Here is a 56,916-nt window from a genome sequence, read left to right as displayed (position 1 = left end):
TATGCCGCTGCGCGATACCCGCATCCTGATCGGCCGGCAGCAAAGCCTCGCCCAGCTGCAGGACCTCAGCGAGGCGCTGCAGCACCCGCTGCGCCAGGTGGGCGATCTGGAGCGCATCCTTGCCCGCCTCGCGCTGCGCACCGCGCGCCCGCGCGATCTGGCGCGGATGCGCCACGCCTTTCAACAGCTGCCGGAACTGCATGCCCTGCTGGCAGAGACGGATGCGCCGCATCTGGCCACCCTGCGTGAGCACATCGGCGACTTTGCCGAACTGCGCGACCTGCTGGAGCGGGCGATCGTCGAGACGCCGCCGGTACTGGTGCGCGACGGAGGCGTGATAGCCACCGGCTACAGCGCCGAACTGGATGAATGGCGGGCGCTGGCGGACGGCGCAACCGACTATCTCGAGCGGCTGGAGATGCGCGAGCGCGAGAAGCTGGGGCTGGACACGCTGAAAGTCGGCTTTAACGCGGTGCATGGTTATTACATTCAGGTTAGCCGCGGTCAGAGCCATCTGGTGCCGATGCACTACGTGCGCCGCCAGACGCTGAAAAACGCTGAGCGCTATATTATCCCCGAGCTGAAAGAGTATGAAGACAAGGTCCTGACGTCAAAAGGGAAAGCGCTGTCGCTGGAGAAGGCACTGTATGATGCGCTGTTTGACGAGCTGCTGCCGCACCTTGACGCGCTGATGCGCTCGGCCAGCGCGCTGGCCGAACTGGACGTGCTGAGCAACCTCGCCGAGCGCGCCCTGACGCTGAATTTTAACCGGCCGGACCTGACGGACAAGCCCGGCGTGCAGCTCACCGGCGGGCGTCATCCGGTGGTGGAACAGGTGCTGAAAGAGCCGTTTATTGCCAACCCGCTATCGCTGTCACCGCAGCGGCGGATGCTGATCATTACCGGTCCGAATATGGGCGGTAAAAGTACCTATATGCGTCAGGCGGCGCTGATCGTGCTGCTGGCGTGTATCGGCAGCTACGTACCGGCAGAGTCGGCGAGTATCGGTCCGATTGATCGCATTTTTACCCGCGTCGGCGCGGCGGACGATCTGGCCTCCGGTCGCTCGACTTTTATGGTGGAGATGACCGAAACGGCGAATATTCTGCATAACGCCACCGAGCACAGCCTGGTGCTGATGGATGAGATTGGGCGCGGCACCTCGACCTATGACGGCCTGTCGCTGGCGTGGGCCTGCGCCGAAAGCCTGGCCAACCGCATCAAGGCGCTAACGCTGTTTGCAACCCACTACTTCGAGCTGACCACCCTGCCGGAGAAGATGCAGGGCGTGGCCAATGTGCATCTCGACGCGATGGAGCACGGCGATACCATTGCGTTTATGCACAGCGTGCAGGACGGCGCGGCCAGCAAGAGTTATGGCCTGGCGGTTGCCGCGCTGGCCGGGGTGCCTAAAGAGGTGATCAAGCGCGCGCGGCAGAAGTTAAAAGAGCTGGAGTCGCTCTCTCACCACAGTGCCGCTTCGCACGTCGACGGGAGCCAGATGCCGCTGCTGATCGAAGAGACCTCGCCGGCGGTGGAGGCGCTGACCGCGCTGGATCCCGACTCGCTCTCGCCGCGTCAGGCACTGGAGTGGATTTATCGGCTGAAAGCGCTGGTGTAGCCGCCTGTTGGGTATGCCGCGCTGTCGGGATGCCCACGCTGCGCGGGCGCACGCTTTCGCTCCGGCCGACGGAAAAACGGCATAAAAAAAGCGGTGACCGAGGTCACCGCTTTTTTGCTGCGCGCTGCCGTTAATTATTCACGAAACAGCGCTTCGATATTCAGCCCCTGTGCCTGCAGGATCTCGCGCAGGCGACGCAGGCCTTCAACCTGAATCTGACGGACGCGCTCGCGGGTGAGGCCGATCTCACGGCCCACATCCTCCAGCGTCGCCGCTTCATAGCCCAGCAGGCCAAAGCGACGCGCCAGTACCTCACGCTGTTTGGCGTTCAGTTCGAACAGCCATTTGACGATACTGTGCTTCATGTCATCGTCTTGCGTGGTGTCTTCCGGACCGTTGTCTTTTTCATCGGCCAGGATATCGAGCAGCGCTTTTTCTGAGTCTCCCCCCAGCGGGGTGTCCACTGAGGTGATGCGCTCATTCAGGCGCAGCATACGACTCACATCGTCAACCGGCTTGTCCAGCTGCTCCGCAATCTCTTCCGCACTGGGCTCGTGATCCAGCTTGTGCGACAGTTCACGTGCGGTGCGCAGATAAACATTCAGCTCTTTAACAATGTGAATCGGCAGACGAATTGTTCGGGTTTGATTCATGATAGCCCGCTCAATGGTCTGACGAATCCACCAGGTGGCGTAGGTTGAGAAACGGAACCCGCGCTCCGGATCAAATTTCTCAACGGCGCGAATCAGCCCCAGGTTACCTTCTTCAATCAGATCCMGCAGGGCCAGACCGCGATTACTGTAACGTCGGGCAATCTTCACCACCAGGCGTAAGTTACTTTCGATCATGCGACGACGTGATGCAACATCACCTCGCAGCGCACGGCGGGCGAAGAGCACTTCTTCTTCCGCGGTGAGCAAAGGGGAGTAGCCAATCTCCCCCAGATAGAGCTGAGTCGCATCTAAAACGCGCTGCGAGGCTCCCTGTGACAACAACTCATCTTCTGCTACATCATTATCAACAGGTTCGCTTCCGACGAGCGCCTTCTCGTCAAAATTCTCAGTTCCGTTTTCGTCGAATTCCGCATCATCATGTAACTCATTTACTTTCAGCGTATTCTGGCTCATAAGCGGCTCCTACCCGTGACTCCCAGGGCAGAACTGCAGGGTTCTGCCGGTTATCGCTGTGGCAAATACCTCAGCGGGTTTACGGATTTCCCCTTGTAACGAATTTCAAAATGCAAACGTACTGAGCTGGTTCCGGTGCTACCCATGGTTGCGATTTTTTGCCCCGCCTTCACTTCCTGTTGTTCCCGGACCAGCATGGTGTCGTTATGGGCGTAGGCACTCAGATAATCATCATTATGTTTGATGATAATTAAATTACCGTAGCCCCGAAGCGCGTTGCCGGCATAGACCACTCGTCCTGACGCTGTCGCGACGATGGGCTGACCACGCGAACCGGCGATATCGATCCCTTTATTGCCCCCTTCGGACGCAGAGAAGTTATCGATGATCTTCCCGTCAGTCGGCCAACGCCAGCTGCCTACCGGCGTGGTGCTGTTCGTTGTACTACTGACGGTGGGTGCGGTAACCGGGGCTGTCGTCGTTGCAACAGTTGTCCCCGAGGACGGCAGCATTTTACCACTGCCCGAATTATCTGAATCCTCAGAATACGTAATAACCGGCTGCCGTGCAACCGCAACCGGTTTATTTTGTATCGCGGGAGCCGGATTAGCGGCCACAGTTTGTCCGGCATCCGCCGCGGTGATTGCGTTGCCGCCGGTCAGGGTCGCACCGCTGCCGGTGGTGACCTGCAGCTGCTGGCCGACGTTCAGGCTGTAGGGGGCCGGAATAGCGTTACGCTCGGCGAGATCGCGAAAGTCGTTGCCGGTGATCCAGGCAATGTAGAACAGCGTATCACCGCGTTTAACCGTGTAGGTTTCACCGCTGTAGCTGCCCTTCGGAATCGAGCCGTAGCTGCGATTGTAAACGATGCGCCCGTTTTCTGTGACCACGTTCTGCTGCGGTACCGGCTGGGCACTCGCCGCGCCGCCGCGCTGCCCGCCAATGACCGGACGCGTCGGCAGCGCCGCGCTGTTCCCCGTAGCGGACGCGCGGGGAGCGCCAGCGGTGGCGCCCTGTCCGTTCAGCATTCCGCCGCTTCCACCGCCGTTCACGCTACTGATCGGCGCCTGCGTGTTATCACTGCTGCATCCAGCCAGCCAAAAACCGATCAGCGTGACGGCCGCAATGCGGCGCAGTGTAAATTCTGGGCTTCCCGTGCTCATTTATCCCCCAAGACGGCATAACAGTGACATGCAATCGCGCCCAGCGGGCGCGGCAACGTAAGCTTGCCTGGCCGCGCGATGCCGCAGCCCGGCTGAAGTTTCCGAGAGTCTAGCAACATCGGCACAGGCAGGCCACGAAACAGTTGTGAAAAATAATGAGTTACGCCAACGCCCAGGCTGAGCGTCGCCGCATCAGGCCAGGTCGCCCTTGACCAGCGGGACAAAACGCACCGGTTCTATCACCTCAGCAGCAAATCCCTCATCGCGGCGGATAATGCGCTGCAGGTGCTGCTGCTGCTGCTGTTCGCCCACCGGCAACACCATCACCCCGCCGTCGGCCAGCTGCGCCATCAGCGCCTCGGGCACCGCCTCGGGCGCGGCGGTAACGATGATAGCGTCAAACGGACCGCGCGAGGGCCAGCCCGCCCAGCCGTCGCCGTGACGGGTGGAGACATTGTGCAGATCCAGCTGCTTCAGCCGCCGTTTGGCCTGCCACTGCAGCCCTTTAATCCGCTCCACCGAATAGACGTGATCCACCAGGTGGGCCAGCACGGCGGTCTGGTAGCCAGATCCGGTACCGATCTCCAGCACCCGGGAGCGTGGCGTCAGCCCGAGCAGCGAGGTCATTTTGGCCACGATATAGGGCTGCGAGATGGTCTGACCGGAGCCGATGGGCAGCGCCATATTGTCCCAGGCCTTGTGCTCGAAGGCTTCGTCAATGAAACGCTCGCGCGGCACGGCTTCAATCGCCTGCAGCAGCCGTTCATCATCAATCCCCTGCTGGCGCAGCAGGGCAATCAGCGCCTGCACGCGACGGTTCACCATCCCTCCGTCACCCCGGCCAGCTGCAACCAGTCGCCCAAGACCTCCTGCGCCGCGTGCGCGGTGAGATCCACCTGCAGCGCGGTGACCGACACGTACCCCGCCGCGACCGCGGCAAAATCGGTATCCGGTCCGGCATCAAACTGTTCGCCCGGCGGGCCAATCCAGTACAGGGGGGATCCGCGCGGATCGCGTTCAGCAATCACGCTGTCTGCCGGATGACGGCTGCCGCAGCGGGTGACGCGAATGCCCTTGATATCGGCCAGCGGCAGATCCGGCACGTTGACGTTCAGAATGCGCCCGGTGCGCAGCGGTTCACGCTGCAGCGCCCGCAGCAGCCTGGCGGTCACCGCCGCGGCGCTATCGTAGTGTTGATAACCGTTCAGCGAGACCGCCAGCGCCGGCAGCCCCAGATGCCGTCCCTCTGTCGCCGCGGCCACCGTGCCGGAATAGATAACATCGTCGCCCAGATTCGGGCCGGCGTTGATGCCGGAAACCACGATATCCGGGCGCGGCTGCATCAGCGCGTTGACGCCGAGAAACACGCAGTCGGTAGGGGTGCCACCCTGCACGGCAATGTCGCCATTCGGGAAGGTAAAGGTACGCAGCGGCGACTCCAGCGTCAGCGAATTCGATGCTCCGCTGCGGTTACGATCCGGCGCCACCACCTGCACCGCGGCAAACTCGCGCAGCGCGGTGGCCAGCGCCTGAATGCCCGGGGCATGGATGCCATCATCGTTACTCAGTAATATCCGCATCGGTGCCCTCCTCCTGCACGATAAGCTCCCGCAGCAGGCTGGTTGCAAAACTGCCTGCCGGTAACCAGAATGCCAGTGCCAGCGTCTGGCGATCCTGCCACTGCCAGCTCAGCTGGCGCGGCACCGCCAGCATCGCGCGCCGGGCGGCCTCCACTTTTTCGCGCGTCAGCAGCGCCAGCCAGGCGGATTGATCCGCCAGCTGCTGCTGTTCAAACGCCAGCGCCTCCGCCTGCGGCCCGGGATGACCGCTGCCCGGCAGCGGGGCGGTGATCCGCAGTTCGTGGGCGTCAATCCGCTGCTGAAGCGGCAGCGGGTCGTCTTCGGCCCCGGCAACAAACCAGCTGCCGCGCCCGCTCAGCTGGAGTGCGTCTCCGGTCAGCAGGGTCTGGAGATTGCCCTGCGCCGCCAGGCGCGCGCTGGTGACCTGATTGAACAGCGCGCTGCGCGCGCTGGAGAGCAGCAGGCTGCGTTTGGCCCGCTCGCGAATCTGCAGCGTGCCCTGCGCCCACTGGTTCACCAGCGCCAGATTATGGCCATGACGGCCAAAGCGCTGATCGCCAAAATAGTTGGGAAATCCCTGCCCGGCCACCCGCTGCAGGCGCGCCTCTACCGCGTCAGCCTCGCTGATGTCGCGCAGCACCAGCTGAAAATGGTTGCCCTGCAGGCCGCCAGTGCGCAGCTTTCGCTGGTGGCGCGCCCACGACAGCACCTGACAGCCCTCAAGAGTGAACGCAGAAAAATCCGGGGTGAGCTTGCCGGGGATGCGCAGGCAGAACCACTGTTCGGTAACCGCGTGGCGATCTTTCATCCCGGCGAAGCTGACGTCGCGCGCCGGCACCTTCGCAAAGCGCGCCAGCGCTTCCGCCACAAAGCGGGTGTTGCAGCCGGTTTTGCGCAGGTGAACCAGCACCTGCTCACCCTCTCCGTCCGGCAGGTAGCCCAGATCCTCCTGCACCACAAAGTCAGCCGGGGTGGCTTTAATCCGCCCGCGGGCCGTAGGTCGGCCATGCAGCCAGGCCAGCGTCGCTAATTCGCTCATTCGGCCTTCACCAGCAGCGCCACCGCCGCGCAGGCAATCCCCTCGCCGCGGCCGGTAAAACCCAGTTTTTCAGTGGTGGTCGCCTTCACGTTGACCTGGTCCATATGGCAACCGAGATCTTCCGCCAGAAAGACGCGCATTTGCGGAATGTGCGGGGCCATTTTGGGCGCCTGGGCAATCAGCGTCACGTCGAGGTTGCCCAGCGCATAGCCCGTTGCCTGAATCCGCCGCCAGGCCTCGCGCAGCAGCTCGCGGCTGTCTGCGCCCTGATACGCCGCATCGGTGTCCGGAAACAGTTTACCGATGTCGCCAAGCGCCGCCGCGCCCAGCAGGGCATCAGTTACCGCATGCAGGGCAACATCGCCATCCGAGTGCGCCAGCAGCCCTTTTTCAAACGGAATCCGCACCCCGCCGATCACAATCGGGCCAACGCCCGCAAAAGCATGGACATCAAAACCATGACCGATACGCATTATGCGTTCTCCTTAGAAATCTGAGTCAGATAGAAAGCCGCCAGCGCCAGGTCTTCCGGGCGGGTAACTTTGATATTATCACTGCGCCCCGCCACCAGCTGCGGATGATAGCCGCAGTACTCCAGCGCGGAGGCTTCATCAGTGATCGTCGCCCCTTCGCGCAGGGCGCGCATCAGGCAGTGCCGCAGTAGCGCCAGCGGAAACAGCTGCGGGGTCAACGCGTGCCACAGCGCTTCGCGATCGACGGTGTGGGCAATCGCCTGCGCGCCGCTCTCTGCGCGCTTCATGGTATCGCGCACCGGGGCGGCGAGAATGCCGCCGGTTTTACTGTGTTGCGTCAGCGCCAGCAGCCGCGCCAGGTCGTCGGGATGCAGACAGGGACGGGCGGCATCGTGCACCAGCACCCAGCCCTCCTCGCCGGCCGCGTTCAGACCGGCCATCACCGATTCCGCGCGCTGCCCGCCGCCGGTGACGCGGCGCACGCGCGGATCGGCGGCCAGCGGCAGGCTGGCAAAGGTTGTATCGTCAGCGCTGAGCGCCACTATCACCCGGGTGACGGCGGGGTGCCTGAGCAGGCCGGCAATGGCGTGCTCAAGCAGCGTGCGATCGCCAATGCGGAGATATTGCTTGGGGCAGTTAGCCGCCATGCGGCTGCCGATACCGGCAGCGGGCACCACGGCAATAATCCGCGGCAGGGAGGCATTCAGAGTCATGGTTATCTTTGTTGGTTTTGCGTCGCCGCCTGCTGGGCATTACGGCGGTTTTGGTCCGGGACCAGGCGATAGAAGGTCTCGCCGGGTTTGATCATCCCCAGCTCACTGCGCGCCCGCTCCTCAATCGCTTCCGAACCGCCGTTGAGATCGTCAATTTCGGCGAACAGCTGATCGTTGCGCGCCTTCAGTTTGGCGTTACCCGCCTGTTGTACCGCGACATCATCGCTGACTCGCGTGTAATCATGGATGCCGTTCTTGCCCAGCCAGAGTGAATATTGTAGCCAGCCGAGGAGTATCAATAACAGCAGTGTCAGTTTTCCCATCCGCGCCCCCTGAAAAACGGCCCAATCATCCCATAACTTTTCACCCGACTCCACTGTGGCGGCGTATTTGCGCTGATTTGCGCGCGGAGTCGACCAGCGGACGATCGCACGCGCTTGCCTGACCGCGCATTAATGTGTATTTTTATGCACTTATTTTGCATAACTTTAGCCATAACCACCGGGAGACTACCATGCGCATTCGTTCACTGATGCTGGGCGCGCTGCTGACGCTGCTGGCCAGCGCCGCTCAGGCCACCACCTACACCGTCGGTTCGGGCGGTACCTATCGCCCGTTTGAGTTTGAGAATGCCCAGCGGCAGCTGGAGGGGTTTGATATTGATATCATCAAAGCCATCGCTAAAGCGGAAGGGTTTGACATCAAACTGATTAACACCCCGTGGGAAGGCATCTTTGCCACGCTGAACGCCGGTGACCGCGACATCCTGATTTCCGGGATAACCATCACCGACAAGCGGAAACAAATGGTAGATTTCTCTGCCCCCTACTTCCCGGCCGAACAGGCGATCGTCGTGCCGACGGATGCCCAGGTCGATTCGCTGGCGGCGCTGAAATCCCTGCACGTTGGCGTGGTGAACGCCAGCACCGGCGACATCGTGGTGTCGGACGTACTGGGCAAAAACAGCACCGCCATTAAGCGCTTTGATAATACGCCGCTGATGCTGCAGGAGCTGTATGAAGATGGGATTGGTGCGGCGGTCGGCGACGTAGGCGTGATCAAGTACTACATCAAAACCCACCCGGAAAAGCAGTTCAAGCTGGTGCCGGATGCCAAATTTGAGAAGCAGTATTTCGGTATTGCGGTGGCCAAAGGCAACGATGCGCTGCGCGAAAAGATTAACGCGGGACTGAAGAAAATCGTGGCGGATGGCACCTGGGCCGAGATCTACAGCCGCTGGTTTGACCATAACGTCCCGACGCTGCCGGGACAGTAATTTTTTGCCGCACCGCGGTGCGGCCCCCTTCAGGACAGAGTGATGACAGGATTTCGTTGGGAAATGATTCAGGAGTATCAGCCGCTGTTTATCGACGGTGCGCTGATGACCCTGAAGTGTACGCTGGTGTGCGTGATCACCGGGACCCTGTGGGGACTGACGCTCGGCCTTGGCCGGCTGGCGCAGGCGCCACACGGCCCATGGAAGTATCTGCTGCACTACGGAGTACAGTGGCCGGTGCGTTTCTATATCAGCGCCTTTCGCGGCACGCCGCTGTTTGTGCAGATCATGGTGGTGCACTTTGCGCTGATCCCGCTGTTCATTAACCCGCGCGACGGTCTGCTGGTGACCCACGGGCTGCTGTCCGCCGAGGCCGCCCGCGAGCTTCGCGCCAATTACGGCGCGTTTCTCTCCTGTATCGTGGCGATTACCCTGAATGCTGGCGCCTACGTATCGGAAATTTTCCGCGCCGGTATTCAGTCAATTGATCGCGGTCAGATGGAGGCCTCGCGCTCGCTGGGCATGAGCTATGGCCGCACGATGCGCAAAGTTATTTTGCCGCAGGCGTTTCGCCGCATGCTGCCGCCGCTCGGCAACAACGCCATTGCCATCGTCAAGGATTCGTCGCTGGCGTCGGCAATAGGCCTTGCCGATCTGGCCTACGCGGCGCGGACCGTCTCCGGTGCCTATGCCACCTACTGGGAACCCTATCTGGTTATCTCGGTTATCTACTGGGTATTTACCTTCGTGCTGTCGCTGCTGGTGCGCTATCTGGAAAAGAGGTTCGGTAAAAGTGATTCACGTTAACGCATTACGGAAAAATTTTGCTGATACGCCGGTATTAAAGGGCCTCAGCTGTGACATTGCCCCGCAGGAAGTGGTGTGCGTGATTGGCCCGTCCGGTTCCGGTAAAAGTACCTTTTTGCGCTGCCTGAACGGCCTTGAGAGCATTGAGGGAGGAGAGGTCTGGGTAAACGGCCTGCCGGTACAGGATCCGAAAACCGATCTCAATGCGCTGCGTCAGCGCGTGGGGATGGTGTTTCAGCGCTTTAATCTGTTTCCGCACATGACGGTGCTGGAAAACCTGATCATGGCCCCGATGGACGTGCGCGGCGTGTCGCGCGCCGATGCCATCCGCGAAGCCAAACGGCTGCTGGAGAAAGTCGGACTGGCCGATAAGATTGACGCCTGGCCATCCAGCCTTTCCGGTGGGCAGCAGCAGCGGGTGGCCATTGCCCGCGCGCTGGCGATGACCCCGGAGATCATGCTGTTTGATGAGCCCACCTCGGCGCTGGATCCGGAGCTGGTGGGTGAGGTGCTGAGCGTGATGAAGACGCTGGCGCAGGAGGGGATGACCATGGTTATCGTCACGCATGAAATGGCCTTCGCCCGCGAAGTCGCCGATCGGGTGCTGTTTATCGACCAGGGGGTGATTCAGGAGGCGGATACGCCAGAGGTGATTTTTACCCATCCGGCTAATCCGCGCACGGCGGCGTTTCTCAGTAAAGTGCTGAAGTAATCCCTACCAGACGGTCAAAAACAGAAACAATAGCCAGAACATGGCGGTCACGATCAGGGCGGTAGCCATACCGCCCCAGATCAGCCGCCCCTGCAGCAGCAGGCACATCCCCACTCCGGTGACCACCGCCACCGGCAGCAGAGCCAGGAAGAACGGCCAGGTATAGAGGAAAAAAAACAGCGTATTTGCGCCGTAGAGCAGGAACGGCGTGGAGAGCGCCACCCACCAGCAGGCAAAGCCGATAACCCCGCCCGGAAAGGTCCGCGAGGGCATGTCCTCTTCGCGCTCTTCACGGCGCGCCAGCATCGGGGTCACGTTTTGCATCGACAGAAACTCCTTTGACGCCGCCCCCCACCTCAGCGGCGGAGGGCATCGTCGCCACCGCGCTGGGTAGCGACGTTGCTCAGTTCTCAGGAGGGAATAATACGGTTCTCACGCAGGAGATCGAGCAGTTGGGGCACCAATATTGTTACCAATTGTTCCCCTTCCAGCCGCAGTTCCGGCGCGTCTGGCGCCTCATACACGCCGTCAATACCGGTGAAGTTGGGCAGCGCGCCCGCGCGGGCTTTTTTGTACAGCCCTTTGGGATCGCGCGCTTCGCACACCGCCAGCGGCGTGTCGATAAAAACCTCAAAGAAGCGCCCCGCGCCCACCATCTGGCGCACCATATCGCGCTCGGCGCGGTGTGGCGATATAAACGCCGTCAGCACCAGCAGCCCGGCTTCGGTCATCAGCTTTGCCACTTCCCCTACCCGACGGATATTTTCCTTCCGATCGGCGTCGCTGAAGCCCAGATCGCGGCAGAGGCCGTGGCGGACATTGTCACCGTCCAGCAGCCAGGTGCTGATTCCGCGCTGATGCAGGGCCTGCTCCAGCGCGCCGGCAACGGTCGATTTACCCGAGCCTGACAGCCCGGTAAACCATACCACCGCGCCCTGATGGCCGTGCAGCGCTTCGCGATCTGTCCGGGTGACCGGATGGCTGTGCCAGACGATATTGTCGTCGTGCCCGGCCATCAGCGATCTCCTGACACGTCGCGCGCCTGCCAGTGCGGGAAATGGCGGCGAATCAGCGCATTCAACTCGCGCTCAAACTCACTGTACGCTTCCCCGGTCGGCTGTGCGTTATCCGCGTGCGCGGCGGCAATCATGCCGGCGCCGACGGTCACGTTACTCAGCCGATCGATAATGATCATTCCGCCGGTGACCGGATTCTGCTGATAGTTGTCGACGACCATCGGCTCGCTAAAGGTCAATCGAACCCGGCCAATGCCATTTAGCGGCAGCGCTTCAGCCTCGTGGGTTGCCAGGCTGTTGATCTCCACCTGCCAGTCGATCTGCTCCACCCGGGCGCGGCTCTTCTTACCGGCAATCTTGATGTCATAAGACTGGCCGGCCTGCAGCGGCTGCCCGGCCATCCACACCACATCCGCGTCGGCCTGGCGGCTGGCGCTCAGGCGGGCATCGGCGTCCACCAGCAGATCACCGCGGCTGATATCAATTTCATCCGCCAGTACCAGGGTCAGCGCCTCACCGGCAGCGGCCTGTTGCAAATCGCCATCAAAGGTCACAATCCGCGCAATGGTTGATTCCACGCCGGACGGCAGCACTTTGACCCGCTGTCCAACCCGTACCGCACCGGAGGCCAGCGTCCCGGCATAGCCGCGAAAATCCAGATTGGGACGATTCACGTACTGCACCGGGAAGCGCATCGGCTGCTGCTCCACCACCCGCTTCACCTCCACGCTCTCCAGCACATCGAGCAGCGTCGGGCCGCTGTACCACGGCATGCTGGCGCTCTGGCTGGCGACGTTATCCCCTTCCAGCGCCGACATCGGCACAAAGCGAATGTCCAGGTCGTCCGGCAGCTGGCCGGCAAAATCGAGGTATTCCTGCCTGATCGCCTCAAAGCGCGCCTGGGAAAACGCCACCAGATCCATCTTGTTGACCGCCACCACCAGGTGCTTAATGCCCAGCAAAGTAGAGATAAAGCTGTGGCGGCGGGTTTGATCCAGCACGCCTTTACGCGCATCAATCAGCAGGATCGCCAGGTCGCAGGTCGAGGCGCCGGTCGCCATGTTACGGGTGTACTGCTCGTGTCCCGGCGTATCCGCAATAATGAATTTACGCTTTTCGGTGGAGAAGTAGCGGTAGGCTACGTCGATGGTTATCCCCTGCTCACGCTCGGCCTGCAGGCCATCCACCAGCAGCGCCAGATCGATTTTTTCTCCCTGAGTGCCGTGGCGCTTGCTGTCATTTTGCAGCGAAGAAAGCTGATCTTCGTAGATTTGACGGGTATCGTGCAGCAGACGCCCAATCAGCGTACTTTTGCCGTCATCGACGCTGCCGCAGGTCAGAAAACGCAGCAGGCTTTTATGCTGTTGAGCGTGCAGCCAGGCTTCCACGCCGCCCTGCTCGGCAATCTGTTTCGCAATGGTGTTGTTCATGGCGGCTCCTTAGAAGTATCCCTGACGTTTCTTCAGCTCCATCGAGCCGGACTGGTCGCGGTCAATCACGCGGCCCTGACGCTCGCTGGTGGTGGAGACCAGCATCTCTTCAATGATCTCCGGCAGCGTCTGCGCGCGGGACTCTACCGCGCCGGTTAGCGGCCAGCAGCCGAGGGTGCGAAAGCGCACCATGCGCGGGGTAATCTTTTCGCCCGGCTGCAGCGTAATGCGGTCATCATCGACCATCATCAGCATGCCGTCGCGCTCCAGCACCGGGCGCTCCGCGGCCAGGTAGAGCGGCACGATCTCGATATTTTCCAAAAAGATGTACTGCCAGATATCCAGTTCGGTCCAGTTGGACAGCGGGAAGACGCGGATGCTTTCGCCCTTATTGATCTGGCCGTTGTAGTTGTGCCACAGCTCCGGACGCTGGTTTTTCGGGTCCCAGCGATGAAAGCGGTCGCGGAACGAGTAAATACGCTCCTTGGCACGGGATTTTTCCTCGTCGCGGCGCGCGCCGCCGAAAGCGGCGTCAAAGCCATATTTGTCCAGCGCCTGCTTTAGCCCTTCGGTTTTCATGATGTCCGTGTGTTTGGCGCTGCCGTGGACAAACGGATTAATCCCCATCGCCACTCCTTCCGGATTGCGATGCACCAGCAGCTCCGCGCCCAGCGCTTTTACCGTGCGATCGCGGAAGGCGTACATCTCACGAAATTTCCAGCCGGTATCGACGTGCAGCAGCGGAAACGGCAGCGTACCGGGGTAAAACGCCTTGCGCGCGAGGTGCAGCATCACCGATGAATCTTTACCGATGGAGTACATCATCACCGGATTGCTGAATTCTGCCGCCACTTCGCGGATGATATGGATGCTCTCTGCCTCAAGCTGGCGAAGATGCGTAAGTCGTTTTTGATCCATGATCTTTCCTCAAGCCAAATTGACAACGGCAGACGCGCGGTCCGACGCTTGTACGGAATGTTGAAACCAGGCGAGCTGGTGGTGCAGATTGACCACTTCACCGATCACCAGCAGCGCCGGCGCCGGCGCCTGCTGCGCCAGCGACGCCAGGTCCTGGAGCGTGCCGGTCAGCACCTGCTGATCCTGGCGGGTCCCGCGGCCAATGACCGCTACCGGCGTTTGCGGGTCGCGGCCGTGGGCAATCAGCTGCGCGCTGATGTCGGCGGCCTTGACCGTGCCCATATAAATGGCCAGCGTCTGCCGCGCACGCGCCAGCGACGGCCAGTCGATCGGTTCACCGTCCGGGCGGCAGTGGCCGGTAATAAACAGCGCGCTCTGGGCGTGATCGCGGTGAGTCAGCGGAATGCCGGCGTAGGCCGTGGCGCCGGCAGCAGCGGTAATGCCCGGCACCACCTGGAACGGAATGCCCGCCGCCGCGGCGGCCTGCAGCTCTTCACCGCCGCGGCCAAAAATAAAGGGATCGCCGCCTTTCAGGCGTACGACCCGCTTGCCCTTGAGCGCCAGCGATACCAGCAGCTGATTGGTCTCTTCCTGCGGTACCGAATGCGCCCCGGCGCGTTTGCCCACGCAAATCAGATCCGCATCGCGCCGTACCAGCTCAAGAATGGCATCGCTGACCAGATGGTCATACAGCACCACATCAGCCTGCTGCATGACCTGCAAACCGCGCAGGGTCAGCAGACCGGCATCGCCCGGACCGGCACCGACCAGGATTATCTCACCCCCGCTGGCGTCCGGATCCGCCAGCTGAGCGGCCAGCACCGCCTCGGCGGCCAGAGTATTGCCCGCCGCCACTTCGCTGGCGAAGCGACCGTTGAATGCCGTCTCCCAGAAGCGGCGGCGCTGGGACAGCTTGCTGAAGCGCGCCTTAACTTTATCGCGCCACTCACCCGCCAGGCTGGCCATCTGCCCGAGATTCTGCGGCAGCAGCGCTTCGATTTTTTCACGCAGCAGGCGCGCCAGCACCGGGGCAGTGCCGCTGGAGGAGATTGCCACCACCAGCGGCGCGCGATCGACAATCGACGGGAAAATAAAGCTGCACTGCGGCTGATCGTCCACCACGTTGGCCATGATGCGCCGGGCCGTGGCCTCCGCCGATACCCGGGCGTTGAGGGCTTCGTCGTCAGTGGCGGCAATCACCAGCCACACTGCGTCGAGTTGTTCCGGTGCAAACGCCTCAGCGATCCACTGTACGGCTCCCACTTCGCGCAGCGCCTGCACCTCAGCACACAGCGCCTGCGCCACAACGCGCACCTCGGCACCGGCGCGACGCAGCAGGCTAATTTTCCGCGCGGCAATGTCACCGCCGCCGACCACCAGCACCGGTTTCTGTTTGATATCGGCAAATAAGGGAAGATAGTCCACAACGGCCCTGCACATCATCGGTAAAGTACCGGCGACTATACGGCGCCGACTTCCGGCTTATGAAATTACGAATTGGAATGAGGTGTATCAGAATGGAATAACGTTCTGGCAAAGCTTCGCTAAAAATGTGCTTACTGAATGAAATTCCACAACTTTGTTAAAAACGCTGCCGCGAATGACCGCCGCGCGCCCGTCGGCGCCGCGGCATTTTTTTTGTCCCACCCCGCTACGCCCGCGCCAGCAGCGCCCGCAGCATGGCGCGCTGGCTGTCATTCAGGCGCTCGCCGTTGACACCGCACAGATCGCAGTAGTGACGCATAGAGCGGGCACTCCACAAAAAGCGGGTATCCTGACGCAGCCGCTGGCGCAGCTGTCGATAGAGGTGCTCGACCTGCCAGCTGGCCAGCAGCTGCCGCAGGCCGCTGCCTTTCCCCGCCTGAATCGCACCGCGCAGCGTCTGTGCCACCGCCCGCACGTCGGCATGCAGCAGCGCCACCTCGCGACCTTGATAGTCAGGATGCACCCGACTCTCCCCCAGCTGGCGAAAAAACAGCAGATCCTGATAAAAACGTGCTTTGCGCTTCTCTACCTGAATAAACAGGGTGTCCACCCGCTGATGGAACAGGGCATACAGCATCATCCACGCGTACAGCGTGCGAAGCATGCCGGTCCCGCGATAGCGGGCGTCAATGCACAGTGCGCCGATTTCGGCGGTCTTCTCCGCCCGGCAACCGCAGGCGGCGATCACGTCCGCAGACACCTTTTCAGCGGGCATTCCCTGCTCGCTCTGCCTGATAAAACCAATGGTACCCGCCAGCTGCTGGTCGACGCGGGCCACAAACAGCTGATTGCCAGGTGAGAAAAACCAGGGGGAAAAAAGCACGTCGCCCGGCTGTGGGCTGAGCAAACCGAGACGTACGTACTCCGCATGGAGTTTATGCATTCCCGATAAGAATTCCTGCAGATTACTGACTTGCCGTACGTCGACGTTGTCCAATGGGGACGCCTGATTGAAGCGCCGCGCACGGCGAATCGTTGTCGACCAGGACGACGGGGCAGCGCGTTCGGTAGCCTTATTGATCACGACTGTCTCTCCTTACTGTGGGGCGGTGACACACCATCAGCAAGGATTGATCAATTAAATTAATTAAACAATACGATCACAAAAAATTCATAAGATGTGATTTAAATCCGGCATTACTAATGGAATCCGCATCTTTTTATGAGACAAGCATCATAAAAATTTAACAGTTATCCCTCATGCAGACCGCATTCACGCTTCAGCCCGAAAAAGCGCGTCTCCTCTTCGGCCATGCCCGGCTCCCACTTGCGGGTAGTATGGGTGTCGCCGACTGACAAATAGCCCTGATCCCACAGCGGATGATAGCGCAGCCCGTTCGCTTGCAGATACTGATAGATTTGCTTGTTATCCCAGTCGATGATCGGCAGCAGCTTGAATACGCCGCGCTGAATGGCCAGCACCGGTAAGCCCGCGCGGCTACCGGACTGATCGCGACGCAGGCCGGCAAACCAGGTGTGCGCGCCCAGCGTCTCCAGCGCGCGGTTCATCGGCTCAACCTTATTGATTTGGTTGTACTGCGCAATCCCCTCCACGCCCTGCTCCCACAGCTTGCCGTAGCGCGCTTCCTGCCAGGCCGCGGAGGTCGCGGCGCGAAAAACCTGCAGGTTTAATCCCAGCTGCCCGGTCAGCTCGTCGATAAAGCGGTAGGTTTCCGGAAACAGATAGCCGGTATCGGTCAGGATCACCGGCATCTGCGGACGCTGGCGGGTAACCAGGTGCAGGCTGACCGCCGCCTGAATACCGAAGCTGGACGACAGTACATGCTCACCGGGCAGGTTCTCCAGTCCCCAGGCCACGCGCTCCTCTGCCGACAGTTTCTCCAGCCGGTTGTTCACTTCTGCGAGCGCCATCACCCGCTCCACTGCCGGCAGCGCGTTCAGCGTCGCCAGATCAAGTACCGCCATTTTCGCCTCCGTTATGCCCAAAAATCGCGCGCCGGATCCAGCACCGGCTTGACGATGCCGGCCCGCACGGTGAAGTCACCCAGACCTTCGTCCGCCTCGCGCTCGCGCGCCCAGCGGCCAATCAGTTCATCCAGCGTGGCCAGGATCTCCTGCACGGTGATGTTTTCCCGGTACATGCGCGGGATGCGCGTACCGATACGGTTACCGCCCAGGTGCAGGTTGTAGCGCCCCGGCGCTTTGCCCACCAGCCCAACTTCGGCCAGCAGCGCCCGGCCGCAGCCGTTTGGACAGCCGGTGACGCGCAGTACGATATGTTCGTCACCCACGCCGTGCTGCTGCATGATCCCTTCAACTTGCGTCACAAACTCCGGCAGGAAACGTTCGGCTTCCGCCATCGCCAGTGGACAGGTCGGGAATGACACGCAGGCCATCGAGTTTTCCCGCTGCGCGGTTACGCTCTCCATCAGACCGTGTTCGCGCGCCAGCGCTTCGATGGCGGCCTTCTGACTCTCCGGCACCCCGGCCACAATCAGGTTCTGGTTGGCGGTCAGGCGGAAGTCGCCCTGATGGATTTTAGCAATCTCGGCCACGCCGCTTTTTAGCGGCCGCCCCGGATAGTCCAGCAGGCGACCATTTTCGATAAACAGCGTCAGGTGCCAGTGATTGTCGATGCCCTTGATCCAGCCAAAACGATCGCCGCGGCTGGTAAAGGCGTAAGGACGCGTGGGGGCAAACGTCATCCCGGCGCGCTTCTCCACTTCCGCCTTAAAGGTGTCTACGCCGACGCGCTCCAGCGTGTATTTGGTTTTGGCATTTTTACGATCGGTGCGGTTCCCCCAGTCACGCTGGGTGGTGACCACCGCCGCTGCTACGTCGAGCACCTTCTCCAGCGGCAGAAAACCGAACTCGCTGGCGGTGCGCGCGTAGGTCGCTTTGTTGCCGTGGTCGATGGAGAGGCCGCCGCCGACCAGCAGGTTGAAACCCACCAGCTTGCCGTTATCGGCAATGGCGATAAAGTTCATGTCATTCGCGTGCAGATCGACATCGTTGTGCGGCGGCACTACCACGGTCGTTTTGAACTTACGCGGCAGATAGGTTTCACCGAGGATCGGCTCCTCGTCGGTGGTGGCAACCTTCTCTTTGTCCCACCAGATTTCCGCATACGCGCGGGTTTTCGGCAGCAGATGCTCAGAGATTTTCTTTGCCCATTCGTACGCTTCCTGGTGCAGCCCGGACTCCACCGGGTTGGAGGTGCAGAGAACGTTACGGTTCACGTCATTGGCGGTGGCCAGCGCATCAAGGCCGACCTCGTGCAGCATCTGGTGCGCCGGCTTGACGTTCTTTTTCGGAATGCCGTGAAACTGGAAGGTCTGACGGTTGGTCAGGCGCACGCTGCCGTAAATCGTGTGCTCAGCCGCAAACTTTTCAATTGCCAGCCACTGGGCCGGGGTAATGATCCCCCCGGGCAGGCGGCAACGCAGCATCATCGCGTGACGCGGCTCCAGCTTCTGTCCGGCGCGCTCCGCGCGGATATCGCGATCGTCCTGCTGATACATGCCGTGAAAGCGGATCAGTAAAAAATTATCGCCGTTAAAGCCGCCGGTCAGGCCATCCTCAAGATCTTCGAGGATGGTGCCACGCAGGTAGCGGCTCTCTTTTTTCAGACGCTCGGCATCGGTCAGTTTGCCCTCAACGACCAGCGGGCCGGGATGTTTTTCATTGCTCATTAGTAAACGTCTCGCTGATAACGGCGCGCAATGCGCAGCTCACTTAAAAATTCGTCCGCGGCTTCCGCGTCCATCCCGCCGTGCTCGGCGATCACCTCAATCAGTGCCTGCTCAACGTCTTTCGCCATGCGATTGGCATCGCCGCAGACGTAGAGGTGGGCGCCCTCCTGCAGCCAGCGCCATACCTCAGCGCCCTGCTCGCGGATCTTATCCTGTACGTAGATTTTATGCGCCTGATCGCGGGACCAGGCGAGATCGATTCGGGTCAGCAGCCCCGTTTTGACATACTGCTGCCACTCGACCTGATAGAGGAAGTCCTCGCTGAAGTGCGGGTTACCAAAGAATAGCCAGTTTTTCCCACCGGCAGCGTCGTATTCACGCTGCTGCATGAAGGCGCGGAACGGGGCGATACCGGTGCCCGGTCCGATCATGATAACCGGCGCAGCGCCGTCGGTCGGCAGGCGGAAGTTATCATTGTGCTCGATAAATACCCGAACCTCACCCTCTTCCTCCAGCCGATCGCTGAGGAAGCTGGAGGCGCCGCCGGCGCGCGGACGGCCGTCGATCTCATAGCGTACGACCCCCACGGTAATATGCACTTCATTGTCCGTTTCCGCCTGCGAGGAGGCGATAGAGTAGAGTCGCGGCGTCAGCGGGCGCAGCAGTCCGGTCAGCTGTTCGGCGCTCAGCTCGGCGGGCGCGTGGCGCACCATGTCAACAATCGGCGTGCGCTGGGCAAACTGCTGCAGCTGCGTTTTATCCCCCACCAGGCTGAGCAGCGCCTCGCTCTTCGCCAGCTGCGCATACTGCTCGACAATCTGCGGGGTATTGACCGTCAGTTCAAAGCGGGTGCGCAGCGCTTGCGCGAGCGGCATCCTCTCTCCCTGCACGTCCGCCACGGCGTCGCCGGCCAGCCACAGCAGGCCGAGCAGCTCTTCCACCAGCGCCGGATCGTTCTCAAACCAGACCCCCAGCGCATCTCCCGGTTGATAGCGCAGGCCGGAATCCCCCAGATCAATCTCGATATGGCGTACGTCTTTGTCCGAATCGCGACCGGTGATTTTCTGGTTTACGGCAAGGCTGGCGCTGAGGGGCGTCTCTTTCGACCAGGGGCTACTGTCAACCACATCGACCGCGCCGCTTAGCGCCGCCTGGGCGACCGCGGGCGAAGCCGCCGGCGCACGCTGTTTCAGTACCTCAACGAGACGGGCGCGCCAGGCATCAGCGTCGGCGGCATAGTCCACGTCGGCGTCGACGCGATCGAGCAGCCGTTCACCGCCCAGTGCGCCCAGCCGCTCATCGACATCTTTACCGGCCTGACAGAAAAACTCATAGGAGGTATCACCGAGGCCAAACACCGCAAAGGCAGTATCGGAGAGCGCCGGAGCTTTTTTAGACATCAGAAACTTATGTAGCGCTACCGCCTCTTCCGGCGGCTCGCCTTCGCCCTGAGTCGAGGTCACCACCACCAGCAACTTCTCTTGCGCAATTTGCTTAAACTTATAATCGCCGGCGCTAACCAGTTTGACGTCCAGGCTGGCGGCCAGCAGATCGTCACGCAGCTGCTCGGCGATGCGGCGGGCGTTGCCGGTCTGCGATGCGGAAAGCAGAGTAATCGCGCTGGCCGCGGGCGCCGCGGCGCTCGGTGCGACAGCGGCACCCGGGCTTTGATTGACCATGCCCCAGAAATAGCCGGAGAGCCAGGCCAGCTGCGTAGTGGTGAAGCCTTCGGTCGCGGACTGAAGACGCGCAAGCTGATCCGGCGCAAGCGGGAGCAGCGAAGAGGGGGGAGCCTGAGTGGTCATGTCGTGAATAGGTCCGTGTGCGATGACGTAATGGGGTTAGGGTAGCGAGTCATAGAGTCAGCCTTAAAGAAGCGATGGAAATAAATAATAACCAAAACGCCTAAACACTTTAGCGCCTGGTGCTTAGCGGGAAAATCGATAAGAAAAGTCTTTTTTGTTCAATGGATTGGCTTTTTACACCGCAAAATCCTCCTCCTGTCCCGGTGAAAGACGGGAGAAACAAGTGCGAAAAAAAACCGCCTGCGGTAGACTGCGCGCGATTTTTTCTTTCAGAAAGGCCCGCATCATGGCAACCACGCTTTTTAAAGATTTTCAGTTCGAAGCCGCTCACCATCTGCCAAACGTCCCGGCGGGGCACAAGTGCGGACGCCTGCACGGCCACTCCTTTATGGTGCGGCTGGAAGTGACCGGTGAAGTGGACCCGCACAGCGGCTGGGTGATGGATTTTGCCGAGCTGAAGGCCGCCTTTAAGCCGATTTACGATCGGCTGGACCACTATTATCTGAATGACATTCCCGGTCTGGAAAACCCGACCAGTGAAGTGCTGGCCGCGTGGATTTGGCAGCAGATGAAACCACACCTGCCGGAGCTGAGCGCGGTGATGGTCAAAGAAACCTGCACCGCCGGCTGCGTCTACCGCGGCTGATTCTTCCGCGGGTCGTACGCGGCCCGCCGTTCGCCATCAGGCAATATTCAAGTACTTGTGGGTTTGCATCGACAGCCGCCAGTTGCGGGCGATGCAGGTCTCGATGCACAGTGCGGTAGCATCGGCTTTCTGGCTGATGGGCTGCAGCGCAATGATTCGCGGTTTGTCATCGGTCAGCGTCGCCAGCAGCGCATCCAGCGCCTCCACATCGCGCTGACGCGCCACCGGATGCTTGACTTCATCGGCGCGCACCAGCGCCTGCGCCAGTACATCATAACCGCCGCGCATATTCACCTTCGGCGACACCGTGACCCAGGTCCGTTCAGCGCAGCGTACCGGGTGCGTGCCGCTGGTTTCAATCTGGCAGCTGAACCCCGCCGCCTCCAGCTGAGTGGTCAGCGGCAGCAGATCATAGATAGCCGGCTCGCCGCCGGTTATCACGACGTGCCGCGCCGTCCACCCCTGCTGCCGGATGGTTGCCAACAACCGTTCCGGATCGGCCAGGCCCCAGGCATCGCTCTCAACGGTTTTGACTAAAATGTCGCCCAGACCCGTCTCCCGCTCGGCCAGTTTCTCCCAGGTATGTTTGGTATCGCACCAGCTGCAGCCGACCGGGCAGCCTTGCAGACGGATAAAAATCGCCGGAACGCCGGTGTAGACGCCCTCACCCTGCAGGGTCTGAAACATTTCATTAATCGGATACTGCATTGCACACTCAATCGTCACGGAGAAACAGGGCGCTGATTATGCCAGAGCCCCGCCCGGCGGCAAGCCTCATTGCCCGATTGGATACAGAAAAAGCCACTGAGGCCAAACTTCCTGATGCGGAAGATTGACAATGTCGGCCAGATAAAATTGTCTATACAGGAGCAGACAGAAAACCTGCCGATAACTTACCGATAACGAGGGCGCCGTGATAAATTCACAATCTATTGATATACAGCGTATTATTGATAACAGCCCGCTGCGTGGCTTCCACTGGCTGTTGATGATTCTCGGCTTTTGTATCCTGGCCATCGACGGATACGATACGGCGGCCATGGGCTATATTGCCCCGACCTTACTGGCGGAGTGGGCGCTCTCGCGTCAGGAGCTCGGGCCGGTGCTGAGCGCCGCGCTGTTCGGCCTGTCACTGGGAGCGCTGGCGGCGGGACCGCTTGCCGACCGCTGGGGGAGAAAGCGGCTACTGGTGCTCTCCTGCCTTTTTTTTGGCCTCAGCAGCCTGGCCACCGTCTTCGCAACCTCCCTTGCTTCTCTGACAATGTGGCGCTTTCTGACCGGGATCGGGCTGGGGGCCGCCATGCCTAACGCCATCACGCTGGTCGCAGAGTTTGCCCCGGCCCGCTGTCGTTCGCGGGTTATTAACACCATGTACTGCGGCTTTCCGCTTGGCGCCGCCGCCGGTGGCGGACTCTCGACCTGGCTGATACCGCTGGGAGGCTGGCAAAGCGTTCTTCTGCTGGGCGCCATAGCGCCGCTGCTGCTTTCCCTGCTGCTGCTGCGCTTTCTGCCGGAATCGCTGAAGTTTCTGGCCAGTCGCGGCGGCTCCCCGGCTAAGCTGCGGGCGGTGTTAAGCAGGCTGAACGGACGGCCCTGCGCGCCGACGCTCACCTTCCGACTTGCCGACGACGAGCGCTCTGCCACGCCGCCGGTCAGCCTGCTCTTTTCTCCGCGCTTTCGCCGCACGACCCTGATGCTGTGGCTCAGCTACTTTATGGGCCTGGTCATTTACTACGTGCTGCTCAGCTGGATGCCGGTGCTGATGCAAACGCTGGGATTCAGCCCCGCGCAGGCGGCCAGCCTGACCTCACTATTTACCTTTGGCGGCACGCTGGGCATCTTACTGGCCGGCTGGATGATGGACCGCTTTGGCGCTGATCGGGTGGTGATGCTCGGATTTGCCCTGACGGCGCTGCTGCTGGTGCTAATGGCACAGCAGCAGCGGCAGATCGTATTGCTAGGCAGCGCCCTGTTCCTGGTTGGCATCGTCATGAATGGCGCGCAGTCCGGGATGCAAACGCTGGCTGCGACCTGCTATCCCACCGCAGCGCGCGCGACCGGTATTGCCTGGATGCAGGGGATAGGTCGTTTTGGCGGCGTTGCCGGCACAATGAGCGCGGCCGGATTAATGGCTTTGGGCGGATCGGTACACGTGATACTGCTGCTGTTGTGCCTGCCCGCGCTGATCGCGGCGCTGGCAATTATCTACCGGTGGCGATCGTCCCGCGGCATCAGCCCGCTGGAAAACTGACCCTGTGGGCAAAAAAAAAGCCCCGTTTGCACGGGGCCCGGCAGCGGCTCACCCTGCGGGTGGGCCGCTCAGCGCGGCGATTACGCCTGGCCTTTTACTTCTTTCAGGCCGTTGAACGGGGCTTTACCGCCCAGCGCTTCTTCAATACGAATCAGCTGGTTGTACTTGGCGACGCGGTCAGAACGGCTCATTGAACCGGTTTTGATCTGACCAGCCGCGGTACCCACCGCCAGGTCAGCGATGGTCGCGTCTTCGGTTTCACCGGAGCGGTGCGAAATCACGGCGGTGTAGCCAGCATCTTTCGCCATCTTGATCGCCGCCAGCGTTTCGGTCAGAGAACCGATCTGGTTAAATTTGATCAGGATAGAGTTAGCGATGCCTTTCTCAATGCCCTCTTTCAGGATCTTGGTGTTGGTCACGAACAGGTCATCACCCACCAGCTGAATTTTATCGCCCAGCACTTTGGTCTGGTAGGCAAAACCGTCCCAGTCGGATTCGTCCAGGCCATCTTCGATGGATACGATCGGGTACTGCTTGGTCAGATCTTCCAGGAAGTGGGTGAACTCTTCGGAGGTGAACGCTTTGTTGCCTTCACCCGCCAGCACGTATTTGCCGTCTTTGTAGAATTCAGAAGCAGCACAGTCCATGGCCAGGGTAATGTCTTTGCCCAGCTCGTAACCGGCGGCCTTTACCGCTTCGGCGATCACCGCCAGCGCTTCGGCGTTAGATCCGAGGTTTGGCGCGTAGCCGCCCTCGTCACCGACCGCCGTGTTCATGCCTTTCGCTTTCAGCACTTTTGCCAGGTGGTGGAATACTTCAGACCCCATGCGCACGGCTTCTTTCAGGCTGGAGGCGCCAACCGGCTGGATCATGAATTCCTGGATGTCGACGTTGTTGTCGGCGTGCTCCCCACCGTTGATGATGTTCATCATCGGCAGCGGCATGGAGAATTTGCCCGGGGTGCCGTTCAGCTCGGCGATGTGTTCATACAGCGGCATGCCTTTCGACGCTGCGGCGGCTTTGGCGGCCGCCAGTGACACGGCGAGAATGGCGTTTGCGCCAAATTTGGATTTATTTTCCGTGCCGTCCAGCTCGATCATGATCTTGTCGATATTGGCCTGATCTTTCGCGTCTTTCCCTTTCACCGCGTCAGCAATCGGGCCGTTTACCGCAGCAACGGCTTTGGTCACGCCTTTGCCGAGGAAACGCGACTTGTCACCGTCACGCAGTTCCAGTGCTTCACGGGAACCGGTAGAAGCGCCAGACGGAGCCGCGGCGAGGCCAACGAAACCGCCTTCCAGATGCACTTCTGCTTCAACAGTCGGATTGCCACGGGAATCGATGATTTCGCGACCGATGACTTTTACGATTTTGGACATTAGATTTTCCTCAGTACAGTTAAGCTAAAACTTAAGACAAACAACGCGCGAAAAGTTCGCGCGTTGATGTGTAACCATTACTTAGCTAAACGCTTCTGGTACTCGCTGGCCGCTTTGATGAACCCGGCGAACAGCGGGTGCCCGTCGCGAGGCGTCGAGGTGAATTCCGGATGGAATTGACACGCGACGTACCACGGGTGGTTCGGGATCTCAATGATCTCAACCAGCTGGTCATCTCCGGAGCGGCCGGCTACGCGTAAGCCCGCCGCTTCGATTTGCTTTAACAGCATGTTGTTGACTTCATAGCGGTGGCGATGGCGCTCCACGATGGTATCCGATCCGTACAGCTGGCGCACCAGGCTGTCCGGCGTCAGCTGACAGGCCTGGCTACCAAGGCGCATGGTGCCGCCGAGATCGCTGTTTTCGGAGCGCACTTCCACGTTGCCGTTCTCATCACGCCACTCGGTGATCAGCGCCACCACCGGATATTTACACTCTGGCTCAAACTCCGTGGAGTTGGCGCCAGCCATCCCCGCCACGTTGCGGGCAAACTCCATCAGCGCCACCTGCATACCCAGGCAAATTCCCAGATAAGGAATATTGTTTTCGCGCGCATACTGCGCGGTCATCAGCTTGCCTTCCACGCCGCGATAGCCAAAGCCGCCCGGAATCAGGATCGCATCCAGATCTTTCAGTAGCTCGGTACCGCGGGTCTCCACGTCCTGTGAGTCGATCAGCTTGATGTTCACGGTCAGGCGATTTTTCAGGCCGCCGTGCTTCAGCGCTTCAATCACCGACTTGTAGGCGTCCGGCAGCTCAACGTACTTACCGACCATCCCGATGGTCACTTCACCACCCGGATTCGCCTCTTCATAAATCACCTGCTCCCATTCGGCCAGGTTGGCCTCTGGCGCGTTCAGGCTGAATCGTTTACAAATATAATCGTCCAGGCCCTGCGATTTCAACATGCCGGGGATTTTATAGATGGAGTCCACGTCTTTCAGCGAGATCACCGCTTTCTCTGGCACGTTGCAGAACAGGGCAATTTTCGCCCGCTCATTCGCCGGTACGGCGCGATCGGAGCGGCAGATCAGCATGTCAGGCTGGATACCGATCGACAGCAGCTCTTTCACCGAGTGCTGGGTCGGTTTGGTTTTCACTTCACCAGCCGCCGCCATATACGGCACCAGCGTCAGGTGCATGTACAGCGTGTGCTCACGGCCCACGTCCACGGCCATCTGGCGAATTGCTTCGAGGAACGGCAGGGATTCGATATCCCCCACGGTACCGCCAATTTCAACCAGCACCACGTCATGGCCTTCGCCACCGGCGATAATCCGCTCTTTGATGGCGTTGGTGATGTGTGGGATCACCTGAATGGTCGCGCCCAGGTAGTCGCCGCGACGCTCTTTGCGCAGGACTTCGGAGTAGATACGGCCGGTGGTGAAGTTATTACGACGGGACATCTTCGTGCGGATAAAACGCTCGTAGTGGCCAAGATCGAGATCGGTTTCGGCACCGTCGTCGGTCACGTACACTTCGCCGTGCTGCGTCGGGCTCATGGTACCCGGATCCACGTTGATATACGGGTCCAGCTTCATGATGGTCACTTTCAGACCACGGGCTTCGAGAATGGCTGCGAGGGAGGCGGCGGCAATGCCTTTACCCAGAGAGGATACGACCCCGCCGGTCACAAAAATATAGTTCGTTGTCATGCTGAACCTGAGAGTTTAGGTGTAAAGACGATGGAATAACCAGGACGGGAAAGCAGTATACCCGAAACCCCTGGACGCCACAACGAAACGATGGCGGCCGCGCCGCTTTCCTGCCGCCAGTCCGCCAGTCCGCCAGTCCGCCAGTCCGCCAGTCCGCCAGTCCGCCAGTCCGCCAGTCCGCCAGTCCGCCAGTCCGCAGTGTGCCGCCGCCGGCGCCCGCACGCCTTGATGCGGATCATCCTGAGGTGAATCGGGTCAGCCACCGGGCGATACGCTGCGCTTATCGGACTACTCCGCCGCTTTCACCTGCTGCCAGGCGGCCTCCATTTGCGCCAGACTGGCTTCGCCCATCGCCACTCCCTGCGCCGCGATCAGCGCTTCAACCTGGCGAAAGCGGCGCTCAAACTTGTCGTTAGCTTTTTGCAGCGCGATCTCCGCCTTGCTGCCAAGGTGGCGCGACAGGTTAACCGTGGCAAACAGCAGATCGCCGATCTCCTCTTCCAGCTTTTGCGCATCGACCACCGCCTGCTGCGCTTCGTGCATCACCTCATCAATCTCTTCGTGCACTTTATCCAGCACCGGTCCGAGACTGTGCCAGTCAAATCCCACCGCCGCGCAGCGTGTCTGCATTTTGTGCGCCCGCATCAGCGCCGGCAGCGCGCGCGGAATATCGTCCAGCGCGGAAAACTGCGCTTTTCCCGCCCGCTCTTCGCGCTTGATTGCTTCCCAGTTCGCCAGCACCTCGTCGCTGTCGCGCACTTGCGCATCGGCGAAGATGTGCGGATGGCGACGCTCCAGCTTATCCGCAATGGCCGTACAGACGTCGTCAAAGTTAAACCGCCCCTCTTCCTGTGCTATCCGGGCATAGAAGACCACCTGAAACAGCAGATCGCCCAGCTCGCCGCGCAGATCGTTGACATCGTCACGGGCGATGGCATCCAGCACTTCCCAGGTCTCTTCCAGCGTGTAGGGCGCCAGGGTGGCGTTGGTCTGCTCCCGATCCCACGGGCAGCCGGTTTCAGGGTCGCGCAGGGTGCGCATAATGCCAAGCAGGCGTTCGATGGGAGACATAGCTTTCCTTTAACAAACGTGGGGCAGAGGCGCTGCCCCGAAAGATAAATGGCCTGAGCAGGCTCAGTGCAGGCGACGCGCGTCGATGATGTCCGGCACCTGATTCAGCCGCGCAATCACCCGGCTGAGCACCTGCTGGTTATAAATTTCGATATCCATATCGATGGTGGCCAGCTGCTTTTTGGTGTCGCTACGGCTGGCTACCCCGAGGACGTTAACCTTCTCATTGGCAAGAATGGTAGTGATATCGCGCAGCAATCCGCTGCGATCGTTAGCGGTGACCCGCACCACCAGCGAGTAACCGCTGGAGTAACTCTCTCCCCACACCGCATCCACAATGCGTTCCGGGGCGTGCGAAATCAACTCCGCCAGCTGATCGCAGTCCGCGCGGTGAATCGAAATACCGCGCCCCTGGGTAATAAAGCCAACGATATCGTCGCCAGGAATGGGCTGGCAGCAGCGGGCAATGTGGTGCATCAGATTGCCGACGCCCTCGACCACCACCCGTCCGCTCTCTTTGTTGCCGCGACCGGCCGGCTGGTGCGACTTCTGCGTGAGCTGGCGCAGCGCCTCGCGATCTTCCTCTTCGGCGCTCGGCTTATGCAGCTTCGACTGCAGGAAGTTGACCATCTGGTTGAGGCGGATATCGCCACCGCCAATCGCCGCCAGCAGTTCGTCGAGCGAATTGACGTTGTAGCGCGGCAGCAGCAGCTTTTCCGCCTCTTTCAGGCTGATATCCAGCTGATGGAGTTCGTTATCCAGAATCTGCCGCCCGGCGACGATGTTCTTGTCGCGATCCTGCTTGCGGAACCAGGCGTGAATCTTGGAGCGGCCGCGGCTGGTGGTGACGTAGCCGAGGTTGGGATTGAGCCAGTCCCGGCTGGGATTCGGCTGCTTCTGCGTAATGATTTCTACCTGATCGCCCATTTGCAACTGATAGGTAAACGGCACGATGCGACCGCCGATCTTCGCGCCGATGCAGCGGTGGCCAATATCGCTGTGGATGTTATAAGCAAAATCGAGCGGTGTGGACCCCGCCGGCAGGTCTACCACGTCCCCTTTCGGCGTAAACACGTAGACGCGATCGTCAAACACCTGACTGCGCACCTCATCCAGCATTTCGCCGGAGTCCGCCATCTCTTCCTGCCAGGCGATCAGCTTACGCAGCCAGGCAATCCGCCCTTCGTGCCCGGAGGCGGCTTTACCCGCAGCCACCGCGGCGGTTCCCTCTTTGTATTTCCAGTGCGCCGCCACGCCCAGTTCGGCGTCTTCATGCATCTGCCGCGTGCGGATTTGGATCTCTACCGTTTGCCCTTTCGGCCCCAGCACCACAGTGTGGATCGACTGATAGCCGTTCGGTTTCGGGTTAGCGACGTAATCATCAAACTCCGCCGGCAGGTGGCGATAGAGCGTGTGGACGATGCCCAGCGCCGCGTAGCAGTCCTGCAGGCGCTCCGCGACGATGCGCACCGCACGGACGTCAAACAGCTCATCAAACGACAGCGCTTTTTTCTGCATTTTGCGCCAGATGCTGTAGATATGCTTGGGCCGGCCATACACCTCGGCCTGGACGCCCTCTTTGACAATCTCATCGCGCAGCGACTGGACAAACGTATCGATATACTGTTCGCGATCGATGCGCCGCTCATGCAGCAGTTTGGCAATACGCTTGTACTCATCGGGATGCAGATAGCGGAAGCAGTAATCTTCCAGCTCCCATTTGAGCTGGCCGATCCCCAGGCGGTTGGCCAGCGGGGCGTAAATGTTGGTGCACTCCTTCGCCGCCAGTACGCGCTCATCTTCCGGCGCGTCCTTGACCTCGCGCAGATGGGCAATTCGCTCGGCCAGCTTGATCACCACGCAGCGGAAATCTTCCACCATCGCCAGCAGCATACGCCGGACGTTATCCACCTGCTCGGAGGCGCCAGAGTCGTTATGGGTCGCCTTCAGCTGGCGGATGGCATCCATATCCAGTACGCCGTGCACCAGCGAAACAATCGCCTTACCCACGTCGCTTTCCAGCGTCTCTTCACTGACGACCCCGGCTTCTACCAGCGGAAACAGCATCGCCGCGCGCAGGGTGTCGCCATCCATGCTGAGGGTCGAGAGGATCTCGACCATCTCCACGCCCCGCCACAGCAGCAGCGGCGCATCCTTGTGCTCGCGGGTGGCGCGATCGCAATAGCGCCAGGTCTCGGTCAGTCGCTCACATGCTTGCGGGTTCGCTATTCCGAGGCTGGCTACCCAGCTGTCCAGATCGAACTCTCCCGCCGTGTTCAAATGTGCACTTCTTACCGCAACCATAACCTCTCCTGGTGTGTAGCCGGACATCGTCCCGCTGCAGTCAGCGCCGCGTCATCGCCCGTCTGCCGGCGGGACGCCGCTGCGCTGCTGCAACCCGAATGATTGTGTATACCGCGCCATCAGCGCGTATCGTGCCGGTTAAACCGCACCATCGACTCAAGGTGACCGGTATGCGGGAACATATCCAGCATCGCCACCCGATCGAGATGATAACCGGCCTGAAGCAGTGTTCGGCTGTCCCGCGCCAGCGTGGCGGCATTACAGGAAACATAGACCACGCTGGTCGGATTCAGCCGGACAATCTGCTGCATCACGCCCGCCGCGCCTGCGCGCGCCGGGTCGAGTAATACTTTCGTAAATCCCTGCGCAGCCCAAGGCTGCGTCGTCACGTCGGCGTCAAGGTTTTCGTGCCAGAACGTCACGTTTTGCAGATTATTCTGGAGAGCATTATACCTGCCCATCTCCACTAATGCTGCAACACCTTCCACGCCTGTAACATTCTGCGCGAGATTTCCGATTGGCAATGTAAAATTTCCCATACCGCAAAACAGGTCCAGCACCCGGTCTTCCGGCTGCAGATCCAGCCAGCGTATGGCCTGGTCGACCATCAGTGCATTCACCTCGCGGTTCACCTGAATAAAGTCGCGCGGGCTAAAATTAAGACGCACCCCGCCTACGCGGTACCAGGGCCGTTCACCGCACACCTGTTCAAGGCTATCACTCTGCGCGGAAAGGAACAGTGCCAGTCGATGCTGATGCGAAAAGCGTTCCAGTTTTTGCCGATCGTCGACGCTGAGGGCAGCCAGATGGCGCAGCACCAGCAGCGGCCCGCTGTCGGCCTGTACCAGTTCGACGTGACCCAGCTGGCGCAGGCCGGCCAGCGAGTTCAGACAGTGGCGCAGCGGCACCAGTAGCGCATCAAGCGAGGGCATCAATACGGGGCAGCGATCGATCGTCACCAGTTCGTGACTGCCTTCACGGCGAAACCCCATCTCCAGCCGCTGCTGCGCGCTGTTCCAGCTCAGCGATAAGCGCGCGCGGCGCCGGTACCCCCAGGGATCGCCCGCCAGCAGCGCGATGTCGGCGGCAGCGATCGGCTGCCCGGTTTCCCGGGATAACAGGCGCGCCAGCGCGGTGGTTTTGCTATGCTGTTGCAGCGTCGGGGCGGCATGCTGTTGCTGACAGCCGCCGCAGCGGCCAAAGTGCGGGCAGCGCGGCGTGACCCGCTGGTCAGAGGCCAGCAGAATGCGTGACGCCTTGCCGCGAGCAAACTGACGCTTATCCTCTTCCAGCGTCACCTCTACCTGCTCGCCCGGCAGCGCACCGCGCACGAACAGCGTTTTGCCATGATGGCGCGCCACGCCCTGCCCAAAGGGGTCCAGACTCTCGATGGTGACTGTCACCGGTTGCCGGCTCGTCACGCGCCGCTTTGCAGAGTAAAATTGCGCCATAATGTCGTTACATCTCGGAAGTGGATAAAATCGCGCATAGCCTACATGAGGGGCAGCGGGAATTCGACTGGCTTTGCCGCCTTTCCGGTGCACCCTTGCCGTAATGCGGTTGGCCACTAATGGAATATTATGACCACATATAGCCTGCGGGCACGCATGATGATCTTGATTCTGGCACCCACCCTGATGATTGGGCTGCTGCTGAGTACGTTTTTTGTCGTCCACCGCTATACGGAACTGCAGCGGCAGGTGATGGATGCCGGCGCGAATATCATCGAACCGCTGGCGGTTGCCAGCGAGTACGGGCTGACCTTCCATCGTCGGGAGTCGGTTCGACAGCTGGTGAGCCTGCTGCACCGTCGCCACTCGCAAATCGTGCGGGCTATTAGCGTGTTCGATAATCAAAACCGGCTGTTTGTCACCTCCAACAGCCAACAAAATCTGGCCCTGCTGCGCGCACCGGCCAGCGACATACCGACCCAACTGACGCAGGAGCGCCACGGCAACGTACTGATCTTACGCACGCCCATACTCTCCGAAACCTGGTTTTCCGACGAGTCGGCGCTGGAAGAAGCCAAGCCCGACGGTAACCCACTCGGTTACGTGGCCATCGAATTGGACCTGCAATCTGTTCGCCTGCAGCAGTACAAAGAGGTGTTTATCTCCACCCTGCTGCTGCTGCTGTGCCTGAGTATCGCCATGCTGTTTGCGTATCGCCTGATGCGCGACGTGACCGCGCCAATCCGCAACATGGTCAGCACCGTGGATCGCATTCGTCGCGGCCAGCTCGACAGCCGGGTGGAGGGGCACATGCTGGGCGAACTGGATATGTTGAAAAACGGCATTAACGCGATGGCAATGTCGCTCACCGCCTATCACGAAGAGATGCAGCAGAATATCGATCAGGCCACCTTCGATCTGCGGGAAACGCTGGAGCAGATGGAGATCCAGAACGTTGAACTGGACCTGGCCAAAAAGCGCGCCCAGGAAGCGGCACGCATTAAATCAGAATTCCTTGCCAACATGTCGCACGAACTGCGCACCCCGCTCAACGGCGTGATTGGCTTCACCCGGCAAACGCTGAAAACGCCGCTTTCGGCCACCCAGCGTGACTACCTGAACACCATTGAGCGCTCGGCGAATAATTTGCTGAGCATCATCAACGACGTACTGGACTTCTCAAAGCTGGAGGCGGGACGACTGGTGCTGGAGAGCATTCCGTTCCCGCTGCGCGCCACGCTGGATGAAGTGATTGTCCTGCTGGCCCAGTCGGCACACGAAAAAGGGCTGGAGCTGACGCTGGCGATGCAGCCTGACGTACCGGATAACGTGATTGGCGATCCGCTGCGCCTGCAGCAGATTTTGACCAACCTGCTCGGTAATGCTATCAAGTTTACCGAACAGGGACAGATTGCGCTGTACGTGGAAAAACGCGCCATCAGCCTGAATAAAGTGGAAATTGAGATGCAGATCCGCGACAGCGGCATTGGTATTTCGGAAAAACAGCAATCACAGCTGTTCCAGGCCTTTCGTCAGGCCGACGCCAGCATTTCCCGCCGCCACGGCGGCACCGGTCTGGGGCTGGTGATCACCCAGCGGCTGGTGAATGAAATGGGCGGTGATATTTCGTTCCACAGCCGCCCCCATGCCGGTTCAACCTTCTGGTTCCATATCAGCCTCGAGCTGAATCCGAATGCCACCAGCGATCCACAGGCATTGCGCTGCCTGCAACACAAAACGCTGGCCTATATTGAGCCCGATCTGCCGGTGGCCGAAGCCACCCGACTGCTGCTGTCGGCTACGCCGCTGCAGGTAGAGTGGCAGCCTGACCTTGCCGCGCTCAGCGCCGCACACTACGACATCGTACTGATGGGCCTGCCGGTCAGCGACGACTGTGACGTGCTGACCGCGGATCTGCCGGAAAAACTGCGCCAGGTGGCGGCCATGACCCTGCTGGGGCTGCCGAGCCAGATGCAGCTGCACACCGAATTTCTCCAGTCTCACGGTATCGATGCCTGCCTGCTGAAGCCGGTGACCCTGACTCGCCTGCTGCCGATCCTGCTGGATAAACACTGCCGCCACGAGCAGCAGCCGGCGCGCGCGCGCCTGCCCCTGACGGTGATGGCGGTGGACGATAATCCCGCCAACCTGAAGCTGATCGGAGCGCTGCTGGAGGAGCTGGTGGAGACGATCGTGCTGTGCGACGGCGGTGAGCAGGCGATTACCGCGGCGGCCAGCGGCCCGCTGGACATTATTCTGATGGATATCCAGATGCCCGGTATCGACGGCCTGCAGGCCAGCCAGCGGATTCGCCAGCTGCCGCACCACGCCACCACCCCGATCGTCGCCGTGACCGCGCACGCGCTGGACGGGGAGCGGCAAAAACTGTTTCAGGCCGGGATGAACGACTATCTGGCTAAACCGATCGACGAAGACAAGTTGCTGAAGCTGCTGGCGCGCTATGCGCCGGTCGGGCTCAGCAGCGGCTCGCCGCCGCCCGCCTGGCTGATGCCAGCGGTGGCGCCGTCACTGGACTGGAACCTTGCGCTGCAGCAGGCGGCCAATAAGCCGGATCTGGCGCGTGATATGCTGCAAATGCTGGTGGATTTTCTGCCGGAAGTGCAGCAGAAGGTGGAGACCTGCATGCAGCAGAATACGCTGCCGGCGCTGCGACAAATTTTGCATAAACTGCACGGCAGCGCCAGCTATAGCGGCGTGCCGCGCCTGAAACAGCTCTGTTTACAGCTGGAGCAGCAGCTCGATGCCCGTCACACGCTGCAGGATATTGAGCCGGAGCTGTTCGAACTGCTGGATGAGATGGCCAACGTTGCGCGGCTGGCGGCAGAGCGCTTACAGATCCGCTAATCTCCCGTCACGATCGGCGTTTTGGTTTTGTTCAGCGCCTGCATAAAGGTCTGATCCAGGTGCAGATGCTGTTCAACCAACGCCGGCGGCGTGTTGGCCAGCCACTGATTAAGCGAGATATCCGCATAGCGATCGCTTTTAAACAGTTCGAGAAAGCGCAGCGGCGTAGTGCCGGTATTCTCGATATAGTGCCCCATTGCAAAGGGCACATAGCCGACATCACCGGCGCGGTAATCAAAGGTGCGTGCCTGACCCGAGGCGGCAAACACCCCCATCCGCCCCTCGCCTTCCAGGTAGTATTGCCACTCATCATTGTTCGGATGCCAGTGCAGCTCACGCATCGCCCCCGGCTGCAGCTCGACCAACGCAGCGGCAATGGTTTTCGAAATGGGAAAGGTTGACGCGTCGGTGATGCGCACCGTACCGCCGGCCAGCGTAATCGGCTTCTGCGCCATCATCCGGTGGCTAAACACCCGCGCCGATTTTTTGCCACCGCGGATCGCGTCCGCCGCCAGCGCGCCGGGCACGTTTCCGGCAAAAATATACTCCTCTTCCGGCGCGGGCAGTGTGGCAAAGGTCGCAGCGGGGACGCCAAAGTTCTTCGCCAAAATCTCCGGCGGCAGATGCTTAAACCAGTCGCTGAGCAAAAAGGTGCTGTCTTCATCAAAATTGCCGTCATCAAACGCCAGTAAAAACTCGCAGCCGTCGGGTCCCAGCCCCTGAATGGAGTGCGGCACGCCGGGTGGGAAGTACCACAGATCGCCGACGCCGACGTCGTCAATAAACCAGCCGCCATCGGCGTCCAGCGCCGTGATACGCGCTTTACCATACAGCATATAGGACCACTCGCCCTCCTTGTGCCAGTGTAGCTCGCGAATACCGCCGGCGTTGAGGCGCATGTCCACGCCGGCAATGGTCGTGGACACCCCCAGTTCGCGCTGCGTCACCTGTCGCGTCCAGCCGCCGGTTCCTTTGCGCACGTGAGCATCGCTAAAGGAGAAGCGCAAGTTAGGTAACGTACCGCTGTCGGTTGGCGGCGGATTCACCAGATCGGGATTTTCCCGTTCGCGAATGGGATCGCGTGGGCCGGGATCGCTGCCGCCGCGCGTCGGATACGGATGGGCCTGCACGGTAGCATCGTGCGCGTGAACGCGGCCAGCGGCCAGCGCGACGGTGCCTCCGGCGGCGAAAGCCATGAAGTGGCGGCGAGAGAGTGAATGCATAACGGCTCCTTGTAGAGGGATTTCCCGCAGCGCGGGGATCCTGACATCAGGACACCTTCACCATAATGCGCCGCAGCCCGACGATGGAGCCGCGTCTGCCGCGATTATGTAAGCAGATTCACATCAATATTTTTTATCATTCATCTTATCCGGATGGAGGAACCGGTGCGATCGCCCGCTTTGGTTGAGGTCACGTTGAGACTGATAACATTTCTCGTCCTCCGAGCGCACCGCTTGCCTAAGATGCAGCAACGGCGTCGATGGTCGCAGCGCGATGGCCTGACACATTTCCTTACCGCCAGGCGTCGGTCAGCCGCCCGGTAACCGCCTGCCAATCGCCAGCGCGGCGGCGATATTGCGGGCGCTCAGGCGCAGGTTCTCGGTGGCGCTCTCCAGCGCCTCCTCCAGGCTGCAAATGCGGTATAGCACGCTAAACACCGCATCCAGCCCGTGCTGATGGACCACGCCAACATCGGCGCTCAGGCTACCGGCAATGCCAATTACCGGCTTACCGTGCTGCTTCGCCAGCTGCGCCACGCCCACCGGTACTTTACCGTGGACACTTTGACTGTCTATGCGTCCCTCGCCGGTGATCACCAGATCCGCCTTCGCCAGCTGCGACGCCAGCCCCAGCGCCTCGGTGACTATATCAATGCCGCGGCGCAGTTCGGCTGCGCAAAACGCATACAGTCCGGCGCCCATCCCACCGGCGGCTCCCCCGCCGGGCACCTCCAGCACCGACGTCGCCAGATCGCGCTGAATCACTGCTGCATAGTGGGTGAGCGCCGCATCCAGCTGGCTGACCTGCGCCGGCGTGGCGCCTTTCTGCGGGCCAAACACCGCCGACGCCCCCTGCTCGCCGGTCAGCGGATGGCTGACATCGCAGGCCACCTCAATGCGGCAGCGCCGTACGCGCGGGTCGAATTCGCTCAGATCGATCCGATCCAGCTGCGCCAGCGCCGCGCCGCCGGGAGCGAGGGGCCGTCCTGCCGCATCCAGCAGCCGCGCTCCAAGGGCCTGCACCATGCCGGCACCGCCGTCATTGGTGGCGCTGCCGCCGATGCCGATGATGATCTGACCCACGCCGTTATCCAGCGCATCGCGAATCAGCTCGCCGGTCCCCCAGGAGGTGGCCCGCAGCGGATCGCGCCGCGCCGGCGCAACCTGCTCCAGCCCGCTGGCGGCGGCCATTTCAATAAAGGCGCAGGCGTTATCGCCCGAGAGGCCATAAAAAGCATTCACCGGTTCGCCAAGCGGACCGGTTACCGTCAGCGTAACGCGGCGGCCGCCGGTTGCCGCAATCATCGCGTCGACCGTACCCTCACCGCCGTCGGCCAGCGGGATTTTGACATAGTGAGCATCGGGAAAAATGTCGCGAAAGCCAGCCTCAATGGCGCTGGCAACCTGCATAGCGGATAAGCTCTCTTTATAAGAGTCGGGGGCGATCACAATTTTCATCGGGTTTCTCTGTGCCAGGCGCTGGCGAGACCAGCGAAATCTGCGTTTCGGCGCCGCAGAGCGCCGACGATACCACGCAGCGCACCGGCGGTGCGCTGCGTTGCGATCTAGCATAGCGGCTCAGCGCGCCGGTGCCAGCCAGCATGCCCCCTTTGCCGTTCAGCGCTACCCCAGCTTTTCGGGACTCACGCACCATCTGCCGCCGCGCAGCCTTTCCGCGCTCCGGCGACGCTGACGGTGCCCTTTGGCAACGATCATGGCCACCGTCAGCAGCGCCGGGATCGCCAACACGGCAAAGATGGTCGTGAAGCGCCAGCCCAGCGCCAGCATTTCAGCGCCGGCCAGCGCGCTGAGGATGGCACCGATACGGCCAATCCCGTGCATCCAGCTGGAGCCGGTCGCACGCGCCTCCGTCGGATAAAAGCTGGCCGACAGCGCGTTCATACCGGTATTGGCGCCGCCGATGCAGAAGCCGATCATCATGGCGCAGCCGCCCAGCAGCAGCGGATGGCCGATGGTCACTCCCATGCCGGCGGTGAACAGCGCGCCACCGCCGTAGATCAGCGCCAGCGCGCGGTGCGGCTCCATACGGTCCATCAGCCAGCCAGAAAATAGCGATCCGGCAGTGCCACCTGCCTGGAACAGCGCGGTGATGATCGCCGCCTGGGTCACATCGAAGCCGTTATCTTTGATCAACAGCGGCAGCCAGCTGCCGAGGGTATAAAACAGAAACAGCGCGGTAAAATAAGCCCCCCACAGCATCAGGCTGCCAAAGCGATATTGCGCATTCAGCACCACCCTGACCGGATGAGCGATCGCCTGCCCGGCCGGCGGCAACACCACCGTGGCGTTATGCAGATCGAGGTCCGGCGCCAGCTTTGCCAGAATACGGTGAATTTTATCGCTGGCGGCGCGCCTAACCACCAGAAAGCAGACCGATTCTGGCAGCGCCCACAGCAGCAGCGGCACAAACAATATCGGCAGAATACCGCCGAGCAGCAGCACCGCGTGCCAGCCAAAGTGCGGCATCAGCCAGGAGGCAGCAAAGCCGCCCAGTGCGGCACCAAAGGTGAAGCCACAGAACACGACGGTAATTAAAAACGCCCGTCGCCGGGCCGGTGCAAACTCGGCGACCAGCGTGCCGACGTTGGGCATCGCGGCGCCCAGCCCAAGGCCGGTAAGAAAGCGAAACAGGATCATCTGTTCCATATTCTGTGAGAAAGCGGTGGCCAGCGTCCAGGCACCAAAAAAGAAGACGCTGTTCACAATCACCACTTTGCGTCCCAGCCAGTCCGACAGCGGCCCGGAGAGCATCGCCCCCAGCGCCAGGCCGATCAGCGCCGCGCTGATCACCAGCCCCAGCTCGCGGTTGCTGATTCCCCAGTCGGCTTTCAGCTCCGGGGCAATAAAGCCCATAATGGCGATATCGAAGCCATCCAGCGCGATAATGCAAAAACCAAACAGCACCACCCACTTCTGCCACCTTCCCAGTGGGCGACTGTCGATCAGCGCCCGCACATCAATTGCTTTGCTTTCCGCCATGGCGACTCTCCGGTGAACATTATGCAGTGGCGTCACTATAAGCAGGCCGGTCGTCAGCAATAAACGGCGATAATCGAAAAAACGTGCGTTTATCGGACAATTTTGCGCACCAATGCACGTCCGGCAAGGGTTAACAAACTGTTAGCAAAAGAGATTTTTTATCTGCCGGCGGGGAATGGCCGGCGAAAGGAGTGTGACCGCGATCATGAGCCTTTTCAACAGGATGGCGGGCGGATGGCTCCGCTCCGCCCGCGTTGTGCCGCGCGGTTAGCGCATCGCAGCCAGCCGCACCGGCGCGTTAGCCGCCCCGAGCCCGCGGTAGCCGCCGCGCCGCTCAACCAGCTCGAAAAAGAAGCGCCCCTTTTCATAGGGCCGGGTATAGACGTGCAGAAACTCACCGCCGCGCTCATCGCGATCGTACAACACGTCCAGCTGCTGCAGCCGGGCGACAAAATCGGGATCGAGATCGAAGCGCGCCAGCAGATCCTGATAGTAGTTTTCCGGTATGCGCAGGGTTTTCAGCCCGCGTTCACGCGCGGCCTTCACCGCACTGAGCAAATCGTCGCAGCCAAAGGCCACGTGCTGCAGCCCCGATCCCTGGTAGGTGCTGAGCGCCCGCGCGATTTGCGTTTCGCGGCTGACCGAGATATTCAGCGGCAGGCGAATGGCGTCGTTGGGGCTGCGTAGTACCCGGCTGCGCACCAGTCCGAGCGGATCGGGCAGCTCCCATTCGCTATCCTGAACAAATCCCGGTACGCTTCGCAGAAACATGACCCAGTTATCGCGCGCATCATCCGGCAGGGCGATCGCCAGGTGATCAATATCCTGCATTGCTGGCTGCGGCGCGCCCAGGTGCGTCAGAATAAAATCGCTGTGGTAGATATCCTGCTGCGGGACATCATCCGCTTCCACCAGATAGATCAGGCTGCCATCCGGCGCACACAGCGCCGGGATCTGCCGCTCATTGGGCCCGGTGTCGCCCTGCCAGGTCGCGTAGCCATAATCGCCCGCGCGCTGCAGCAGCTTTGCCACGCCGCACACTCGCCAGGCCACGGCGCACAGCGAAATACCGTGCCGGTGATAGTAGCCGCTGGCCTGGCTTTCCGGCTGCGCATTCAGGATCACGTTCACTTTGCCGTTGCGATACAGCGACACCTGCTTAGAGCGGTGATCGCCCGCGTGGACCAGCCCGAGCTGCGTCAGCCACTGGCCGAGCGCCAGCGCGTCGTTATCGCTGACGGCAAACTCGATAAACTCCAGCGCCTGCAGCGGCGGCAGCGGTGCTGAATGGAACAGCGCTTCGTCGGCCAGCGCGGCCAGCGCGGGAGGCAGCAGCGTTTGCCGCGTCAGCCAGTCGCGGGTCTGTTCTTCCAGCCACAGTAGCGAGCGGTAACCGTCCTGTGCGGTGGGGACGACCGGCGAGGCGCGAAAGCCATCGTTGAAAATTTCCAGTGACCAGGCATCACGATAGCCATGGGCGGAAAGCTGGGTCATAAATGGCGTCAGCGCCAGCTCGCCCTGACCAGGAAAACAGCGGAAATGGCGGCTCCAGGCGAGCACATCCATCTTCAGCAGCGGCGCATCCGCCAGCTGCACAAACACAATTTTCTCCACCGGTACCTGATCCAGGCCGTCAAGGGTATCGCCGCGCGACAGGATATGAAAGCTGTCGAGAATAATGCCCAGCGCCGGGTGGTCAACGGCCGCCACCCGTGCCCAGGCGTCACGCCACAGACTGACGTGCCGGCCCCAGGCCAGTGCCTCATAACCCAAAGTAATGCCATAATCGTCCGCCAGCTCGGCGAGCGCGCGCAGATCGCTCACCTGGGTAGCGAAATCCGCGCTGCAGTCCGGCGACACGTTGCTGCATACCAGCATGCGATGACAGCCCAGCTGCTGCATCACCTCGAATTTGCGCGCCGCGCGCGCGAGCTGCTGCGCCAGCTTATCCCGCGGGCCGCCCTCAAAATCCCGGAACGGCTGAAACAGATATATCTCCAGCCCCAGATCCGCACAAAGCTGGCGGATCTCCGCGGGCGAACCGGGATAATACACCAGATCGTTATCAAAAATTTCGACGCCATCAAAGCCGGCGGCAGCGATCGCCCGCAGCTTTTCCGGTAGCGATCCCGATACCGAGACCGTCGCAATGGAACGTTTCATTCGTGCCTCCTGAAAGGGGTCAGCGGCTGACCCTGAAGCGGCCAGTCGGCGATGAGGCGGTCTGCCGACGGAGATTGTCTGTGTTATGTACCAAACGGAACAATTCGTCAATGTGCGATTGGACATGAATTTTGGTTATGACCGGAGCGGCATTTTTTCACTTTTCTTTTACATCTTTCGCTTCTTACACTCGCCTCTCTGTCCCCCTGATAATCATAAGGATGCCCGGATGAAGACCGACTGGCCCGCCCGCGAACTGGTCCACCGTGACTACCGTCATCACCCGCCGGCTCTCGCGCCGCTGTATAAAACCAGCGTGCTGCGTTCGCCACGCAATGCGCTGATCTCACTGCAAAACTCTCTGTCTGAAATTACCGCGCCGGTATTTAGCCAGCGGGAAATCGGCCCGCGCGACAGCGACCTGATCCTTAACTATGCCAAAGAGGGGCTGCCGATTGGCGAACGGATTATTGTGCATGGCTACGTGCGCGATGCCTTCGGCCAGCCGCTGCGTAATGCACTGGTTGAGGTGTGGCAGGCTAATGCCGGGGGTCGCTACCGCCATAAGAAAGATCAGTATCTGGCGCCGATCGATCCCAATTTTGGCGGCTGTGGTCGGGTGCTGACCGATGACAGCGGCTATTACTGCTTTCGTACCATCAAACCCGGCCCCTATCCCTGGCGTAATCAGGTTAGCGACTGGCGACCGGCGCATATTCATTTTTCGCTCTCCGGTGAGGCTTTCGGTCAACGGTTGATCACGCAGATGTACTTTGAGGGGGATCCGCTGATCAGCCGCTGTCCGATCGTACAGTCCGTCGGCAGCGAGGCGGCGATACGCACGCTGATTGCCGAGCTGGATACCCATGCGGCAGTGCCGCTGGACAGTCTCGCTTACCGCTTTGATCTGGTGCTGCGCGGCCACCGCGCCACCTGGTTTGAAAACCGCACGCAGGGAGCCGCCTGATGAAAGAGTACCTGCCCGAAACCGCTTCGCAAACCGCCGGTCCGTACGTGCATATTGGCCTCGCGCCGCACGCGGCGGGATTTGCAATCTTTGAGCAGCATTTTGGTCACGACCTCACCCAGCCGCAGACGCGCGGCGAACGCATCCGCGTGGAGGGCCACGTCTACGATGGATCCGGGACGCCGGTGCGCGACGTGCTGATTGAGGTGTGGCAAGCCAACGCCGCCGGCCGCTATGATCATCCGGCCGACCGCCAGCACGATAAACCACTGGATCCGGCGTTTCGCGGCTGGGGACGCACCTGCTCGGACTTCGATACCGGACTGTGGTACTTCGATACCATCAAACCCGGCAGCGTCACCGGCCGCGATGGCCGGCCAATGGCGCCGCACCTCAATTTGTGGATCGTGGCGCGCGGCATCAATATCGGCCTGAACACCCGCCTCTATTTTGCGGATGAGCAGGCCGCCAACGCCCGCGATCCGGTGCTGAATCTGATTGAATGGGAGAAGCGGCGCGAGACCCTGCTGGCTACCCGCGAGCAGCGCGAGGGCGAGATCGTCTACCGCTTCGATATCTTTCTGCAGGGCGAACGCGAAACGGTCTTTTTTGATCTCTAATCGTGCGCGGCGTCACGGCCGCCACCTTGCCGCTGAGGCGGCAAATCCCTAGCATGAGCTATGGATATGAACTCCCTCTTCAGCCAGCGCGTGCGACTGCGTCACCTGCATGCCTTTGTCGCCACTGCGCAGCAGGGCTCGCTGGGGCGCGCCGCGCTGCAGCTCGGCATCACTCAACCCGCGCTATCAAAAACCCTCAACGAACTGGAGCAGCTAACCGGTATCACGCTGCTGCTGCGCGGCCGCCAGGGCACCGAACTGACCGCCCGGGGGCGCTCTTTTCTTTACGATGCCCTGCGCATTCTCGACGCGCTGGGCGGCGTCGAACAGGCGATCTGCGGACGCGATAGTCGCGCTGCGCCGCTGCATATTGGCGCTCTGCCGACCGCCATGCTGAGCGTGATCGCACCGGTGTTAGCAGAGGTGCAACAGCAGCGACCGGGATGGCGAATTCAGGTTACGACGCTGGCGAATGATGCGCTAATCAGGGCGGTGCGCAGCGGGCAGATGGCGCTGGGCGTAGGTCGCATGGCCGAGCCATCGCGGATGGATGGCCTGCATTTTGAACTGCTGTATCAAGAGACCCTGCGGCTGGTAGTAGCGCCTCAGCATCCGCTGCTGCACGCCGGCGTCAGCCTGGCGGAAGCGCTCAACTGGCCGCTGATCCTCTCGCCGCGCGGCACAGTGCCGCGTCACAATGCGGAAACCCTGATTGCCAGTCATGGGCTGAAGCTGCCGCAGGGCGCGGTGGAAACGCTTTGTACCGGGTTGGCGCGTCGGCTAACGCTGCGCCACAACTATGTCTGGCTGGTGCCCTATGGCGCAGTGCGCGACGATCTTACCGGCCACCGGCTGCGCGCGCTGCCGCTGCCCGGACAGGGGATGGCGGAAGCGGTGGGGATCCTTACCCGGCAGCAGCCATCGCCGCCAGAGCAGCAGTGGCTGATGGCCGCCCTGCGCCAGCGGATAAGCGATGTTCCGCTATAGCGCCGGCGCGGCGCGAGCCTGCTCCTCACACGCGGACTGCGCGAGGGGAAATGTGGCACTGGCCGCCGCCGGAGCCGCAGTGGACGATCGCCGTCCGGCGCCGCGGCTACGCCATATTATGCTATCGCGCCGGCGCGGCGCGATCCTGCTCCTCAAACACGGTCTGCGCGAGGTGAAATGCGGCATTGGCCGCCGGCAGCCCACAATACAGCGAAGCGTGCATCAGCAGTTCCTTGATTTCATCGCGGGTCACGCCGTTGTTGACCGCTGCGTTCAGGTGCATTTTCAACTCCGCCTCGCGGTTGAGGGCAATCAGCATCGCTATCGTGACCAGGCTGCGGGTGTGTCGCGACAGCCCGGGACGTGTCCAAACCTCACCCCACGCGTAGCGGGTTATAAAATGCTGAAACTCCTCATTCAGCGGTGACAGCGTTTCCAGCGTGCGGTCTACGTGCGGCGCACCCAGTACCGCTCTGCGTACCGTCATTCCCTGCCGGTAACGCTGTTCCTGCGTCAGCTGTGCATCAAGGAACGGCTGCAGCGCGCGGTTAAAGGCCAGCCACACCTCCACGCTGGACAGGTGCGAGGCCGGCAGGACCACCAGTCGGGCACCCGGCACCTGCGTGACGATAGCCTCCGCATCGGCCAGCGTCGTGACCGGGTCATCCCGTCCGGCAATCACCAGCACCGGCAGGCTGATTTCCGCCAGCGCCTCGCGCAAATCGGCATCGGCCAGCGCTTCGCAGCAGGCGGCATACGCGGCAGGATCGCAGGCGGCCAGCTGGTCGCTCAGCCGCTGCACCGTTTCCGGCGATCGCTCACGAAATGCCGAAGTGAACCAGCGCCCGGCGCTTCCCTCAACCACCGCGGCCATGCCGGACTGGCGCACCGCGGCGGCGCGCTGCCGCCAGCTCTCGGCGCTGCCGATTCTGGCGGCGCTGTTGGCTATCGTCAGAGTCAGCAGACGCTCGGGATGATAACGCGCCAGCCACAACCCAGTGAGCCCCCCCATTGAAATACCACAAAAATGTACCCGGTCGATATGTAACGTATCCAGCAGCGTCAGCACCGCTTGTCCCAGATCTGCCAGCGTGGTGGGCTGGCCCTCGGCGGGGGAGTCGCCGTGCCCCGGCACGTCATAGCGCAACAGACGATAGCGGCCAATCAGCGCATCGCGCTGCGGTTGCCACATCGCCAGCGAGGTGCCCAGAGAGTTACTGAACAGAATCACCGGGGCCTGCTCCGGCCCCTCCAGCAAATAGTTAAGCGTCATGATGCCCTCCCGGCAGCGGCTAATACCTGATCAATAAAACGTGAGGTACTTCCGAGCGCGTTCGCCGGATCGAGTAATCCATCCAGCGCTTCGCGGCTCAGGTGTGCTGACACGGTGGCATCTGCCATTAGCACCGTCAACAGGCTTTGCTGCGCCGCCAGCGCGCGCTGACAACACTGTTCGATATGCTGGTGTGCCGCCTGACGCCCCATCGCCGCCGCCAGCGCCAGCGTCACCGATTCCGCCATGATAAGCCCGTGTGTCAGGTTCAGATTACGCCGCATCACCGCCTCGTGCACTTCCAGCCCGTCCATCAGCTCAGCGGCGTGCGCCAGCGCGGCCCCGCTCAGCACAATCAGCTGCGGCAGGCTCTGCCACTCCGCCTGCCAGCCGCCCAGCGCCCGTTCGTGCTCCTGGATCATCCCGGCGTACAGGCCGGCCATTAGCGGCGGGACGCGATTCGCTGCGCTAAGGATCGCGGCGCACAGTACCGGATTACGCTTGTGGGGCATGGTCGAGGAGCCGCCGCGCCCGTCCGCCTGCGGCTCACTCACCTCGCCCACCTCGGTTTGCATCAGCAGAGAGATGTCACGTGCCAGCTTGCCGAGCGTACCGGTGAGCCCGGCATACCAGCCCGCCAGCTCCAGCAGGCGATCGCGCTGAGCATGCCACGGCGTGTCGCTGCGTGGCAGATCCAGCGCCTCTGCCAGCGCCTGCTCAACGGATGCGCCCGCCTCGCCCAGCGATGCCAGCGTGCCCGCCGCACCGCCAAACTGCAGCACCAGCACGCGGGCGCGAAGCTCTCCTAACCGCGTGCGAAAGCGCAGTAGCGCATCCAGCGTACCGGCAAGCTTCAGTCCGAAGGTCACCGGCAGCGCGTGCTGCAGCCAGGTACGGCCGACCATCAGCGTTTCCCTATGCCGCTGGCACTGGTCAATCAGCGCATCGATCAGCGAATTCAACAGCGGTGCGGTACGGTCCAGCGCTGCCCGCAGCTGCAAAATCAGCCCGCTGTCAATGGCGTCCTGGCTGGTTGCGCCCCAATGAACAAAGCGCGCAGCGGACGGCGAATCCGCTGCCACCGCGGCCGTCAGTTGCTTAACCAGCGGGATGGCGAGGTTACCCGCCAGCCCCGCAGCCTGCGCCAGCGCCGCGGCATCAAGCTTTTCTGCCCGACAGCCGCGGCCAATTGCCGCGGCCGCGTTTGTGTCGATCAGCCCGCAGGCCGCCTGAGCGCGAGCCAGCCCGGCTTCAAAATCCAGCATGCCCTGCAGTACCGCCCGATCGCTAAAACAGGCGGCCAGCGGGGAGGCCATAAACAACGATCCGTAAAGTGACATGCGTTATACCCGTTCCAGAATCAGTGCAATGCCCTGCCCCACGCCGACGCACATGGTACAGAGCGCGTAGCGTCCACCGGTGCGCTGCAGCTGTCTGGCGGCAGTCATCGCCAGCCGGCCACCGGAGGCACCGAGCGGATGGCCCAGCGCAATGGCTCCGCCGTTTGGGTTAACCTGCTCCGCGTCGTCCGGTAAGCCAAGGGCGCGCATTACCGCCAGCGCCTGGGCAGCAAAAGCTTCATTTAATTCGATCACGTCCATTTGCGCCAGCGTCAAACCGCTCTGCGCCAGCACTTTGCGCACCGCCGGTACCGGCCCGTAACCCATGATGCGCGGCGCCACCCCGCAGGCGGCCATGGCCACGACCCGCACCAGCGGGGTCAAGCCGTGCTGAATGGCCGCTGTCTCACTGGCCAGCAGCAGCGCGCAGGCACCGTCGTTAATGCCGGAGGCGTTGCCCGCCGTGACGCTTCCGTCGGCGCGCACCACGCCTTTCAGTCCGGCCAGCGCCGCCAGCGAGGTACTGCGCGGATGTTCATCCCGGGTCACGCTCAGCGGCTCACCTTTGCGCTGGGGAAGACTCAGCGCCATCAGCTCATCCGCAAATAGCCCCATTTCCTGGGCGCGCGCGGTGCGCTGCTGGCTACGCAGCGCGAAGGCATCCTGATCGGCGCGGCTGATGTTAAACTCGCGCGCGACGTTTTCCGCCGTTTCCGGCATGCTCTCCACGCCGTACAGGGCGCGCATCTGCGGGTTGATAAAGCGCCAGCCCATGGTGGTGTCTTCCATATTCAGCGAGCGACTGAAGGGGCTTTCGGCTTTGCCGGTGACGAAAGGCGCGCGCGACATGCTTTCCACGCCGCCAGCGACCATCAGTTGGGCCTCGCCGCACTTAATGGCGCGTGCGGCCATGCCGATGGCATCGAGCCCGGAGCCGCACAGGCGATTCAGCGTGGTGCCAGGCACGCTCTCCGGCAAACCGGCCAGCAGCAGCGCCATGCGCGCTACGTTGCGGTTATCTTCTCCGGCCTGGTTGGCACAGCCGTAAATCACATCGTCGATCGCCTGCGCATTGAGCTGCGGCTGACGCGCCAGCAGCGCGCGCAGCGGGAGCGCCGCTAAATCGTCGGCGCGCAGGGAAGAGAGCGCACCGCCGTAGCGGCCAAACGGGGTACGGACGGCATCACAAATAAACGCCTGCTGCATGGGAGGCTCCTCAGGCGCTGGTGGCCAGTTCAGGTTGCAGTAAGCGCACCGGCGTTAACGCCTGCAGCGCCGCAAAGGTTAGCCCAGGGCAGCACTCCAGCACCCGTGGCCCTTCAGGGGTAATATCAATCACCGCTAAATCGCTGTAGATCCGGCTGACGCAGCCGAGCCCGGTTAGCGGATAGCTACACTGCCTGACCAGCTTGCACTCGCCCCGCTTCGTCAGATAATCCATCATCACGTAGACTTTGCGCGCGCCAATCGCCAGATCCATTGCGCCGCCGACCGCCGGAATGGCGTCCGCCGCGCCGGTGCTCCAGTTAGCCAGATCGCCTGTTTCTGAGACCTGATAGGCCCCCATCACGCAAATATCGAGATGCCCCCCGCGCATCATGGCAAAGGAATCACCGTGGTGAAAAAAGCAGCCGCCGGGCAGCAGCGTGACCAGCTCTTTCCCGGCGTTGATCAGCTCCGGATCCGCGGCTTCTGGTGCCGGAGCCGGACCCATCCCCAGCAGGCCGTTCTCACTGTGCAAAAAGATCTCTTTATCGGCCGGCAGGTAATTAGCAATGCGAGTGGGCAGACCGATACCCAGATTCACGTAAGCCCCTTCAGGAATGTCGCGTGCTACGCGCTGGGCCAGCTGATCGCGGGTTAATTTTTGCATCGTGGCCTCCTCAGGCGGTAACTGACAGGGTAACGGGATGCTCCACGGCCACCAGCCGCTGAACGAAAATACCCGGCGTGATGACGTGCTCCGGATCGAGCTGCCCCAGCGGCACCAGCCCGGCCACCTGGGCAATAGTGGTCGCCGCGGCCATCGCCATCACCGGACCAAAATTGCGCGCCGCCTTGCGGTAAACCAGATTGCCCCAGCGATCGCCTTTATCGGCTTTAATCAGTGCAAAATCGGCCCGCAGCGGTGTTTCAAATACGTATTGCCGGCCGTCGATTGTCCGCGTCTCCTTCCCCTCGGCCAGCGGCGTACCGAATGCCGTCGGGGTAAAAATGCCGCCCAGGCCGCTGCCTGCGGCCTGCATTCGCGCGGCCAGATTGCCCTGCGGCACCAGCTCCAGCACAATCTCGCCGCGCCGGTAGAGATCGTCGAACACCCATGAATCCGCCTGGCGCGGAAACGAGCAGATCATCTTGCGCACGCGGCCCGCTTTCAGCAGCGCGGCAAGGCCGCTGTCGCCGTTACCGGCATTGTTACTGATCACCGTCAGCCCGCGGGCGCCGTGGGCGATCAGCGCGTCTATTAGCTCCAGCGGTTGCCCGGCCGGGCCAAATCCACCGATCATCACGCTGGCCCCGTCGGGGATTATCGCCACGGCCTCCGCCAGCGTGGCGACACTTTTATCGATCATGTGCTACTCCTTTCGCCCGGCCTGATACCGGAGTGGGTTGCGGTCTGCCCAAAAAGTAGATCGCCGACGCGCCGCAAACAATACCGATAATCGAAATAGTGTGCGATTATCGGTCGAGTCATGATTAACCGCGCGCGGTGTGATCCTGCGCACGGGCAATCGCAATCGGTTGGATAACGGGAGTAAATACGTGACGAACGAACAGATGGCTGCGGGCGGGAACCCCGATCCGTGGAAAGGCGATCCTAATTTTATGGCATCACTGGCGCGCGGGCTGGAGGTGCTGCAGGCATTTACGCCGCAGCGCCGCCTGATGTCGGTCTCGCAAATCAGCCAGCGCACCGGGATCCCGCGCGCCGCAGTGCGGCGCTGCCTGTATACGCTGAGTAAGCTGGGCTTTGTTTACGCGGAGGATGGTAAAAATTATGAACTGCGCCCGCGGGTCCTCTCGCTGGGGCATAACTGGCTCGCGGCTACGCCGCTGGCCAGCGCGGCACAGCCGGTACTGCGCCAGCTGAGCCAGACCCTGAATGAGTCCTGCTCCATGGCGGTGCTGGATGGTGATGACATTCTCTATATCGCCCGCGCATCGGCTTCGCGCATTATGACCATCGATCTGCATATCGGCAGTCGCCTGCCGGCCAGCACCACCTCAATGGGGCGGGTGCTGCTCAGCGGGCTGGCCAGCGAGCCGCTTAACGACTATCTCGCCCGCCTGACCCAGCTGCGCTATACCAGCCACACGCTGGTCAGCATCAGCGCGCTGCGCGAGGAGCTCAATCGGGTTCGCCAGCAGGGCTATGCCATTAACGATCAGGAGCTGGAAATTGGCCTGCGTTCGCTGGCGGTACCGCTGAAAACGCCACAGGGGCGGATCGTGGCTGCGCTGAACGTCGGCGTACACGCCGGGCAGGTCTCCGCCGACGCCCTGCGCCAGCAGCATCTGCCGCAGCTGCAGGCGGCAGCGGATGAGATCTCACTGCTGCTCGGTTAAGTTAATCCGTCGGCAGGTCGAGCGACAAACCACCGGGGTGCTGGCGTACGATGTTCCACGGCACCACCGACCATGACGGGCCCTCACAGGCGCGCAGTACCCGGGGAAAGGCGGGACCAAACCAGATGCCCTGCGGGGTCAAATACCAGCACGGGAACTGCCAGATCGCTGCCGAACGGTAGTCGCATTCGCTCTCCTCCTGCGGCGCATCCATCTCCTGCGGCCAGGCGGCGCTGAGCGTTGCCACCAGCCAGGGGGCAAACACGCGAATGCGGTAGTCAGAAAAGGTGTCAAAACTGACGCCCGAATCAATGCGCTCGCCGCGGCTGTCGACGTCAACGAAATGAAACGGCTTACCGCTGCCGATCCACAGCAGATCTTCCAGGCCAAGCGTACGCAAGCGGGTCACATCGAGGTTAATCGGCGAGCTACCAAAATCCGGGTGGGCGCCGCCGCAGTCGTAGCTGGTGAAGATATCGGCGCTGAGCAGGCTGGCAGTCAGCAGTTTTGGCTCAACCTGCTGCTCAAACTCGCCGCCTTCAAAGCGGTCGCTGACCAGACATTCGTGGTAGCTGATCACTTCGTTATACAACCGCGCCCGCAGCAGGCTGTTGATCTGCGCCTGACGCTCCGCCGGATAGCCGGAGACGACCTGAAACATGCGCAGCCCGGAGATCGGGTCGCGCAGCCACTGCAGTGAGTAGCCCATGAAGCTCTGGGTCTCATCCGCGACCAGCGCCACATCGTGCATGCGCAGATAATCATACGGGTGACGCTCGCGCAGCCGCTGCCACCAGGCATCATCGCCGGCGGCCGGCGGCGGTGCGCTGGTGATCAGCCGCAGCGCTCGGGTGGTACCCTGCCGGTCACGCCAGCTTCCCTCCCAGCCTTCATCGGTGGCTTTCAGCGTAATCAGCGGACGGCCAGTCCGGCTCTCCGGCCCTTCGCGCAGCGTCAGCGTTGTGCCTTTCAGCGTGCCTTCCAGCGCAACATCCCGACGGTCCGCCAGGGCAAAGTAGCGTCCATAGACCTCATCGCCCTCGTCCTGCGACAGCGACATCACCACCGGACGATCGCCGAGCGTGCCGGTCAGCAGCTGCGATTCATCCACATCATCCTGCTCGTCGTTGAGCGCCGCCCCGGCATGGACGAATCCGGTGAGGCACAACAGCACGGGGACCCACCCCAGGCGCAGGCGCGCAAGCATCATGGCATCTTCTCGCTTAAAGCTGTTTGCCCCAGGCCTCAACCCAGGGAGAGGTCACCTCTTCCGGCACCGGCGTATCGATGGCATCTACGGTCAGAAGCCGATCGATGCGCGTGGCTCCCTGCTCCTGCAGCAGCGCATCAAAGCGGCGTCCGGCCCCGCAAAAGTGCTCATAGCTGCTGTCGCCCAGCGCAATCACGCCGTAGCGCAGCGCCGGCTGGTGGCCAAGCCGATCCTGAATCGCCTGATAGAGCGGCTGCAGGCCAGCCGGTAAATCTCCCTGACCGGTGGTAGAGGTGACGATCAGCGCCACCTGACTGCCGTCGGATGACCAGTCGCTGAACCGCGGCTCTTCGTAGACGGTCACTTGGTGGCCCTGTGCCGTTAACAGCGGCTCGGCCTCTTCGGCCACCAGCAGCGCATTGCCATAAACCGTACCGACATAAATTCCAATCTTCGCCATAGAAATCTGTTCTCCGGATTGCCTGGGTTGGGGGTTAACGTGCGCCGGGCACGTCATGCTGAAGAGCCGGGCTATCGCCGCGGTCGCGCGGCAGCTCGGGCAGCAGATCCTGCCAGCCAAACTGCTGCATCATATTCTGCCAGTGGCGATCAAGCCCGGCGCGCAAGCGCAGGGGCTCCCCGGTCACCGGGTGCGTGAGCGCCAGCTCGCTGGCGTGTAGCATCAACCGTCCGCAGTCAAAATGGCTGGCGGCGGCGCGATTCTGACGCAGGTCGCCGTGCCGCGTATCGCCGATAATGGGATGCCGCAGGTGCGCCATGTGGCGTCGCAGCTGATGTTTACGCCCGGTTTCCGGCTGCAGTGCCACCAGCGTGTAGCGCACGCAGTCATAGCGACCAACCGGCACCGGCTTCTCCACCTGCGCCAGGCTTTGCCAGCGGGTGGTTGCCGATTGCAGTACGCGCTCACCGCTGGCGTGCTTATCGGCGATCTTGTCGCGTTCTTCCAGCAGCGGATAGTCGAGGCGATCGGCGCCGCTCAGCCAGCCACGCACCAGCGCATGGTAGGTTTTTTGCAGCTGATGCTGCTCAAATTGCTGCGCCAGCCGCCGCGCGACCTCGCTGGATAATCCCAGCAGCAGGACGCCCGAGGTGGGGCGATCGAGGCGGTGGACGGTAAAGACGTGGCGATCGAGCTGGTCGCGCAGCGTCTGCATGACCACCACTTTTTCATGGCGATCCAGCCAGCTGCGGTGCACCAGCCAGCCGGCCGGCTTATTGATTGCCACCAGCCAGCGATCCTGATACAGGACCTCAAGCATCGCGCGGACCGGCGAACCAGTCATCCAGCGCGCCGAGGCGCAGTAAAATCAGCAGGCGTCCGGAAAAGTCTGCCGGCAGCGCCATTTCAAAATAGGGCGTCAGCGCAAAGTCGGATGGCAGCGGCGCACCGCTATCCAGAATTGCCCGCATCCGCGGCAGCAGAACCCACTGCAGCCACTCGGTCGGGGCCATCGTATCCACGCAAAAGGGTTGACTGCTGTCGAAAGCTTCCGGCGCAGGCGCTTGCTGCTGCCAGTTAGCGGTGTCGCGCAGGGCGATTTCGACGGCGTGCAGATGCTGTAACAAGATTTCACGGCTCATGCTGGTGACTCACGGAAAAAGCTTAAAACGGCGGCAAGAATAGCATTGGGCAGCGCCGGTAGGAAAATGAAATAAAAAAAGGGAGCACTGTAAAACAGTGCTCCCGGTTCGTTTGTCGCATTCCCGCAACGTCTGTGCTCCCTGCTCGTCCGTGAAAACTTTTCCTTTCAGTCTTCCTGACTACATCATCATGATGTGTTCCCGATCGTCCTGATCCGCCGCGCATCCTGTGCGGTTCTCATTCTCCGTCCTGGAGGTGTCCTTGTCTCCCATCCTGGGATGTCCGGGTTCTTCCTGAACCGCTTCCCTGTTCGTCATCCTGACACTGTCGCTTCATCCTGAAGCTCTCGCATCCTGACGAGGCATCCTGCTCCCGAACGTCCTGTTCGATAGGGGGTATTTTGACCGTCTGGCAAAAAGAAACAAGATGCTAAAATAACGTTCAGGGGACAATTTTCGGCAAAAAGAGAGCATTATCTGCTAACCAGTTGATTTATTATCACATAATAAAATTTGAACGAAATGCCTTAATGTAAGTCAAAGCGATCTCTCACAGAGTTTGTAAGAGATCTCTCACATGAACAGTGGCGTATTGCTCCACTGTTCAGATCGCGGGACGCAGCGCGGCCAGGAACTGGGGCAGATCGCCCGCCAGCGGCTGACGAATCGATGTGCCGAGCTTCTCCAGTACCACCGCACCGGTCAGGTTATCGACGGCGATGATCTCCAGCTCTGACGCGGTCGTGGCCACAAACAGCGTCGGCGTCTGCTTTAACCGCCGCTGCATCACCAGATGGCCAATCAGGTTCTCCTGCACGCGGGTAAAATCGGCTTCGCTCCAGGTCTGAAGCAGAGCTATCGGACGTCCCATAAACTCGGCGTCCATATCGCCGGCAAACTGGCTGGTATACAGCGCGACCACCTGCTCATTAATACGTATCTCCAGGGCGCGGCCTACCGCATCCAGATTTTTCGCCAGCGTAAACGGCTGCGGCCGCCAGCGGACGACGGCGTCGCCGCTGCTCACGATGCAGGGTGAGGGTACGCCGTACAGCGCCTCACTTTCGGGTCCGTGGCCACGCTGCTGTTCCCAGCTCTCCAGATAGCGTCTGGTGAAGTCGCGTAGCGCATCGGCGGTGTGGCCTGTCATTCTTTTTTCTCCTGCTGTCTGGCTGCGTTACACTTAGCGCCCAAACCGGTGAATGGGACAGCACGAAGGTAACGTTATGTCATCGTACGAAAATCATCAGGCCCTTTCCGGCCTGACGCTCGGCAAGGCCACAGAATATCACGACCGCTATGATGCTTCGCTATTGCAGCCGGTCCCGCGCACGCTGAATCGCGATCCGCTCGGACTGGATGCGGCAGCGCTGCCGTTTCACGGCCGCGATATCTGGACGCTGTATGAACTCTCGTGGCTGAACGCCCGGGGCGTGCCGCAGGTGGCGGTCGGTGAGGTGATGCTCGACGCCGACAGTCTGAACCTGATCGAATCAAAGAGTTTTAAGCTATATCTCAATAGCTTTAACCAAACGCACTTTGCCGACTGGGGCGCGGTGCGCGAAACGCTGGAGCGCGATCTTAGCCACTGCGCACAGGGCCAGGTAACCGTGGCCCTGTTTCGCCTGGCGGAAATTGAGGGGCAGCCCATTGGCCGCCTGAGCGGTGACTGCATTGATGAGCAGGATATCACTATCGATCGCTGGGCGTTTGATGCCACTCTGCTGGAGGGTGCCGCCGGCAGAGAGGTGGTTGAGGAGCAGCTGGTCAGCCACCTGCTAAAATCCAATTGCCTGATCACCAATCAGCCCGATTGGGGGTCAGTGCAGATCAGCTACCGCGGGCCGCGGATTGATCGGGAAGCGCTGCTGCGCTACCTGGTCTCTTTCCGCCATCACAACGAGTTTCACGAGCAGTGCGTGGAGCGTATTTTTAACGACATTTTACGCTATTGCCAGCCGGAAACCCTCAGCGTTTACGCGCGCTACACCCGCCGCGGCGGGTTGGACATTAATCCCTGGCGCAGTAACGGACCGTTTCAGCCGACGCTGTCGCGGCTGGTGCGACAGTGATCGCCTGACGTCAGCGAAAGTAAACAGCCTGTTAATGTTGTGATTTCCCCCCGCGGAGCGCTACTCTGGTACCGGATCTCTGCAGCAGCAGAGGCCCGGTACCATTCGTCACCCTGGCGGGTGTTAAGGAGTTGTCTTGATTACACATGTAAGCCCTTTGGGCTCGATGGATTTATTGTCCCAGCTGGAAGTCGATATGCTGAAGCGCACGGCCAGCAGCGACCTGTATCAACTGTTTCGCAACTGTTCACTCGCCGTACTGAACTCCGGGAGCCTGACCGACAGCAGCCATGAGTTGCTCTCCCGCTTCGAAAGCTTTGACATCAATGTGTTGCGTCGCGAGCGCGGCGTTAAGCTGGAGTTGATTAATCCGCCGGAAGACGCCTTTGTGGATGGCCGCATCATCCGCGCGCTACAGGCTAACCTGTTTGCCGTTCTGCGCGATATCCTGTTCGTGAATGGTCAGATTGATAACGCCGGCCGTTTTCAACAGCTGAACATGACCGACAGCAGCCACATCACCAACCTGGTGTTCTCAATCCTGCGCAACGCGCGCGCACTGCACGTAGGGGAAGATCCGAATCTGGTGGTGTGCTGGGGCGGACACTCCATTAACGCCGTGGAGTATCAGTATTGCCGCAGCGTCGGCGCGCAAATGGGCCTGCGCGAGCTGAATATCTGTACCGGCTGCGGGCCGGGCGTGATGGAGGCCCCCATGAAAGGCGCTGCGGTCGGTCACGCACAGCAGCGCTACAAAGAGGGGCGCTTTATCGGCCTGACGGAGCCGTCGATCATTGCCGCTGAACCCCCCAACCCGCTGGTCAACGAACTGATCATCATGCCGGACATCGAAAAGCGGCTCGAGGCGTTTGTGCGCATGGCCCACGGTATCGTGATCTTCCCGGGCGGGGTCGGAACGGCGGAAGAGCTGCTTTACCTGCTGGGTATCCTGATGAATCCGCATAACCGCGATGAGGTGCTGCCGCTGATCCTCACCGGACCAAAGGAGAGCGCAGATTACTTCCAGGTGCTGGATGAATTTATTGTCAGTACGCTCGGCGAAGCGGCGCGCCGCCACTACACCATCATCATTGATGATGCCGCCGAAGTGGCCCGGCAGATGAAGAACGCGATGCCGCGAGTGAAAGAGCACCGCCGTGAAACCGGTGACGCCTACAGCTTTAACTGGTCCATTCGCATCGCGCCGGACTTCCAGATGCCGTTTATGCCCAGCCATGAAAATATGGCCAACCTCAATCTGCATCCCGATCAGCCGCCAGAAAAACTGGCCTCAGCGCTGCGTCGCGCGTTTTCCGGCATCGTCGCCGGCAACGTGAAAGACGTTGGCATTCGCGCTATTGGCGAGCGTGGTCCCTATCAGCTGCGCGGCGACCCGCAGCTGATGCGCCGGATGGATGCGCTGCTGCAGGGTTTTGTGGCGCAGCAGCGCATGAAGCTGCCCGGCAGTGCCTATATCCCGTGCTATGAAATCGTTCACTAACCCACCGGGGCAGCCTGCTGCCCCCCTGTGCTTATGACATTGCATTTACTGGTAGTTGATGCCCTCAACCTGATTCGCCGTATTCACGCCGTGCAGGGATCGCCCTGCGCCCCGCGCTGCGCGGCGGCGCTGCAACAGCTGTTGGGGCATACCGCGCCCACCCATGCGGTGGCGGTCTTCGATGACGATCGCCGTCATCAGGGCTGGCGTCACCGCCTGCTGCCCGACTATAAAGCCGGCCGCCCGCCGATGCCGGAGGATCTCGCCGCCGACCTGCCCGCCATCCGCGACGCCTTTGCGCAGACAGGCGTTGCCTGCTGGCAGGCGGCCGGCGAAGAGGCGGATGATCTGGCGGCAACGCTGGTGAGCCGGGTGGTCGCGCAGGGGCATCAGGCAACGCTGGTCTCCACCGACAAAGGCTACTGCCAGCTACTGTCACCGCAGCTGCGCATTCGCGACTATTTTCAGAAGCGCTGGCTGGACGTGCCGTTTATTGCCGATGCGTTTGGCGTACGGGCGGATCAGCTCACCGACTACTGGGGGCTGGCCGGCATCAGCAGCAGCAAAATTCCCGGCGTCAGCGGCATCGGGCCGAAAACCGCCAGCGAACTGCTGACCCGCTATGGGTCACTGGAGGGGATCTATCAGCAGCTTGCAGCGATACCGCCAAAGTGGCGACAGAAGCTGGAAGACGGCCGCGATCTGGCGCTGATATGCCGCCGGGTCGCGACCCTGCAGACCGATCTGACGCTGGGGGGTAATCTGCAGGCGCTGCGCTATCCGCACGCCGAAGGATAAGCGGGGCACCGCCTGGCACCCCGCGGGGGATTAGCGGTCGCGCTCGTCGCGGCGTCCGGGAATGGCTCCCCAGATGCGGCGAATGTGCACCGT

The 56,916-nt window shown here is 61.4% G+C and carries 52 protein-coding genes and 1 pseudogene (2 of these 53 cut by a window edge); 14 read left to right on the top strand and 39 right to left on the bottom strand.

Annotated features, from left to right (window positions below; genetic code table 11):
* Positions 1-1,621: the 3' portion of a DNA mismatch repair protein MutS gene (mutS, locus tag BS626_RS15210; RefSeq protein WP_075183222.1), read on the top strand. It extends 941 nt beyond the left edge of the window; only the last 1,621 of its 2,562 coding nucleotides appear in the window; its start codon lies off the left edge, out of view; it ends in the stop codon at positions 1,619-1,621.
* 134 nt (positions 1,622-1,755) lie between these two features.
* Here mutS and rpoS read toward each other — a convergent pair whose 3' ends face one another.
* From rpoS to ftsB, 8 genes are all read right to left on the bottom strand, one after another.
* On the bottom strand, positions 1,756-2,748 hold the full coding sequence (gene rpoS, locus BS626_RS15205; protein ID WP_075183221.1) for an RNA polymerase sigma factor RpoS: 993 nt from the start codon (positions 2,746-2,748) through the stop codon (positions 1,756-1,758).
* A 50-nt stretch (positions 2,749-2,798) separates the two neighbouring features.
* Complete coding sequence (gene nlpD / locus BS626_RS15200) at positions 2,799-3,911, bottom strand: murein hydrolase activator NlpD (protein WP_075183220.1); 1,113 nt, start codon at positions 3,909-3,911, stop codon at positions 2,799-2,801.
* 192 nt (positions 3,912-4,103) lie between these two features.
* A complete protein-coding gene (locus BS626_RS15195) occupies positions 4,104-4,736 on the bottom strand; it encodes a protein-L-isoaspartate(D-aspartate) O-methyltransferase (protein WP_075183219.1) in 633 nt (210 codons plus the stop codon).
* Positions 4,730-5,491, bottom strand: a complete 762-nt coding sequence (gene surE, locus BS626_RS15190) for a 5'/3'-nucleotidase SurE (RefSeq protein WP_075183241.1) — start codon at positions 5,489-5,491, stop codon at positions 4,730-4,732. The genes BS626_RS15195 and surE overlap by 7 nt, the downstream gene beginning before the upstream one ends.
* Positions 5,472-6,530 (bottom strand): tRNA pseudouridine(13) synthase TruD, encoded by a 1,059-nt coding sequence (gene truD, locus BS626_RS15185; RefSeq protein ID WP_075183218.1) that lies wholly within the window; start codon positions 6,528-6,530, stop codon positions 5,472-5,474. Before truD ends, surE begins: the two co-directional genes overlap by 20 nt.
* On the bottom strand, positions 6,527-7,003 hold the full coding sequence (gene ispF, locus BS626_RS15180) for a 2-C-methyl-D-erythritol 2,4-cyclodiphosphate synthase (RefSeq protein ID WP_075183217.1): 477 nt from the start codon (positions 7,001-7,003) through the stop codon (positions 6,527-6,529). The genes truD and ispF overlap by 4 nt, the downstream gene beginning before the upstream one ends.
* Positions 7,003-7,716, bottom strand: a complete 714-nt coding sequence (gene ispD, locus BS626_RS15175) for a 2-C-methyl-D-erythritol 4-phosphate cytidylyltransferase (RefSeq protein ID WP_075183216.1) — start codon at positions 7,714-7,716, stop codon at positions 7,003-7,005. The genes ispF and ispD overlap by 1 nt, the downstream gene beginning before the upstream one ends.
* Before the next feature lie 2 nt (positions 7,717-7,718).
* Positions 7,719-8,039 (bottom strand): cell division protein FtsB, encoded by a 321-nt coding sequence (gene ftsB, locus BS626_RS15170; protein WP_075183215.1) that lies wholly within the window; start codon positions 8,037-8,039, stop codon positions 7,719-7,721.
* 191 nt (positions 8,040-8,230) lie between these two features.
* Here ftsB and BS626_RS15165 point away from each other — a divergent pair, with 191 nt between their 5' ends.
* The 3 genes from BS626_RS15165 to BS626_RS15155 are packed head-to-tail and all read left to right on the top strand — an operon-like array spanning position 8,231 to position 10,511.
* Positions 8,231-8,992: a basic amino acid ABC transporter substrate-binding protein gene (locus BS626_RS15165; RefSeq protein ID WP_075183214.1), complete on the top strand. Its 762-nt coding sequence runs from the start codon at positions 8,231-8,233 to the stop codon at positions 8,990-8,992.
* A 42-nt stretch (positions 8,993-9,034) separates the two neighbouring features.
* On the top strand, positions 9,035-9,799 hold the full coding sequence (locus BS626_RS15160) for an amino acid ABC transporter permease (protein WP_075183213.1): 765 nt from the start codon (positions 9,035-9,037) through the stop codon (positions 9,797-9,799).
* Positions 9,786-10,511 carry an amino acid ABC transporter ATP-binding protein gene (locus BS626_RS15155; protein WP_075183212.1) on the top strand — a complete coding sequence of 242 codons (726 nt, stop codon included), beginning with the start codon at positions 9,786-9,788 and terminating at the stop codon, positions 10,509-10,511. The genes BS626_RS15160 and BS626_RS15155 overlap by 14 nt, the downstream gene beginning before the upstream one ends.
* Positions 10,512-10,514: 3 nt before the next feature.
* Here BS626_RS15155 and BS626_RS15150 read toward each other — a convergent pair whose 3' ends face one another.
* From BS626_RS15150 to cysJ, 9 genes are all read right to left on the bottom strand, one after another.
* On the bottom strand, positions 10,515-10,835 hold the full coding sequence (locus BS626_RS15150) for a DUF3561 family protein (protein ID WP_075183211.1): 321 nt from the start codon (positions 10,833-10,835) through the stop codon (positions 10,515-10,517).
* 86 nt (positions 10,836-10,921) lie between these two features.
* On the bottom strand, positions 10,922-11,527 hold the full coding sequence (gene cysC / locus BS626_RS15145; protein ID WP_075183210.1) for an adenylyl-sulfate kinase: 606 nt from the start codon (positions 11,525-11,527) through the stop codon (positions 10,922-10,924).
* Positions 11,527-12,957: a sulfate adenylyltransferase subunit CysN gene (gene cysN / locus BS626_RS15140; protein ID WP_075183209.1), complete on the bottom strand. Its 1,431-nt coding sequence runs from the start codon at positions 12,955-12,957 to the stop codon at positions 11,527-11,529. Before cysN ends, cysC begins: the two co-directional genes overlap by 1 nt.
* Positions 12,958-12,966: 9 nt before the next feature.
* Positions 12,967-13,875, bottom strand: a complete 909-nt coding sequence (gene cysD, locus BS626_RS15135) for a sulfate adenylyltransferase subunit CysD (protein WP_075183208.1) — start codon at positions 13,873-13,875, stop codon at positions 12,967-12,969.
* A gap of 9 nt (positions 13,876-13,884) precedes the next feature.
* Positions 13,885-15,300, bottom strand: a complete 1,416-nt coding sequence (gene cysG, locus BS626_RS15130; RefSeq protein ID WP_075183240.1) for a siroheme synthase CysG — start codon at positions 15,298-15,300, stop codon at positions 13,885-13,887.
* Between the two features lie 226 nt (positions 15,301-15,526).
* Entirely contained in the window at positions 15,527-16,243 is a 717-nt protein-coding gene (locus BS626_RS15125) for a GNAT family N-acetyltransferase (protein ID WP_075183207.1), read from the bottom strand.
* Positions 16,244-16,551: 308 nt separating this feature from the next.
* A complete protein-coding gene (locus BS626_RS15120) occupies positions 16,552-17,286 on the bottom strand; it encodes a phosphoadenylyl-sulfate reductase (RefSeq protein WP_075183206.1) in 735 nt (244 codons plus the stop codon).
* A gap of 11 nt (positions 17,287-17,297) precedes the next feature.
* Complete coding sequence (gene cysI / locus BS626_RS15115) at positions 17,298-19,013, bottom strand: assimilatory sulfite reductase (NADPH) hemoprotein subunit (RefSeq protein ID WP_075183205.1); 1,716 nt, start codon at positions 19,011-19,013, stop codon at positions 17,298-17,300.
* Positions 19,013-20,818 carry an NADPH-dependent assimilatory sulfite reductase flavoprotein subunit gene (cysJ, locus tag BS626_RS15110; protein WP_075183204.1) on the bottom strand — a complete coding sequence of 602 codons (1,806 nt, stop codon included), beginning with the start codon at positions 20,816-20,818 and terminating at the stop codon, positions 19,013-19,015. The genes cysI and cysJ overlap by 1 nt, the downstream gene beginning before the upstream one ends.
* Before the next feature lie 286 nt (positions 20,819-21,104).
* On the opposite strand from cysJ, the gene queD reads away from it, so the two are divergent.
* Positions 21,105-21,464, top strand: coding sequence for a 6-carboxytetrahydropterin synthase QueD (gene queD / locus BS626_RS15105; RefSeq protein WP_075183203.1), 360 nt, complete (start codon positions 21,105-21,107; stop codon positions 21,462-21,464).
* Positions 21,465-21,500: 36 nt separating this feature from the next.
* On the opposite strand, the gene queE is transcribed toward queD, so the two are convergent.
* On the bottom strand, positions 21,501-22,172 hold the full coding sequence (gene queE / locus BS626_RS15100; protein ID WP_075183202.1) for a 7-carboxy-7-deazaguanine synthase QueE: 672 nt from the start codon (positions 22,170-22,172) through the stop codon (positions 21,501-21,503).
* Between the two features lie 205 nt (positions 22,173-22,377).
* Between queE and BS626_RS15095 the strand changes: the two genes are divergently transcribed.
* A complete protein-coding gene (locus tag BS626_RS15095; RefSeq protein WP_075183201.1) occupies positions 22,378-23,715 on the top strand; it encodes an MFS transporter in 1,338 nt (445 codons plus the stop codon).
* 80 nt (positions 23,716-23,795) lie between these two features.
* On the opposite strand, the gene eno is transcribed toward BS626_RS15095, so the two are convergent.
* From eno to rlmD, 5 genes are all read right to left on the bottom strand, one after another.
* Positions 23,796-25,094: a phosphopyruvate hydratase gene (eno, locus tag BS626_RS15090; protein ID WP_075183200.1), complete on the bottom strand. Its 1,299-nt coding sequence runs from the start codon at positions 25,092-25,094 to the stop codon at positions 23,796-23,798.
* A gap of 77 nt (positions 25,095-25,171) precedes the next feature.
* Positions 25,172-26,809: a glutamine hydrolyzing CTP synthase gene (gene pyrG / locus BS626_RS15085; protein WP_075183199.1), complete on the bottom strand. Its 1,638-nt coding sequence runs from the start codon at positions 26,807-26,809 to the stop codon at positions 25,172-25,174.
* 288 nt (positions 26,810-27,097) lie between these two features.
* Positions 27,098-27,880: a nucleoside triphosphate pyrophosphohydrolase gene (mazG, locus tag BS626_RS15080; RefSeq protein ID WP_075183198.1), complete on the bottom strand. Its 783-nt coding sequence runs from the start codon at positions 27,878-27,880 to the stop codon at positions 27,098-27,100.
* 63 nt (positions 27,881-27,943) lie between these two features.
* Positions 27,944-30,184: a GTP diphosphokinase gene (gene relA, locus BS626_RS15075; protein WP_075183197.1), complete on the bottom strand. Its 2,241-nt coding sequence runs from the start codon at positions 30,182-30,184 to the stop codon at positions 27,944-27,946.
* 119 nt (positions 30,185-30,303) lie between these two features.
* Positions 30,304-31,635, bottom strand: coding sequence for a 23S rRNA (uracil(1939)-C(5))-methyltransferase RlmD (gene rlmD, locus BS626_RS15070; RefSeq protein ID WP_075183196.1), 1,332 nt, complete (start codon positions 31,633-31,635; stop codon positions 30,304-30,306).
* Positions 31,636-31,764: 129 nt separating this feature from the next.
* Here rlmD and barA point away from each other — a divergent pair, with 129 nt between their 5' ends.
* Entirely contained in the window at positions 31,765-34,500 is a 2,736-nt protein-coding gene (gene barA, locus BS626_RS15065) for a two-component sensor histidine kinase BarA (RefSeq protein ID WP_075183195.1), read from the top strand.
* Here barA and BS626_RS15060 read toward each other — a convergent pair.
* From BS626_RS15060 to BS626_RS15045, 4 genes are all read right to left on the bottom strand, one after another.
* On the bottom strand, positions 34,497-35,723 hold the full coding sequence (locus BS626_RS15060) for an oxalate decarboxylase family bicupin (RefSeq protein ID WP_075183194.1): 1,227 nt from the start codon (positions 35,721-35,723) through the stop codon (positions 34,497-34,499). The two genes, barA and BS626_RS15060, sit on opposite strands and share 4 nt — an antisense overlap.
* 309 nt (positions 35,724-36,032) lie before the next feature.
* Positions 36,033-37,181 carry a glycerate kinase gene (locus tag BS626_RS15055; protein ID WP_075183193.1) on the bottom strand — a complete coding sequence of 383 codons (1,149 nt, stop codon included), beginning with the start codon at positions 37,179-37,181 and terminating at the stop codon, positions 36,033-36,035.
* Positions 37,182-37,346: 165 nt separating this feature from the next.
* Positions 37,347-38,723 carry an aromatic acid/H+ symport family MFS transporter gene (locus tag BS626_RS15050; RefSeq protein ID WP_075183192.1) on the bottom strand — a complete coding sequence of 459 codons (1,377 nt, stop codon included), beginning with the start codon at positions 38,721-38,723 and terminating at the stop codon, positions 37,347-37,349.
* Positions 38,724-38,990: 267 nt separating this feature from the next.
* Positions 38,991-40,886: a bifunctional sugar phosphate isomerase/epimerase/4-hydroxyphenylpyruvate dioxygenase family protein gene (locus BS626_RS15045; protein ID WP_075183191.1), complete on the bottom strand. Its 1,896-nt coding sequence runs from the start codon at positions 40,884-40,886 to the stop codon at positions 38,991-38,993.
* Positions 40,887-41,115: 229 nt separating this feature from the next.
* On the opposite strand from BS626_RS15045, the gene pcaH reads away from it, so the two are divergent.
* The 3 genes from pcaH to BS626_RS15030 are packed head-to-tail and all read left to right on the top strand — an operon-like array spanning position 41,116 to position 43,460.
* Positions 41,116-41,853 carry a protocatechuate 3,4-dioxygenase subunit beta gene (gene pcaH / locus BS626_RS15040; protein WP_075183190.1) on the top strand — a complete coding sequence of 246 codons (738 nt, stop codon included), beginning with the start codon at positions 41,116-41,118 and terminating at the stop codon, positions 41,851-41,853.
* Complete coding sequence (gene pcaG / locus BS626_RS15035) at positions 41,853-42,473, top strand: protocatechuate 3,4-dioxygenase subunit alpha (RefSeq protein ID WP_075183189.1); 621 nt, start codon at positions 41,853-41,855, stop codon at positions 42,471-42,473. Before pcaH ends, pcaG begins: the two co-directional genes overlap by 1 nt.
* 60 nt (positions 42,474-42,533) lie before the next feature.
* Positions 42,534-43,460 carry a LysR substrate-binding domain-containing protein gene (locus tag BS626_RS15030; RefSeq protein ID WP_075183188.1) on the top strand — a complete coding sequence of 309 codons (927 nt, stop codon included), beginning with the start codon at positions 42,534-42,536 and terminating at the stop codon, positions 43,458-43,460.
* 121 nt (positions 43,461-43,581) lie between these two features.
* Here BS626_RS15030 and pcaC read toward each other — a convergent pair whose 3' ends face one another.
* From pcaC to BS626_RS15005, 6 genes and pseudogenes are all read right to left on the bottom strand, one after another.
* Positions 43,582-43,977 carry a 4-carboxymuconolactone decarboxylase gene (pcaC, locus tag BS626_RS18920; protein WP_240494325.1) on the bottom strand — a complete coding sequence of 132 codons (396 nt, stop codon included), beginning with the start codon at positions 43,975-43,977 and terminating at the stop codon, positions 43,582-43,584.
* Positions 43,978-44,733: pseudogene (pcaD, locus tag BS626_RS18915) on the bottom strand (3-oxoadipate enol-lactonase); the annotation flags it as partial. It abuts the gene before it with no gap.
* Positions 44,730-46,073, bottom strand: coding sequence for a 3-carboxy-cis,cis-muconate cycloisomerase (locus BS626_RS15020; RefSeq protein WP_075183186.1), 1,344 nt, complete (start codon positions 46,071-46,073; stop codon positions 44,730-44,732). The gene BS626_RS15020 and the pseudogene pcaD, both read right to left, overlap by 4 nt.
* A gap of 3 nt (positions 46,074-46,076) precedes the next feature.
* A complete protein-coding gene (gene pcaF / locus BS626_RS15015; RefSeq protein WP_075183185.1) occupies positions 46,077-47,279 on the bottom strand; it encodes a 3-oxoadipyl-CoA thiolase in 1,203 nt (400 codons plus the stop codon).
* Between the two features lie 10 nt (positions 47,280-47,289).
* Entirely contained in the window at positions 47,290-47,946 is a 657-nt protein-coding gene (locus BS626_RS15010; protein ID WP_075183184.1) for a 3-oxoacid CoA-transferase subunit B, read from the bottom strand.
* A 10-nt stretch (positions 47,947-47,956) separates the two neighbouring features.
* A complete protein-coding gene (locus BS626_RS15005) occupies positions 47,957-48,646 on the bottom strand; it encodes a 3-oxoacid CoA-transferase subunit A (RefSeq protein ID WP_075183183.1) in 690 nt (229 codons plus the stop codon).
* Positions 48,647-48,851: 205 nt separating this feature from the next.
* Between BS626_RS15005 and BS626_RS15000 the strand changes: the two genes are divergently transcribed.
* On the top strand, positions 48,852-49,640 hold the full coding sequence (locus tag BS626_RS15000) for an IclR family transcriptional regulator C-terminal domain-containing protein (protein WP_075183239.1): 789 nt from the start codon (positions 48,852-48,854) through the stop codon (positions 49,638-49,640).
* Position 49,641: 1 nt separating this feature from the next.
* Here the strand turns inward: BS626_RS15000 and BS626_RS14995 are convergent, their stop codons facing one another.
* The 5 genes from BS626_RS14995 to syd all read right to left on the bottom strand — a co-directional run bounded on the left by BS626_RS14995 (position 49,642) and on the right by syd (position 53,602).
* The gene (locus tag BS626_RS14995) at positions 49,642-50,850 is read right to left on the bottom strand and encodes a hypothetical protein (RefSeq protein WP_083615978.1); all 1,209 of its coding nucleotides are present in this window, start codon (positions 50,848-50,850) and stop codon (positions 49,642-49,644) included.
* 13 nt (positions 50,851-50,863) lie between these two features.
* Positions 50,864-51,310 carry a flavodoxin gene (locus BS626_RS14990; protein ID WP_075183182.1) on the bottom strand — a complete coding sequence of 149 codons (447 nt, stop codon included), beginning with the start codon at positions 51,308-51,310 and terminating at the stop codon, positions 50,864-50,866.
* A gap of 34 nt (positions 51,311-51,344) precedes the next feature.
* A complete protein-coding gene (gene truC / locus BS626_RS14985; RefSeq protein WP_075183181.1) occupies positions 51,345-52,130 on the bottom strand; it encodes a tRNA pseudouridine(65) synthase TruC in 786 nt (261 codons plus the stop codon).
* A complete protein-coding gene (locus BS626_RS14980; RefSeq protein WP_075183180.1) occupies positions 52,123-52,452 on the bottom strand; it encodes a YqcC family protein in 330 nt (109 codons plus the stop codon). Before BS626_RS14980 ends, truC begins: the two co-directional genes overlap by 8 nt.
* Before the next feature lie 604 nt (positions 52,453-53,056).
* On the bottom strand, positions 53,057-53,602 hold the full coding sequence (syd, locus tag BS626_RS14975) for a SecY-interacting protein (RefSeq protein WP_075183179.1): 546 nt from the start codon (positions 53,600-53,602) through the stop codon (positions 53,057-53,059).
* Between the two features lie 76 nt (positions 53,603-53,678).
* On the opposite strand from syd, the gene queF reads away from it, so the two are divergent.
* The 3 genes from queF to xni all read left to right on the top strand — a co-directional run bounded on the left by queF (position 53,679) and on the right by xni (position 56,823).
* On the top strand, positions 53,679-54,524 hold the full coding sequence (queF, locus tag BS626_RS14970; protein ID WP_075183178.1) for an NADPH-dependent 7-cyano-7-deazaguanine reductase QueF: 846 nt from the start codon (positions 53,679-53,681) through the stop codon (positions 54,522-54,524).
* Positions 54,525-54,660: 136 nt separating this feature from the next.
* Positions 54,661-56,025: a nucleotide 5'-monophosphate nucleosidase PpnN gene (ppnN, locus tag BS626_RS14965; RefSeq protein ID WP_075183177.1), complete on the top strand. Its 1,365-nt coding sequence runs from the start codon at positions 54,661-54,663 to the stop codon at positions 56,023-56,025.
* Between the two features lie 33 nt (positions 56,026-56,058).
* On the top strand, positions 56,059-56,823 hold the full coding sequence (gene xni / locus BS626_RS14960) for a flap endonuclease Xni (protein WP_075183176.1): 765 nt from the start codon (positions 56,059-56,061) through the stop codon (positions 56,821-56,823).
* 30 nt (positions 56,824-56,853) lie between these two features.
* Here the strand turns inward: xni and rlmM are convergent, their stop codons facing one another.
* A protein-coding gene (gene rlmM / locus BS626_RS14955; RefSeq protein ID WP_075183175.1) for a 23S rRNA (cytidine(2498)-2'-O)-methyltransferase RlmM crosses the window boundary here: on the bottom strand, positions 56,854-56,916 show its final stretch. 1,044 nt of this gene lie beyond the right edge of the window; 63 of the gene's 1,107 nt are visible here — the last part of the coding sequence; the start codon falls outside the window, past its right edge — the gene reads right to left on this strand; it ends in the stop codon at positions 56,854-56,856.

This window comes from Pantoea sp. 1.19, assembly GCF_001922585.1.
GTDB lineage: Bacteria > Pseudomonadota > Gammaproteobacteria > Enterobacterales > Enterobacteriaceae > 1-19.
Note: the sequence above shows the minus strand (reverse complement) of the source record. Positions and strands in the feature narration are given on the sequence as shown.

What these genes read in the sequence shown, in the direction of transcription:
- BS626_RS14990 (WP_075183182.1), bottom strand. Translation starts at nt 51,310, where the DNA reads ATGGCGAAGATTGGAATTTATGTCGGTACGGTTTATGGCAATGCGCTG.
- BS626_RS15120 (WP_075183206.1), bottom strand. Translation starts at nt 17,286, where the DNA reads ATGGCGGTACTTGATCTGGCGACGCTGAACGCGCTGCCGGCAGTGGAG.
- BS626_RS15000 (WP_075183239.1), top strand. Translation starts at nt 48,852, where the DNA reads ATGGCTGCGGGCGGGAACCCCGATCCGTGGAAAGGCGATCCTAATTTT.
- BS626_RS15020 (WP_075183186.1), bottom strand. Translation starts at nt 46,073, where the DNA reads ATGTCACTTTACGGATCGTTGTTTATGGCCTCCCCGCTGGCCGCCTGT.
- pcaF (WP_075183185.1), bottom strand. Translation starts at nt 47,279, where the DNA reads ATGCAGCAGGCGTTTATTTGTGATGCCGTCCGTACCCCGTTTGGCCGC.
- mazG (WP_075183198.1), bottom strand. Translation starts at nt 27,880, where the DNA reads ATGTCTCCCATCGAACGCCTGCTTGGCATTATGCGCACCCTGCGCGAC.
- cysJ (WP_075183204.1), bottom strand. Translation starts at nt 20,818, where the DNA reads ATGACCACTCAGGCTCCCCCCTCTTCGCTGCTCCCGCTTGCGCCGGAT.
- barA (WP_075183195.1), top strand. Translation starts at nt 31,765, where the DNA reads ATGACCACATATAGCCTGCGGGCACGCATGATGATCTTGATTCTGGCA.
- ispD (WP_075183216.1), bottom strand. Translation starts at nt 7,716, where the DNA reads ATGACTCTGAATGCCTCCCTGCCGCGGATTATTGCCGTGGTGCCCGCT.
- queF (WP_075183178.1), top strand. Translation starts at nt 53,679, where the DNA reads ATGTCATCGTACGAAAATCATCAGGCCCTTTCCGGCCTGACGCTCGGC.
- cysD (WP_075183208.1), bottom strand. Translation starts at nt 13,875, where the DNA reads ATGGATCAAAAACGACTTACGCATCTTCGCCAGCTTGAGGCAGAGAGC.
- cysC (WP_075183210.1), bottom strand. Translation starts at nt 11,527, where the DNA reads ATGGCCGGGCACGACGACAATATCGTCTGGCACAGCCATCCGGTCACC.
- truC (WP_075183181.1), bottom strand. Translation starts at nt 52,130, where the DNA reads ATGCTTGAGGTCCTGTATCAGGATCGCTGGCTGGTGGCAATCAATAAG.
- pyrG (WP_075183199.1), bottom strand. Translation starts at nt 26,809, where the DNA reads ATGACAACGAACTATATTTTTGTGACCGGCGGGGTCGTATCCTCTCTG.
- BS626_RS15060 (WP_075183194.1), bottom strand. Translation starts at nt 35,723, where the DNA reads ATGCATTCACTCTCTCGCCGCCACTTCATGGCTTTCGCCGCCGGAGGC.
- queD (WP_075183203.1), top strand. Translation starts at nt 21,105, where the DNA reads ATGGCAACCACGCTTTTTAAAGATTTTCAGTTCGAAGCCGCTCACCAT.
- cysN (WP_075183209.1), bottom strand. Translation starts at nt 12,957, where the DNA reads ATGAACAACACCATTGCGAAACAGATTGCCGAGCAGGGCGGCGTGGAA.
- BS626_RS15195 (WP_075183219.1), bottom strand. Translation starts at nt 4,736, where the DNA reads ATGGTGAACCGTCGCGTGCAGGCGCTGATTGCCCTGCTGCGCCAGCAG.
- BS626_RS15160 (WP_075183213.1), top strand. Translation starts at nt 9,035, where the DNA reads ATGACAGGATTTCGTTGGGAAATGATTCAGGAGTATCAGCCGCTGTTT.
- nlpD (WP_075183220.1), bottom strand. Translation starts at nt 3,911, where the DNA reads ATGAGCACGGGAAGCCCAGAATTTACACTGCGCCGCATTGCGGCCGTC.
- BS626_RS15045 (WP_075183191.1), bottom strand. Translation starts at nt 40,886, where the DNA reads ATGAAACGTTCCATTGCGACGGTCTCGGTATCGGGATCGCTACCGGAA.
- BS626_RS15005 (WP_075183183.1), bottom strand. Translation starts at nt 48,646, where the DNA reads ATGATCGATAAAAGTGTCGCCACGCTGGCGGAGGCCGTGGCGATAATC.
- BS626_RS15030 (WP_075183188.1), top strand. Translation starts at nt 42,534, where the DNA reads ATGGATATGAACTCCCTCTTCAGCCAGCGCGTGCGACTGCGTCACCTG.
- BS626_RS15050 (WP_075183192.1), bottom strand. Translation starts at nt 38,723, where the DNA reads ATGGCGGAAAGCAAAGCAATTGATGTGCGGGCGCTGATCGACAGTCGC.
- BS626_RS14995 (WP_083615978.1), bottom strand. Translation starts at nt 50,850, where the DNA reads ATGATGCTTGCGCGCCTGCGCCTGGGGTGGGTCCCCGTGCTGTTGTGC.
- queE (WP_075183202.1), bottom strand. Translation starts at nt 22,172, where the DNA reads ATGCAGTATCCGATTAATGAAATGTTTCAGACCCTGCAGGGTGAGGGC.
- BS626_RS15055 (WP_075183193.1), bottom strand. Translation starts at nt 37,181, where the DNA reads ATGAAAATTGTGATCGCCCCCGACTCTTATAAAGAGAGCTTATCCGCT.
- BS626_RS14980 (WP_075183180.1), bottom strand. Translation starts at nt 52,452, where the DNA reads ATGAGCCGTGAAATCTTGTTACAGCATCTGCACGCCGTCGAAATCGCC.
- syd (WP_075183179.1), bottom strand. Translation starts at nt 53,602, where the DNA reads ATGACAGGCCACACCGCCGATGCGCTACGCGACTTCACCAGACGCTAT.
- BS626_RS15165 (WP_075183214.1), top strand. Translation starts at nt 8,231, where the DNA reads ATGCGCATTCGTTCACTGATGCTGGGCGCGCTGCTGACGCTGCTGGCC.
- truD (WP_075183218.1), bottom strand. Translation starts at nt 6,530, where the DNA reads ATGAGCGAATTAGCGACGCTGGCCTGGCTGCATGGCCGACCTACGGCC.
- xni (WP_075183176.1), top strand. Translation starts at nt 56,059, where the DNA reads ATGACATTGCATTTACTGGTAGTTGATGCCCTCAACCTGATTCGCCGT.
- BS626_RS15125 (WP_075183207.1), bottom strand. Translation starts at nt 16,243, where the DNA reads ATGCATAAACTCCATGCGGAGTACGTACGTCTCGGTTTGCTCAGCCCA.
- relA (WP_075183197.1), bottom strand. Translation starts at nt 30,184, where the DNA reads ATGGTTGCGGTAAGAAGTGCACATTTGAACACGGCGGGAGAGTTCGAT.
- surE (WP_075183241.1), bottom strand. Translation starts at nt 5,491, where the DNA reads ATGCGGATATTACTGAGTAACGATGATGGCATCCATGCCCCGGGCATT.
- cysI (WP_075183205.1), bottom strand. Translation starts at nt 19,013, where the DNA reads ATGAGCAATGAAAAACATCCCGGCCCGCTGGTCGTTGAGGGCAAACTG.
- ispF (WP_075183217.1), bottom strand. Translation starts at nt 7,003, where the DNA reads ATGCGTATCGGTCATGGTTTTGATGTCCATGCTTTTGCGGGCGTTGGC.
- eno (WP_075183200.1), bottom strand. Translation starts at nt 25,094, where the DNA reads ATGTCCAAAATCGTAAAAGTCATCGGTCGCGAAATCATCGATTCCCGT.
- pcaH (WP_075183190.1), top strand. Translation starts at nt 41,116, where the DNA reads ATGAAGACCGACTGGCCCGCCCGCGAACTGGTCCACCGTGACTACCGT.
- BS626_RS15150 (WP_075183211.1), bottom strand. Translation starts at nt 10,835, where the DNA reads ATGCAAAACGTGACCCCGATGCTGGCGCGCCGTGAAGAGCGCGAAGAG.
- BS626_RS15010 (WP_075183184.1), bottom strand. Translation starts at nt 47,946, where the DNA reads ATGCAAAAATTAACCCGCGATCAGCTGGCCCAGCGCGTAGCACGCGAC.
- pcaG (WP_075183189.1), top strand. Translation starts at nt 41,853, where the DNA reads ATGAAAGAGTACCTGCCCGAAACCGCTTCGCAAACCGCCGGTCCGTAC.
- ftsB (WP_075183215.1), bottom strand. Translation starts at nt 8,039, where the DNA reads ATGGGAAAACTGACACTGCTGTTATTGATACTCCTCGGCTGGCTACAA.
- rlmD (WP_075183196.1), bottom strand. Translation starts at nt 31,635, where the DNA reads ATGGCGCAATTTTACTCTGCAAAGCGGCGCGTGACGAGCCGGCAACCG.